Origin of the sequence: Campylobacter sp. CH246, assembly GCF_004378835.1 — a bacterium.
Classification (GTDB): Bacteria; Campylobacterota; Campylobacteria; order Campylobacterales; family Campylobacteraceae; genus Campylobacter_D; species Campylobacter_D jejuni.
This window is the reverse complement of sequence record NZ_RYYA01000004.1, coordinates 1-57,671: the sequence shown is the minus strand read 5'-3', so window position 1 is coordinate 57,671 and position 57,671 is coordinate 1. Positions and strand designations below refer to the sequence as shown.

The window sequence follows — 57,671 nt, the reverse complement described above, 5'->3', positions numbered from 1 at the left end:
ATTTTGATATTCAAAACCATATAAAACGATATGTTTAGAATTTAAATCATGATGTAATTCTTTTTGAATTTTAAAATCTTTAGGAATTTTAAATTCATTGGAACTATCCAAAGTTGGAAAAAATATTTTTAAAATACAAATTTTAGGCTCTTCATACATATCAATATAACTTTTTAAAGAGCAAAATTTAAATTCGAAGCGTTCTTTTTTAATACTCTTTCCTATAATCTTTTTTCGAGCTTTTTCAAATTTTTTTTTAGAAATTTTCTCTTCTTGATTCTGTTCTAAAATTGAATTATTAAATTTTGTAATTTTATAAAATTCATTGCAAAAACTTTGAAATTTAACACTATGATTTGAAGTTATTTGAGTATAAAAAGTTTCAAATTTAGAATTTCGAAAAGGTATATTATCTTTTTTTAAATTCTCTAAAAGAGTGTAATCAGATAGTAAAAAGTTTTTTTGAATTTCATAAACCATTAAAATAACCCTTAAAATATATGGGTTATTTTAACCTTATTTTGCTTAATGACACTTTTTGCAACTATCAACATAAGCACAAACAGACAGATGATTGACGAGATTGCCTATCTTTTTTTCTAAATGCTCTTGATATTCATAAAGCTTAGCATCTTTAAAACTTAAATCCTCTATACCACCACATTTGGTACAAACAACATGAATATGTTCTTCTTCATAGATATCGTAACAAGTTTTTTGATTTAAAACATTGATTTCAACAACTAAACCTTGTTCTTGTAAAGTATTAAGATTTTTATAAACCGTCGCTAAAGATATTGAAGGGTATTCTTTTTTAATTTCTGTATATAATTCATCAATATTAGGATGCTCATGTCTTTTTAAAATTTTTAAAACACATAGTCTTTGCGGAGTAGCTTTTAACTCATGTTTTTTAAGCATTTGTAGTAATTCCATTTTATTTATTCCTTGCTTTTTTAAGTAAAAATAATAATAAAATTTTTATTAAAAGAAGTTTATATTAAATAATATTTTTTATTATTTAATGATAAAATTTTAAAACTTTCATCAACAAACTATTGACATCTTTTTCTAGATTTTTTTCCACCTCACTTGTTTTTCCATGTTCAATAAATTTGTCTTCATATTCAAAGCTAACAACTTTTACATGCAAATCATATTTTTGTAAAAAATTATTAATTAAACTTTCTATACCACCAATTTTAACATTTTCACTAAAAATAAACCAAATTTTACTTTTTTCAGCAAGCTCACACAAAAGCTCTTCATCTAAAGGTTTAGCAAAAATTAAATCGATCAAATTAGCATTATTATTCATTTCTTGCAAGGCTCTTAAGACTTGCCACGCTTTTGCTACACCTTGTCCATAACCTAAAAAAGCAATTTCACTACTATTTTTTACAAGCCATTGTGCCTTGCCAAGTTTTATCTCACAAGAATTAAATTCTTTATCCAAAATAAAACTCCCTCTAGGATAACGAAAAGCAATAGGTCCTTGATGTAAATAAGCATACTCCATTATATTTTGCATCATTTGTTCATCTCTTGGGGCTAAAAGAGTGAAATTTGGCAAAGGAGCTAAAAAACTAAGATCAAAAACACCTTGATGCGTCTCCCCATCTTCGCCTACTATCCCTGCCCTATCCATAGCAAAAACCACATTTAAATTCATAATCGCACAATCATGGATCACTTGATCATAAGCACGCTGTAAAAAGGTGCTATATATTGCAATAAAAGGTTTAAATCCTTCTTTTGCCATAGCGGCCATAGAAGTTACTGCATGCTGTTCTGCAATAGCCACATCCCAAAAACGATTTGGATATTTTTCTATAAGCTTATCAAGACCTGTTCCACTTGGCATAGCCGCCGTAACCCCAACAATATTTTCATATTTTGAGGCTAAATCAAGCAAATTCTTAGAAAAAATTTCAGTAGCAGATTTTTTAGTGTCACTTTTTTTAACACTCTCTCCACTATCTATATCAAAAGCTCCCACCCCGTGCCATTTAGCATGTTTTCCTTCGGCTAAAGCATAGCCTTTACCCTTTATGGTTTGAGTATGTATCACACAAGGCTTTTGCATAGCTTTTGCTTGTTTTAATGCAGAAATAATTTCACCTAAATTATGTCCATCAATAGGCCCTATATATTCAAGCCCTAATTCTTCAAACAAAAGCCCAGGAGTAATAAGTTTAAAACTCTCTTCAAAACGCTTAGCCATATAAGTAGCACTATCAGGTAATATATCCAACATTTTAGCAATACGCTTTTTAAAACTTTGATAAAACTGCGTTGCCATAGCCTGAGAAAGATACTTTGAAATTGCTCCAATTGGTTTTGAAATACTCATTTCATTATCATTTAAAAGTATTACGCAAGGAAATTTAGAATCACCCAATTCATTTAAAGCCTCATAAGCCATACCCGCACTTAAAGCACCATCTCCAATCAAAGCAACAGGAATACGCTTTTCACCTTTTAAAGCAATGGCCTTACAAGCACCTACTGCCAAAGAAATAGAGGTGCTAGAATGCCCTGCTACAAAATAATCTCCCTCGCTAGGTTTTGTATAACCACTTAAACCATTGATTTGTCTTAAAGTATCAAATATTTCTTCTTTTCCGCTTAAAAGCTTGTGTGTATAAGACTGATGCGACACATCAAAAATAAAAGGATCTTTTTTTGCATCAAAAACCAAATGCATTGCTATACTAAGTTCTACAGCACCCAAATTTGAACTTAAATGCCCACCATTTTTACTCACAACTTGTATGATTTTTTCACGCATAGATGCTGCTAAATTTTCTAATTCTTTTAAACTTAGCTTTTCTAACTCTTCTTGAGTATGGGCAAATTTTTTACTCATTATTCACCATTTTTTTAATTTTAGTTAGACGAGAGTTAAGATTGGATTCTATATTGCCTGCGTCACTTATAATAACAACACTTCCTTTGCTAATTGCATCATCAAGACTTATTTTAATATGAGCATTCTGATCAAATTGCTCTTTTAAATACTCATAATCCTCTGCATTAACCTTAAGCTCAATTGCACTAGCACCCTTAAGCTCGCCGATTAAATCTTTGGCCAAAGCATAAGCTATCTTACTTGAATTTAGTTCAAGCTCTTTTAAGATTACTTCTTTAGCGATATCTATAGCAGTATCTGCTAATTCTTTCTCATTTTTTTCTATGAAATTTTCAAGATTTTCGCAAGCATTATCGAGTTTGGCTATACTTTTTAAATACTTATCTTTAAAATCACTCAATTCCTTTTGAAATTCTTCTTTTGCTTTCTCATAACCTTCTTTGGCAAATTTTTCTTTAGCATTTTCAAGTTCTGAATTTAAGCGGTTATTAAATTCATTCTCTTGGCTTTCTATTTGCATTTGAAGTTTAATAATATTGCTTGACATTTCATCTGTTTTTTTAAGCAAATCTTCAACAAAACTTGGTTGAAATGTTGGAATTTGAGTTTCCATAACAGCTTGCGTAGGGGCAATAGCTTGATTTTCTTCAACTGCTTTTTCGTCATTTAAAGATATATTAGCATTTTCTTCATCTGGAGTTTGAGTATGTTTTTTTTCACCTGTATGATTATCAAATTCTGAAATAACTTTAAAACGATATCCTTCAACAACATGCTGATCAGAAGCCCCACCAGAAATTACATTGCTACGATTAACCATCTCTCACCTACTCTATCATTTCATCCGCATCGCCTGTTTGAACAAGACCTTGTTCTGCAAGTTTTTGCACCACTTCAACAACCTTTCTTTGTGCATCTTCAACATCTTTAACACGCACAGCACCCAAAAAACCCATTTCTTCAAGAAAAGCTTCGCTTGCACGCGTAGACATATTGGCTAAGAATTTTTGCTTTAACTCTTCACTTGCACCTTTTAAACCTATCATTAAATCACGCTTATCAGCTACTTTTAAAATTTCTCTTATAGCTTGAGTGCTAAGTTTTTGTATATCATCGAAAGTAAACATAAGCTCTTTAATAGTCTCTGCTAAGCGTTCATCACTTTGTTCAATATAAGTAATGGTTGATTTGCTTGCTTTTTGACCCAAACGATTAAGCACTTCTGCTACCGCTCTTGGGCCGCCCACTTCAACCTTATAAGAGGTAAGACTTTCAAGCTTGCTTTCTAGCACTGCAGAAACTCTTTTAATAATACTTGGAGAAATATCGCCAAGATTTGCCATTCTTATAACCACCTCAGCCCTTAATTCATCACTAAAATACTCTAAAGTTTCTGCCGCATGAATAGAATCCATGTGTGCCAAAATAAGAGCGATGGTTTGTGGGTGCTCTTTGGTAATAAAGTCTGCAAGTTGCTGTGGTTTAATTTGCGCCAAATAAGCAAAATTTTGATTATTCTCCATACTTTTAGTGAGTTTTTCAAGAATTTTATTTGCAATCTCTGGCCCAAAAGTACGAAAAAGTATTTCTTTAGCATATTCCAAACCACCACTTTTAATATATTGATTTGATTGAAGCAGAGTGTAAAATTCTTCTAAAACTGCAGTAGCTACGGATCTATCAACATTTTTAGCCATAGCAATATAACGTGAAATTTCTGTAATTACATCAATTTCCATATGTGAAAACACAGAAGTTGTTGCATCTTCGCCAAGTTGTATAAGAAATATCGCTACCTTCTCAGGCATCGATAAATCATCATAGACCATTTTTTGTTCTTCACTTAGCTTTATCATCACATATCCTTTTCGCCAAATTCACTATCATTTTGAATTAAGTTTTGTAAAAGTGCTGCAATTTCCTCGCCTTTATCACTTACTAAACCACGCAATTTTTCAAGTAAAACCTCATATTGAATAGAATCTTCATTAAAATTATCCCCAAAACCAAGTTGTTCTTCAACTTTTTTCCTTGCTGCATTAAATTTCTCCAAAGCATCTTCAGCATCATCTAAAACAGCATTTGGACCTTGCTGCATTTCTTCTTGCGCTGCGACATCTTCAAGCATTTTTTGAGTAAATGGAGCAATGACTTTTTTGTAAAAAATAAAAAGTAAAATCGCTGCAATAAAATACTTAACTGGTGGAATAAATGGCTCAACAAAACGATTGTAAAAAGTTTTAACTTTACTCTCAACTCTAATCGACTCACGATGAAATGGTAAATTTTGCACTACAACACTATCACCTCTAGTAGCGCTAAAATTAATAGTATTTTTAACTATACTCTCAACACTTGCAAGCTCTTCTTTAGTCAATGGAACATATTCGCTTTTCACATCCCCATTTTCATCAACCACATCTTGATATTTTCCATCTATAGTGACAGCTGCTGAAGTGCGTAAAACTGTTGCAAATTGTTTTTTGGTATTTGTGATAGTTTTAGAAAGTTCATTATTTGTAGTAACTTGATTTTTTTTATAAGTGTCAATTTGACCCTTATTGTCAAGTCCTTCAACAGGACCTATATTAGAAACAGCACCTGGAACACCCTGAATTTCTGGATCTTTTCTACCTGTTCTTTCCTCGTTTAAAGTTTGCTCACTACGCACTATAGGATTTGGATCATAAATTTCACTTTGAGATTCTTGCTTGGAAAAATCAAAATCTATATTTACACTCACTTTTACTTTATCCATGCCACCTGCAAAAGGAGCTAAATTTTCTATAATCTTATCTTCTAAAGCTTTTTCTTGATCACTTTTAAATTTAATTTGCGCACGAACCAAGTCATCTTCATATGCTTCTTGCTCATCTAAAGGCACACCACTTTGATCACTAATCTTAACATTTTCTTTAGTAAGTTTTGGAACTGCCGCTGAAACAATATTTTTTATACCATCAATTTGTTTTCTAGTAAGCTTTAAGCCTTCGCGAACATTAACAACAACTGAAGCTGTAGGCGGAATTTGCCTTTCGGTAAAAACACTATCTTTAGGAAATGCTATGTGTACAACAGCGCTACGAATAGGTTCTAAAGTCTCAATAGTTCTTGCAAGTTCACCTTCTATGGCTCTTTGGTATTTTACCTTTTGCTCTTCATTTGTAGCTCCAAAAGCTTGAGTATCAAAAGCTTCAAAACCCACGCGACTATCTTTTATAAGACCTTCGCTTGCAATAAACATTCTTTGACGATAAACCTGATCTTGTGGAACTAAAATTTTATTTTCACTTTCTAATTTATAGGGAATATTATTTTGTTCAAGTTTAGCTACAATTGCAGCAGAAGAACTTGGGCTTACATTTTCAACTAAAACTGCATATCCATTATTTGCATTACTACCACTTCCACGAAATAAAGCTAAAAAAACCAAAAACCCAACCACAACTATAATAGATGCAGCAATCACTATACGCTGTTTACGAGTTAAATTTTGATAAAGTTGCCCAATTTGATGGAACATATTTTTAAAATCCATTAATTCTCATCCCTTAGTTTAGCGAATTTTACATATTCTTATTTGATTTATCTATCTTAAAATCTTATCAAATTCTGTAAAAAATTTTTCATTTTCATAAGATGTTCCTATAGTAATGCGTATAGCATTTAAACCATAGCTTTTTAAATTTCTTATTATTATACCCTTTTTAAGCAATTTTTCAGACAAATCTGTACTATTTTTTTCATCAAAAAAATAAGTGATGAAATTTGTATAACTATCAATGATTTTAATATCATATTTTTTAGCAAATTCTTTATAAAGCTCCATTTGAGAAAAATTATTCTCTAAAGTTTTTTTAGTAAATTCATCATCATTTATTGCTGCAACTGCTGCTTTTAAAGCAAGATTGCTCACATTAAAAGGAGCACGAAGCTTGTAAAATGCACTAATAATATTAGCATTAGCTATGCCATAACCAATGCGTAAGCCTCCTAATCCATAAAGTTTAGAAAAAGTTCCCAAATAAAGTACATTGTCAAATTCTTTAATCAATTCGCAAGGTTTTAAATGTTTTTTGCTATCTTTAAAACTTGCAAATTCATTATAAGCTGCATCAATCACAACTAAACAATCCTCATTTACACCTTTAATAAACTCGGTCACTTCACTTGCATCCAAACACTCTCCTAAAGGATTGTTTGGCAAGCATAAGAAAATAAGTTTAATTTCATCTTTGTGCGTTTCATAAAGTTTTTTAAACTCATTTAAATCATGAGTAATGCTTTGAGTTTTATAGCACTTTGCACCGCATTGCTTGGCATAAATTTCATACATAGCAAAGGTAACTCCAGCTTGCAAAAAAGCATTTTTAGAATTTAACTTAGAATGTATAGCAAATTCAATCACTTGATCACTACCTGCACCGATAATGATATTTTCATTTTGAACTTTGTATTTTTGAGCCAATATGCTTTTAAGTTCTATCATACTATCATCAGGGTAAAGATGAGCTTTGTTTGCATTTTGTCTTAAACATTCTATAGCTTTTGGTGGTGTGCCAAATGGATTTTCATTACTTGCTAATTTTATCACTTCTTTAACGCCATATTCTTTAGCAATAACTTCTATATCTTTGCCGGGTTCATAATTGCTTAAATGATTTAAAAATTCATTAAATTTCATCTTTTTCTCCTGATAAATAAGATCCAAGCCAAACAATCTCTTGTATATCTTTTAAGGCTTTTTTCACATTTTCATCATCAATATGCCCTTCAAAATCTATATAAAAACTATGTAAAAATTCTTTTGATTTTACAGGGCGAGATTCAAGCTTAGTAAGATTGATATTTTCTTTTTTAAACTGCTCTAATAAAAAGCTAAGCCCCCCAGGTTTATGTGCTGTGTGTGCTAAAATAGAAGTTTTACAATTTGGCATTTTAGGATTTTTAATATCGCTTAAAATTAAAAATCTTGTTTTATTGGCTGCATTATCTTCTATTTTATCAAAAAGTACAGGCACATTATAAAGCTTAGCCGCTATTCTAGAACAAATTGCTGCTGCATATTTATCTTGCGAAGCTAGGTAAGCTGCATTAGCTGTAGATTTTGAAGGAACAAATTCTATAGCACTAAGTTCATGACTTTCTAAAAATTTACGACATTGATTATAACCTTGCGGATGCGAATAAATGCGTTTGATTTCTTTTAAATTTTCATTAATTCCTACAAAAGAATGATGAATATCCATATAAATTTCGCCAAAAATTTTAAGCTCATTATACTTACCTAGACAATCTAAAGTAATGCCCACCGCACCTTCGGTATTATTTTCTATAGGTACAACACCGTATTTTGCTTCTTTGTTGCTTAACTCTTTAAAAACATCTTCGATATTGGCCAAGGCTATATAACGACTCATCGCACCAAAACGACTTCTTGCTGCTTGATGTGTATAAGTTCCTTCAGGCCCTAAATAAGCTATAGTTTGAGGCATTTCTAAATTTCTTGAAACTGCAAAAATTTCTTGATAAATTGCCTCTATGGCATTTTGATCTAAAAGTCCTAAATTTGCATTTTTTAAACGATTGATAATGGCTCTTTCACGCTCAGGACGATAAATACTTCCCCCACTACTTTGCTTAAGCTCACCTATACTTTTAACATAAGTCATTCTTTCATTTAAAAGATCTAAAATTTTATCATCAACCGCATCGATTTTATTTCTAAATTCTTCTAAATTTGGCATTTTAGATCCTTTAAAAACTCAAAAACACTAGGATAAACTCCATCAAGCAAATCCGTATCAAGCCCTTTTGTGTCGCTTATCTTGCCGCTTAAAACTAGCAAGGTTTTCATGCCAAGTTCTTTTGCCTTAAGCAAGTCACCCCTAAAATCATCACTAATGATTTTAATATCTTCAAAATCGATTTTTGAATTTTGTCTTCTTATCAAATTTAAAGCTTCTTTATAAAAAGCAATGCTAGGCTTACCCACAATCTCGTATTCAAAATCAATAGTATTTTTAAGCATAGCCATAATGCTACCTACACCAGGATAAGGCCTACCATCTTTTTTATAAATACTAGTTTCGTGCATAGCTATAAATCTAACTTCTCTTCTAGCCAATTCTATCATAGTGGCAAAATCTTTAAATTTAAAATCATCATAACTAGCCACAAGCACAGCACTAGGATTTACAAAATCGAGCTCAAAACCAAGATTTTCAAGACTTTTTACAAACTCATCTGCACCAAAAGCCGCAACTTTACAAGGTCTTAAAAGGTGTTTTAAAACGCTGAAAGGATCAATATAAGCATTTTCTTTTATAGCCAATCCTTTTTGCTGTAATTTTTCTAAAAAATCAAGTTTTTTTGTATTGTTAGTAATGATAAGATAAGGAAGATTTTTTGCATTTAAAAAATCAATTAATTCTTTAGCACCATAGATTAAAGATTTATCATGATCAGAAATTAAAGTCCCTTGAACATCTAAAAAAAACATTTTAAGCCTTTAAAAATTTCTCTTCTAAAGCGATTTGATCTTCAAAATTTTCTCTTTGACGGATCAATCTTACCTGTCCTTCTTCAAGGGCTAATTCGCAAACTTTATTACGAGTATTGTAATTACTACTCATACTAAAACCATAAGCTCCAGTATTTTTAATAACCATTATATCACCACTTTGAGTGCTAGGCAAAGACCTTGCTTTAGCAAAAAAGTCCCCACTCTCACAAATTCCACCTACAACATCACATAAACTCTCTTCGCCTTGATTATAAGGTAAGATTATTTCATGATAAGCCTCATATAAACTTGGGCGTATAAGATCATTCATCGCTCCATCTACTACAACAAAACGCTTGGTTTTATTTTGTTTTTCATAAAGCACTGAACAAACAAATTCTCCACTTTTAGCAACTAGATACCTTCCAGGCTCCATTCCTATAGTTAAATCAAGCCCATGAAGTTGTGCTAATATACCTTGTGCATAATCATAAAGATCAGATTCACACTCATCTTTTTCATAAGCCACACCCAAACCACCGCCTATATCAAAAAATTTAAGATCGATTTGCAAGGCTTTTAACTCTCTTACAAGTTTTGCAACGATGCCTGCTGCTTCATGAATGGGAGAAATATCTAAAAGTTGCGAACCTATATGAAAATGCACTCCAACGGGCTCTAAAAAAGATGAATTTTTTACATAAAGATACATTTTTCTTGCTATATCAATTTCAACACCAAATTTATTTTCATTTAATCCTGTAGAAATATAAGGATGAGTTTTTGCATCAACATTTGGATTAACACGAATACTGATTCTTGCCTTTAGATTAAGTTCTTTAGCCACACTTTCTAAAAGCATCATTTCAGCTTCGCTTTCAAGGTTAATATATAAAATATCATATTCTAAAGCTTGTCTTAACTCTTCTTTGGTTTTTCCTACTCCACTAAAAATAATCTTATAAGCTTTTGCTCCTGCTTTTAAAGCACGCTTTACCTCGCCTATACTCACACAATCAAATCCACTATCTAAATTTGCAAGCATTTGCAACAAGCTTAAATTTGAATTGGCTTTTACAGCGTAAAAAATTTGAGATTTTCTAGCCTTAAAAGCCTCTTTGAGATTTAAAAAACGCTCTTTTATGAAATCAAAATTGTAAATATAAAAAGGAGTATTAAATTCTTGCTTTAATTGTTTATAATCCATATTTAACCTTTAATTTTTATAATTTTACTACACAAAGCTTAATTTATCGATGCTTATAATACATATAAGCACTTAAACAACCTAAAATTATAATAGGCACTACAATGCCAATTTCACTTGCAATCACACTATTTTCGCTTAATCTAGTAAGCAAAAACAAGACTCCCCAAATCATCAAAGTCACTACAAAAGCTACAAAAGTTACAATAGCAAGATTAAAAAATCTTGCTATTACAGGAAAAAAATAATACATAATAAGCATTAAAAATGGTGCAAAAAAAGGAGTAAAAACAAATTTATAAAGATTGATTTTAAGAGTATCTGTATTGACATTTTGCGCCTTAAAAAGCTCAAAACTTTCAAGTGCATCAGATATTGAATAATCACTATTACTAGCAACCCCTTCTATAATCTTTGGTTTAAAACCCTCAAGTGATTTAAGCTCGGAGAAATCTTGTATCTTTAAACCATCATTAGCAAGTTCATAATTTTTAGGTAATAATGTAATATTACCATCTCGCAAAATCCAGCTTTCACCTTCAAAATGGGCATTTTTAGCACTTACAAAAGAGCTTAAATTTAAATCATTAATATTAAAAATTTTTATATTTTGAGCACTATTTTGTCCATTGTTTATCTTTGAAATGTAAACAAAATTATTGTTAAATTTCAAAAACACTTCTCCACTTTGATTCATAATAGTGCCATTTTTTAAAATATTTCTCTTATAATCATTTGCATAAGCAAAAGAAGTAAAATTCAATCCTATATAAATACAACAAAAAAATAAAGCCCATAAAAAAGGAAATAAAATAACATAATTTCTACTCAGTCCTAACGCATAAAGACTTACAAATTCATTTGCTCTGATCATAGAAATCAAAGAAACTACCAAAGCAAAAATCAAAGAAATAGGTAATACATAAGGCACTGCCGAAAAAGATAAAAACATAACATAAAGCAAATCAAGATTTGCGGCTTTTGGTAAATCTTTAAAATTTAAGAGCAAATCAATACCGCAATAAAAACCAAGTAAAGAAAAAAATATAATAAAAAAATTTTTTAAATAAATCCCTGAAATAAAACGAAAAAATATCCACATCTTAAGCCTTTAGGCTGTATTTGGATGATATAGCAGACAAATCATCATTTTCAATAAGCTCAAGCAAAGCTTTTTTTGTATGCTCTAAAACTTTGCTTAAAGTTATTTCTTCTTCGGATTTAAATTTACCTAAAACATGGGAAACCACATTTTCACCCTTTCCCACTCCTATACGCACTCTTTCATAGTCATTTCCACATAAAGTATCTATGCTTTTAAGCCCATTATGTCCACCACTTGAACCGCCTTTTTTAAAGCGCAAGGCTCCTAAATTTATATCTATATCATCATGGATAACTATCATTCTTTCGCATTTATAAAAATCATTCACTGCTTTTACACTAAGTCCTGAATTATTCATATAAGTACTAGGTTTAAGAAGAAGTAAAGAAGAACCTATTTTAAAAAGCTCTCCTTTAAATTTAGAGTTTGTAAGATTTGTAAAATTGCTTTCTTTTAAAATTAAGTCAATTAGCATAAAACCGACATTATGACGGGTATTTTCATACTCTGCGCCTATATTGCCAAGCCCTACGACTAAAATCATCTAGCTTTTTCTACACCTACAACCGCTACTCTATCAGCATCAATCATAGTTACTCCCGCAGGAACTACAATATCACGAACAAGTAAAGCATCACCCACATCAAGTTTACTTACATCAAGTTCGAAGAAATTTGGCAAATTTTCAGCTGCACATTTTACTTTTAATCTTCTTTTTGATTGGATTAAAACACCTTTATTTTTAAGACCTATAGCTGTTCCTGTGATTTTAACTGGAACCATGTACTTAGAAATCACACCTTTTTGTGCAACTTTTAAATCCACATGTTTAAGTTCTGCAGTCACAGGATCTTTTTGATAATCCACAACCACAACACTTAAAGTTTGAGAGCCTACTTTTACATCAAAAATCAAAGTAGTCTTTTTACGAACTTCTTTAATAAATTCATTCACCTTAAAAGCGGCATTAATGTTTTCTAATCCTTTTCCATAGATGTTTGCGATTAGATAACCATCTCTTTTTAAAGCTTTAGCAGCTTTTCTACCGATACTCTCTCTAACGATACCTTCTAACATCTTTTGTCCTTTCTTAAAAAATGAGCTTTGATTATATCTAATTTTGGCTTATGGAAAAGTAAATTTATAGCTTCTTTTAATTTCTTTAAGATATAATTTGTTTTACAAATATTATGTTAATTTAAGGCTTCATGTGAATGAAAAATTCAATATCAATATAGCTTGGTTTTTAATAATCTTAGGTGGGATTATAGAATGCTTTTGGGTAAGTGGACTTAAGTATTCTACAGAAATTTGGCATTATATTTTAACAGCCATTGGAGTTTGTATTTCCTTTACTTGTTTTTTAAAAGCTTGCAAAAGACTTGAAGTAAGTATTACTTATAGTGTTTTTGTAGGCATTGGCACTGTTGGGGTGGTTTTAAATGAAATGTTTATTTTTAGCGAGGCTGTTTCTATAGTTAAACTTGTACTTATAGCGATTTTACTTTTAAGCATTATAGCCCTTAAATGGGTAAGCAAGGAAGCTTAGTTATGGAATGGTTTTATTTGTTTTTAGCTACTGCTTGTGAAATTTTTGGCGTAGTGATCATGAAAGAACTTGTAAGCACTAAAAATAAGCTTTACCTTTTTGCTTTGATAGTGTGTTTTGGATTTTCTTTTACTTTTTTAAGCTTAAGTATGCAAAATATCGCTATGAGTGTTGCTTATGCTATATGGACAGGAGCTGGAACCGCTGGTGGGGTAATGATAGGAGTGCTTTTTTATAAAGAAAGTAAAAGTTTTTTAAAACTTTTTTTAATCGCTGTGATTATTGCTTGTACAGTAGGTTTAAAATTTCTTTCTTAGGGATTTTTTGTGCAAATTTATGTGAGTGGAATACATACTGATGTAGGAAAAACACATTTTAGTGCAGCTTTTTGTGCGAATTTTAACTATGATTATTTTAAACTCATTCAAGCAGGAACTCCAACAGATAGCGAGTTTATTGCAAAATTTAGTCCAAAAACAAAGATTTTTAAAGAAGGTATTTTTTTGCAAACTCCAGCTTCTCCTCATCTTGGAAAAATCAAAGAAAAGCTTGATTATAAAGCCTTAGATATCATTTTACCAAAAAGCAAAAACCTACTTATTGAGCTTGCGGGTGGACTTTTTTCTCCTATGGATGAAAATTACACTATGATTGATTTTGTGAATATTTTCAAACACCCTACAATTTTGGTAGCAAAATACTATCTTGGAAGTATTAATCATATTTTACTTAGCATTGAAGCTTTAAAGCAAAGAAATATCAATCTTTTAGCCCTTGTAATGATGGGTAAAAAAGATATCTTACAAGATGATTTTATAAAAAATTATGCAAAAATTCCTATAATCAATCTTGATTTTTTTGATGAAAATAGCATTTTAAATAAAGATTTTAAAGAGCAAATGCAAGAAATTTTACAACTTAAAATTCCTTAAAAATCTGCTCTAAACTCTCTACTACATAAATAATTTGTTCTTTTGTGATGATGTAAGGAGGCATAAAATAAATCGTATTTGCTAAAGGTCTTAAAAGCAAACCTTTTTCTAAGGCTTTTTGAAATACAAAAAGTCCTACGCGTTTATACTTGGTGCTTAAAATATCAAAAGCACTGATCATCCCGCAAGTTCTAAAATTACCCAAAAAGTCAAATTTTTCAAGTCTTGAAAATTCTTTTTTGATAAACTCGCTTAAAATTTGATTTTTTACTAAAATATTTTCATCCTCAAAGATATCTAAAACCGCATTTGCTGCCGCGCAAGCTAAGGTATTTCCCGTATAGCTATGAGAATGTAAAAAAGCCTTTTGGCTTTCATAAGTATCATAAAAAGCATTATAAATTTCATCTCTTGTAAGCACTACAGAAAGTGGCATAAATCCACCCGTTATCCCTTTTGAAAGGCAGATAAAATCGGGGCTTTGTTTGCATTGATGTAAGGCAAACAAAGTTCCTGTGCGTCCAAAGCCCACTGCAATTTCATCAAAAATCACTTGCACTCCAAATTTATGGCAAAGCTTTATGGCCTCATCAATAAACCTTGCTTCATACATGTGCATATTTCCCGCACATTGCACCAAGGGTTCAAGTATAAAAGCGCAAATTTCATTCGAGTGTTTTTCTAAAATATCTTTTAAAATTTCAAGCTCTTTAGTATAGTCTTTACCTTGTGGCACAGGAGTACTTAAACACTCTAAAAGCAAGGTTTTGTAAGTATCTTTATAAAGTGCAACATCGCCCACACTTAAAGCCCCTAAGGTTTCGCCATGATAGGAATTGCTTAGGGATAAAAATTTATTTTTTTTCAAACCTTTATTTAAATGATAATGAAAACTCATCTTAAGTGCTACTTCAATGGCACTTGATCCATTATCCGCATAAAAACATTTATTAAAATCACGCCCCACTTTTTCACAAAGTCTCGTAGAAAGCTTGATGATAGGCTCATGTGTAAAACCTGCTAAAATCACATGCTCAAGCTCATCAACTTGTTTTTTGATGGCATTTGCGATTTTTTCATTACAATGACCAAAAAGATTTACCCACCAAGAACTCACACAATCCATATAAGCCTTATCATCAAAATCATAAAGCCACACGCCTTTTGCTTTTTTTATAGGGATTAAAGGTAGGGTTTCGTGATCTTTCATTTGTGTGCAAGGGTGCCAAATGTGTTTTAAATCGAGATTTTTTAAGATTTGATTTTGCATTATAACTTCTTTTTTAAAAATATTTTGGCAAAATAATACTTTAAATTTTTAAATTTACAGGAAAAAAATGAAGCTTGAAAAAATTTTGCAAGATCTAGAGCAAAATCATAATCTAAGAACTCTAACGCCTTTAAAACATGAAAATAAATTTGTTTATAAGCAAGATCAAAAACTTTTAAATTTAGCAGGAAATGATTATCTTTATTTGGCGTCTTCTAAAGAGTTAAAAGCTGAGTTTTTAAACACCCTAAAAGAACAAGATTTGTTTTTTTCAAGTTCGAGTTCAAGAAGTTTGAGTGGAAATTTTGAAATTTATGAAGAATTAGAAAGTTTTTTAAAGACTAAATTTAAAGATAAGGAAATTTTACATTTTAATAGTGGCTATCATTTAAATATCTCTTGTATAGCAGCACTTTCTAGCGTTTCTAAGACGCTTTTTTTAGCCGATAAATTTATTCATGCAAGTATGATTGATGGCTTAAGACTTAGCGGGGCTGATTTTTTTCGTTTTCATCACAAAAATATGAATCATTTAGAGAGTTTGATCCAAAAACATTATGAAAATTATGAAAATATCATCATTTTAAGTGAAGCTTTGTTTAGTATGGATGGAGATTTTAGCGATTTTAAAATTTTGTGTGAGCTTAAAAAGCGTTATGATAAAATCAAGCTTTATATAGATGAAGCACACAGCGTGGGTTGTTTTGATGAGGGGGGTTTGGGGTTTGTTAAAAAATTAGCCTTAGAAAATGAAGTGGATTTTTTGGTTTTTACCTTTGGTAAAGCCATTGCTTCCATGGGTGCTTGTATAATATGTGATGAAAAATATAAGAAATTTTTCATCAACAAGGCTAGAGCTTTTATTTATTCTACAGCCTTGCCACCTATTAATGTAGCTTGGACGCAATTTATTTTTAAAAAAATGCCTTATTTTAAGAAAGAAAGAGAAAAATTAGAACTTTTAAGCACTTTTTTTAAAAGTAAATTGCAAGAAAAAAATCACACTGTTTTAGGTGATGCTTATATCATTTGCTTGCTTTTAGGTGAAAATAAAAAAGCCTTAGAAATTTCACAAAAACTTCAAAAAGCTGGATTTTTTGCTCCTGCGATCAAAGAACCTACCGTGCCAAAGAATACAGCTAGAATTCGTTTTTCTTTGCACGCAGGACTTAATACAGAAGAACTTGAAAGGATAATAGAGCTTTTATGAAATATGAATTTTTATGCAAAAATCCTGATTCAAAAAAACTTATAGTGGTATTTGGAGGGTTTGCTTCACATCCTAGTCATTTTTCGCATTTAAAAAGCGATAAAAATATGATTTTATTTTATGATTATGAAAATTTTGATTTAAATTTTGATTTCAAAGCTTTTGATGAACTTTTTTTAATCGCTTTTTCTATGGGGGTTTGTGTGGCAAATAGAGTTTTAAAAGAGCTTAATTTTAAACAAAAAATAGCCATAAATGGCACAAATTTAGGCATAGATAAATCAAAAGGAATTCATCCTGCAATTTTTAAAAAAACCCTGCAAAATTTTAAATTAGAACATTTTAAAAAGGCTTTATTTAAAGAACGCAAAAGCTTAGCCAAAGATTTTATTTTTAAAGATGAAAAAGCTTTGAAAATAGAGCTTGAAAAACTTTTTGACTTTGCTTTAATAAAACAAGAAGAAAATTTGCTTTGGGATAAGGTTTATTCAAGTAAAGAAGATGAAATTTTTCCGCCAAATGCCTTGAAAAATAGTTTTAAAAATTTGATTTTTTTAGATGAACCGCATTTTGCTTTTTTTCATTTTAAAACTTGGGATGAGCTTTGAATTTTTTAAAAGCAAAAGATTATGAAAAACATGCAAAAGTGCAAGATTTCATGGGTTTAAAACTTTGTGAAATTTTAAAAGATTTAAAAATTTCACATTTTGAAAAAGTGTTTGAATTTGGTTGTGGCAGGGGTGAATTGAGCAAAAAACTTCAAAATTTCATTACTTTTGATGAGTATTTAAAAAACGATATTTTAGATTTTAAAGAAAATTCTAATATTTTAATTTTTGATATGAATGAAATTGCAAAACAGGATTTAAGTAAAGAGAAATTTGATCTTATCGTTTCAAATGCAACTTTGCAATGGCTTGATTTAAAACGCATTATACCAAGTCTTAGAAATATGCTAAATCAAAATGGAATTTTACTTCTTTCTACTTTTGCAAAACAAAATTTAAAAGAAATCAAACAAAGTACGGGTTTTGGTTTAAATTATTTTAGCTTAAATGAATTAGAGCAAATTTTTAAAGTCTATTTTGATGAAGTAAAAATCACTCAAGAACTCATAAAATTAAGCTTTAATAATACTTTAGATGTTTTCAAGCATTTAAAATTAAGCGGGGTAAATTCTTTAGGATTTTATCCTTTAAATAAAAGTTTTTTAAAAGAATTTGAAGAAAAATTTCAAAACAAACTCACTTATCATCCTGTATTTATTTTATGCAAAAATGATATAAAATGAATTTTTTGTGTTATAATCCAAAAATTAAATTTTTACACAAGGAAAACTAAATGAAAAAGTTTATAGTATTTTTTGGAATTTTGTTTTTTGTTTCGTGTTTAAATGCACAAAATTTAAGTATTTTCGTGGCTTCTTCAGCTTCAAAGGCAATGAGTGAAGTTAAAGATGAGTTTTTAAAAACACATCCAAAAGATAAAATAGAATTGGTTTTTGGTGCTTCTGGAAAATATTATGAGCTTTTAAAACAAGGGAGAGAATTTGATCTCTTTTTTTCAGCAGATACTAAATATGCTAAGGCTATTTATGATGATAAAAATGCCTTAATAAAACCAAAAGTTTATGTTTTAGGAGTTTTGGCTTTGTATAGTTTGGATGAAAATTTACTCCAAGGAGGTGTTGAAAATTTAAAAGAAAAGGCAGGTAAAATCACGCATCTAAGCATAGCCAATCCTAAAGTAGCTCCTTATGGAGTAGCGGCTAAAGAAGTGCTTGAAAATTTGGATTTAAATGAGCTTTTTAAAGACAAAATCGTTTTAGGCGAAAATATCTCAGTACCTGTTTTACATGTAGATAGTAAAAATGTAGATATAGCTATAGTGGCTTATTCTTTAGTTTCTCCTATCAATCATCCTAAAGGTAAAACAAGTATTATTAATCCAAAGTATTTTAGCCCTTTAGAGCAAAGTTATGTCATTACAAAATATGCTAAGGATAAAAAATTAGCCTTTGAATTTAGTGAATTTATTAGTTCTTCAAAAGCAAAAGAGATTTTTAAAAAATACGGATTTAGCACACCATGAACCTTATAAAAGGACAAATTTGTGAACTTTTGAATCAAGAGGATATAGTTATTGTTAAAATACTTTCTAAAGAAGTGATTTTTAATGTTTTAATGCTTGAATTAAAATCTTTAGAAAATTTAAAAATTGGTGCGAGTGTAGAACTTCTTTTTAAAGAGCATGAACTTTGTTTTAGCACAAGTAAAACTCTTTTAAGTGTTGAAAATTCTTTTTTAGCTAAAATTACAAAAATTAAAAAAGGCGAACTTTTGTATCAGGTATTTTTTGATTTTAAAGGTAATGAGCTTTCTGGTATCATCACCAAAGAAAAAGCTTTAGAACTTGAACTTTGTGAAAATCAAGAATGGCTTTGTTTTGTAAAAGCAAATGATATTGTATTAAGGAGTCATAGTGCTTGATCCAGCTTTTTTACAAACCCTTTATCTTACTTTTAAACTTGCTTTTATCACGACTTTTATTCTTTTTTTTATTGGTGTTTTTTTAGCTTATTTGTTAAGTTTTGTGCGTTTTCCTTTTAAAACAATTCTTCAAAGCTTTATTTCTCTGCCTTTAATCTTACCTCCTAGTGTTTTGGGATTTTATTTGCTTGTAACTTTTTCGGCTAATAGTTTTTTAGGGCAAGTTTTAAAAGAATATTTTAATCTTTCTTTAGTTTTTAGTTTTGAAGGTCTTGTTTTTGCTTCTTTGATTTTTTCTTTGCCTTTTATGGTAAATCCTTTACAAAGTGCCTTTTCATCGATTAATCCAAATTTGCTCGATGCTTCTTATAGTTTAGGTAAAGGTAAAATTTATACTCTTTTTAGAGTGATTTTACCTAATTCTAAAGCAGGAATTTTTAGTGCTTGTGCGATGAGTTTTGCTCATACTGTGGGTGAATTTGGAGTCGTGATGATGATAGGAGGACATAAACAAGGTGAAACTTTAGTGGCTAGTATAGCTATTTATGATGAACTTGAAATCTTAAACTATAGCTTAGCCCATCAATATGCTTTTATATTGTTTATTTTTTCTTTTTTAGTGCTTTTTAGTCTTTATTTTGTCAATAAAAAAATGAGTTTTCAATGATAAAAATTGATATCAATCATCCTATGAATACCGCTAAAGGAAGGGTGGATTTAAATTTTAAAAAAGATATAGAATCAGGAAAAATTACTGCACTTTTTGGCGAAAGTGGAGCAGGAAAAACTACTCTTTTAAAAATCATAGCAGGGCTTATAAGACCTGAATTTGGGCGTATAGAAGTAGATAATGAACTTTGGTTTGATTCTTCAAAAAATTTTAGCTTAGCTTTACAAAAAAGAAAAATTGGTTTTGTTTTTCAAGATTATGCGCTTTTTCCAAATATGAATGTAAAAGAAAACATCGCCTATGCCGCTAGTTCTAAAGCAAAGGTTAGTGAGCTTTTAGCCTTAATGGGTCTTGAAAATTTGGCTAAAATTTATCCTAAACATTTAAGCGGAGGACAAGCACAAAGAGTAGCTTTAGCAAGAGCTTTAGCAAGGGAGCCAAAAATTTTGCTTTTAGATGAGCCTTTGAGTGCTTTGGATTTTAAAATGCGTGCAAATTTACAAGATGAATTAACCAAGATTTTAGAGTATTTTAAAATAAGTACTTTATTGGTAAGTCATGATCTAGCTGAAATTTATAAGTTAAGTCATAGAATTTTAGAGCTTAAAAACGGAAAAATTATTAAAGATTTTCCTAAAAATGAATTTTTTACTCATTCAAATATCAGCGCAAAATTACGCTTAAGTGGAGTTTTACTAGAAATTAAAAAAAGTGATATTTTAGTGGTTTTAACCTTACTTTTAAATCAAGATATTATTAAAATCACTCTTAGCGAAGAGGAATTTTTAAAAGACCATCAAGATCTAAAAATAGGCGATACTCTCATACTTTCAGCAAAAGCTTTCAATCCTTTAATTCTTAAATACATATAACTTGATTATGATTTTAAATAAAAAGGATAAGTAAAAAATATCAAATGAATTAAATTTAATCCGCAATGAAATAATACACTTATCCATAAACTTTTACTATATTTATATGCTAATCCATATATAATTCCAGCTAAACTCGCAAAAATAATCATTAAAATTCCACTTCTATAATGGATCAATCCAAAAGCTATACTTGCTATCAATAAAGCAAAATTTGGATTCAAAATTTGAGAGAGTCTTTGTTGAAGATAACCTCTAAAATACACTTCTTCAACCAAAGCTACCAATAAAACATTAGAAAATAAAAAATAGGGTAACCACCAAGGTAAGCTAAATTCAAATTTCAAAACATTGAAATACCAAGGTATAGATAATAAAAATAAAGGACTTAAAATTAATAAAATCCATTTTAATAACGAAACTTTTGTGTAATTTTCATTTGTAAATAACATAGGCAATAACAAAAACAATATAAATACACCTATAGGTTTATCAAAATTAAAGTATAAAATAAATGGTGCACTATTTTCACTTGCATAAACCTTATCTAAAACTTTTATATTATTAATTCCTGGTATAAAATGTAAAAATAAACCTATACAAAAAACAAACAATATCAATTCTAAAATAAGTGATTTTTTATATCTATAATATAAAGCCAACCCAAATGCAATAATATTAATTACTATAAAAGTGATATTAATTATCTTAAAATAATAAGCAAAAAATACACTAATTATAAAAAATAAATAAGCTGTTTTAATTTTATTAAAAGACAACAAAACCAAGGCAAGTGCTAAAAAAGCATAAGTTACCATAGACATCTAACATTTCTCTTAAATAAATTTAATATAATCAGTATTTTATATCTATTTTTCTTAAAAGCTATTATATTGCGATATTTTTATCATTAAACAATTTCTTATAAAAGCTTAATTAGTTTAAAGAATAAATATATTTTTCTAGCAATTCTTCTCTTATTTTAATATTTTTAATGTCCTTTATATCAACATTTAAAGCAAAAGATAAAATTTTGTTTTTACTCTCTATAAATCCAACAATCCAAGCCAAATTTATACCATCATTAAAACCTGTTTTAGCATAAATTTTTTGGATTTTATCTTCTTTAAAAAGAATAATTTTTTTAACTTCTTCTTGACTTTTCTTGGAAAAAGGTAAAGAATTTTGTGAAAGTTTAAAAAGCAAATCAGCTTGATTTTTTGCAGAAATTTGTAAAGAATTATCCAACCAAAAGGTATCGATTTTTGAAATTTTTGTATTTCCATAGGAAAGTTTATTTAAGCTTTCTTGCATGGTTTTAAGTCCTATTTTTCTTGCCAATTCTTTAAAAGCAGGCACTTGAGAGCGTTTTATGGCTGAGCTTAAACTAGCATCTTGTTTCCAAGAAGGCAAAAATACTTTTTCACCCTTATAATGATAAAAAATTTCCTTTGTATCTTTAACTACACCATTATCAAGCGCAATTAAAGCATTAAAAATTTTAAAAGTCGAAGCAGGAGAAAAAGGTTCTTTAGCTCTTTTAAAATTATTACTTGCATAATGTTTTCCATCAAAAGTTATAAAAACTCCGCTTGTATTGTAGTCTTTAAAAAAATCTTTTAATTTATCATTTGCCAAAGCAAAAGAGTAAAAAAGACTAAAAAGTAAAAGTATTTTTTTCAATTTATTTCCTTTTTCATGAAGAAATTTTTTAATTCTTATTGGTCTATTATAACAATGTTTTCTTTAAGATGATTTTAAATCCTGCTTTTAAAAAGAAATTTTTAACACTAAAACTAGCAAAAGCGTAAATTTCACTATAAGGATAGCTTTTAAGAGTAAATTCCAATAAAGCTTTAATAAACCTTGATGAGCATAGTTTGCATGAATAAAGCAAAGATCGAGTGTTTTTTTCTTCTAATATTTATACTTATAAAATATATGATTTGGCCTTTTTCTTCATAAACAAAGCCTAGTTGATTTTGAAATTTTTCTTCTCAAGTTTTTTGGTTTATATTAATCCAAGCATGAATTTGTTCTTTTGTGTAATCATTTTTACAAAGAGTGGATACGTTTTGCTTACAAAGCTTGATACAAGAAGCTAAATCTTTTATATCAAGCTTTCTTATCAAGTACTTTCCTTAAAGCCAAAGAAGCTAAAGCAAGTCCAAAAGAAGCTGTTACACCCATAAATGAACCAAGGTCTTTACAATGAGCTTCTTCATCAGAAAACACCACATCAAAATTTCCCTTAAAGCCTGATTTTCTAAGCTCATAACGAAATTTTTTCGCTAAAGCATCGCCGTGAGTTTTAAAAATACTTGTAGTTTTAATGCGTGTTGGATCAAGCTTTCTAGCTCCACCTGTTGAGGAGATAAAAATTTGTTTTTTAAAATCTATAAGATGAGCCAAAGCTACTTTTGCAGGAATATCATCAATGGCATCTATGATAAGATCAAACTCGCTTAAATCAAAATTTTTTAAAAAATTTTCATCGATTTTACTGACTATACCTTTAACCTTATAAATTCTTTCAAATACTTTAGCCTTTTCTTCGCCTATATTTTCGCTATGAATTTGGCGATTTTGATTGGTAATTTCAAATTTATCCGCATCGATTAAAGTAAGGTTTTTAAAACCACTACGATAAAGCGCATCAACGCAAATTCCACCCACTCCACCAAGTCCGCAAACCAAAACTTTTGTTTGTGAAATTTTTTGAAATTTTTCTTCTCCAACTAGCCATTTGATACGTGTAAATCTATCATTCATCATTTGCCTTTAACCATTTTTTAACTTTTTTCATTCTTTCATAAGCTGTAAGATCCAGCATTATAGGTGTTATTGTAGCGTAACCTTTTTTAAGTAAGGCAATATCGCTATTTTTCTCATCTTCAAAGTCTAAATTCGCCGCTGCAAGCCAATAGTATTCCACTCCTCGTGGATTGACATTTGAGTGGGCTTCAAAATTATAAACCCTTTTACCTGCTTTACAAATTTTAATACCTTTGATTTTTGATTTTGCAGGAAAATTGATATTTAAAAATTCTTTTTTTTCCAAAGGAAAACCTTTATCAAAAATATTTTGAATGATTTTTTTGGTAATTTTTAAAGCATTTTTATAGTCTATTTCTTTTTCGCTTTTTTTATAAAATTGAGAAAGAGCGATCGCAGGAATTCCTTGTAAAACCGCCTCCATAGCTCCTGCGCAAGTTCCTGAGTAGGTAATATCTTCACCTACATTTGCTCCTTTGTTAATCCCACTGATTACAAGATCAGGCAAGCGTGTTTTATAAAGTGCGTGAAGTGCAAGATAAACACAATCTGCAGGAGTGCCATCATCAAGTTTGTAAAATCTTTTTCCTACTTTAACAAAACGCAAAGGTTTGGTTAGGGTTATAGAGTGTGAACAAGCTGATTTTTCACTAGCAGGAGCTACTATGGTAATCTTGGCTTTAAATTCTTTTTTTAACATCTTAATGAGTTTTTTAAGTCCTTCGCTTTCATAGCCATCGTCATTAGTGATAAGAATTTCTTTCATTGTCTTCCTTGCAAAAGATAAAATTTGGATTTTAACATATTTTTTTAAAGCTTCATAGTATAAAAATTTTAATTTTAAATTATATAAATTTCGTATTATTTTTAATTATTTTTTTATTTTATATCGATTAATATTATTTAAACTATAAAAATATAAAGCTAGCAAGGAGGGTTTAAATATGTTTGATTTTTTCAAACCTAAGGCAAAAGCTATTAAATTTCCTAAAGAGGAAATTTTACCTAGATATTACAAAATGAGAACTTGGAGTTTAAGTGGGGTTTTTATAGGATATATGGGATATTATCTTGTGCGAAATAATATCACTCTTTCAACTCCATTTATACAAAATCAACTTGATCTCAGCAAATCAGACATCGGAACAATCACAGGCTCAATGCTTATAGCTTACGGGATTAGCAAGGGTGCAATGAGCGTTATAAGCGACAAAGCTGATCCTAAAAAATCATGGCTTTAGGTCTTATTTTATGTGCTCTTGTAAATGTTTTACTTGGTTTTTCAAATTCTTTTTACGCTTATGTAGGTTTTGTTATCGCGCTTGGGGTTTTTCAAGGTATGGGGGTAGGTCCTTCTTTTATCACTCTTGCAAACTGGTATCCTAAAAAAGAGCGGGGAATTTACACGGCCGTTTGGAATATCTCACATAATATAGGAGGCGGGATAGTTGCTCCTATAGTTTCGCTTTCAGGTTTTGCTTTGGCAGCATTATTGGGTGTGAGTATGGCGGATTTTAATGAAACATATTGGCACATGAATCATTTTTATGTTCCTGCTGCTTGTGCAGTTATCATTAGTCTTTATGTGCTTTATGCAGTTAAAGGAAGTCCTAAAAATGAAGGTTTGATTGATATTACTGAAATCAATGAAATGCGAGGGATTAAAACAGAAGAAATCAAAGCTGTAGAAACTCCAAATTTAAGCAGTTTTGAAATTTTTTATCGTTATGTGCTTAAAAACAAAAATGCTTGGTATGTGGCTTGGATGGATACTTTTGTTTATATGGTGCGTTTTGGGCTTATTTCTTGGCTTCCTATTTACTTGCTAGAAACAAAAGGCTTTAATAAAGAACAAATGGGTATTGCCTTTTGGCTTTTTGAATGGGCTGCCATACCTTCTACTTTACTTGCAGGATATATTTCAGATAAAATTTTTAAAGGCTATAGAATGCCTCCTGCTATAGGTGCTATGGTGATTATTTTCTTTATGATTATTGGATATTTTACTTCAAATAATCTTTATATGGTTATTTTCTTTGCAGCTATGGCGGGGTGTTTAGTCTATATACCACAATTTTTAGCAAGTGTGCAAACTATGGAAGTCGTTCCTGCTTTTGCAGTAGGATCTTGCGTAGGACTTCGTGGCTTTATGAGTTATGTAGTCGGTGCTTCACTTGGAACAAAAGCTATAGGCTGGGCTGTGGATTACTATGGTAGCTGGAATGCTGGTCTTATCATGCTCCTTAGTGCTTGTATTCTTTGCATACTTTGTTCTACTTTATGTCATTTTAGCGCTAAAAAGAAGTATCAATAACAATTTTAACTTTTGCTTGCAAAAATACCAAGCAAAAGTTAGATTTTAATAATATTTTTGTTACATTATAACTATTTATTAACATATAATTTCTAAAATCTCACCTTCAATCAATAAAAATTTATCATAAAAGGAAATACTATGAAAAAAATTATTACTTTATTTGGTGCATGTGCCTTAGCTTTTAGTATGGCAAATGCAGATGTAAACCTTTATGGACCAGGTGGCCCACACACGGCCTTAAAAGATATAGCAAACAAATATAGCGAAAAAACAGGCGTTAAAGTAAATGTAAATTTTGGCCCTCAAGCGACTTGGTTTGAAAAGGCTAAAAAAGATGCAGATATTTTATTTGGCGCTTCAGATCAATCGGCTTTAGCTATAGCGAGTGATTTTGGAAAAGATTTTAATGTGAGTAAAATCAAGCCTTTGTATTTTAGAGAAGCCATCATACTTACTCAAAAAGGCAATCCTTTAAAAATCAAAGGTTTAAAAGATTTGGCTAATAAAAAAGTAAGAATCGTTGTACCTGAAGGTGCTGGAAAGAGCAATACTTCTGGAACGGGAGTTTGGGAAGATATGATAGGTAGAACTCAAGATATAAAAACCATACAAAATTTTAGAAACAATATCGTAGCTTTTGTTCCAAATAGTGGAAGTGCAAGAAAGCTTTTCACACAAGATCAAGCCGATGCTTGGATCACTTGGATTGACTGGTCAAAAAGCAATCCTGACATAGGAACTGCCGTAGCTATAGAAAAAGATTTGGTTGTTTATAGAACTTTTAATGTAGTAGCTAAAGAAGGTGCGAGCAAAGAAACACAAGATTTTATTGCTTATTTAAGTTCTAAGGAAGCTAAAGAAATTTTTAAAAAATACGGCTGGAGAGAATAAACCTTCATACACGCTTTTTAGCGTGTATTCTTGCATAACTTCTTTTAATTAAGCCAAAATAAGATAAAATGTTTAAAATATTGATAAGGAAATTTTTTGAAAACCTTTTTAGTTTGTGCTTTAGAGCCTTCAGCAAATTTGCATTTAAAAGAAGTTTTAAAAGCTTATAAAAAAGATTTTGGTGAATTTGAACTTCATGGGATTTATGATGAGAGTTTATGCAAAGAATTTGATTTAAATTCTAAACCACTTTATAGCTCACATGAATTTAGTGCTATGGGTTTTATAGAGGTTTTACCTTTGATTTTTAAGTCAAAAAAAGATATTATTTTAACTTGCAAATATAAAGGTAAAGTATGGATTATAAAAAAGCATTTTATTTAAAATTAGAGGATTGTTATTTAGGTGCGAAAATTAAAAACTCGCAAAATCAAGCTAAAAATGGTTTTACAAATTTACTTGTTATAAAAGAAAAATATTTTCAAAAAATCAAAGACTATTTAGACACACAAAATCTTTATACAGATACTTATAATAAACTTTATAATTTTTTTAGCACCTATTTAAACGAAACAGGAACGCCGTTTTTTTACGATACACCTATGTATAAAAATATCTATGCAAGGGTATATTCAAATTCAAAAGACACAAGTCTTTTTTATAAAACACAAAATTTATACTATGTAAAATCAGATACTATTTATAATCCTTTAAGCTTGCAAAGTGAAGATAAAAAATACACTTTAAATTTTATTACCGATGAGTATGAGCAAAATGCTGATAATAATAAAAGTAAAATCAATTTTTATTTGCAAAATATACAAGATGATAATATAAACATAAAAGTGATAAATTCTAAAAATAATGATGGCGCAAATGTATTTAAACAAAACTCAAGTGAATTTAGCGATGTTTTTTTAAAGACTTTAAAAAATGCACAAATAAACATAAAAGAAGAAGAGCTAAAAAAACTTTTTAAAACTTATAAAAAACAAAATGAAGTAGATTTTTTTATCCATAAAAATGCGAAAGAATTTTTAAAAGAACAATTTGATTTGTGGTTGTTTTCTTATGTGAATGATAACATTACTGATTGGACTAAAGAAAAGATAGATGAGATCAATGATCTAAAACAAATTGCTTTTGCTATCATTGACTTTATAGCTGACTTTGAAAATGAGTTAAAAGCTATATGGTTAAAGCCAAAATTTGCTAAAAATGCTCACTATGTATTTAGCTTAGATACTATTAAATCACACTCAAATAACGCTGATGAAATTTTAAACTCCATATATAAAGATATAAATTTTAATGAGCAAATCGCAGAATGGAAAGAATTAAATTTCATAAATGATGAGTTTGATATAAAGGCTATAAATGATGAAAAATACAAATTCTTACCGCTTGATACAAAGTATTTAAGCGAGGAAAACTATTATAAACTTTTGCAAAGTTTTGAAAATTTAGATGAAATTTTAAATGGAGAGCTTGTAAAAGCAGATAATTTTCAAGCACTTAATTCTCTAATGCCAAAATATCAAGGTAAAATAGATCTAATTTACATAGATCCGCCATTTAATACAGGAAGTGACTTTGACTACAAAGATAAATTTCAAGATAGTACTTGGCTTTCTTTAATGCATAATCGCTTGGAATTAGCAAAAGAATTTTTAAGCGATAAAGGAAGTTTTTATTTGCATTTAGATTACAATGCAAATTATCGTGGTAGAGAACTTTTAAATGAAGTTTTCGGGGAAGAGAATTTTGTAAATGAAATTGTGTGGAATTACAAGGGTACCACAAATACTAATATTAAATTTGCACCAAAGCATGATACTATACTATATTATAAAACAAAGAATCATATTTTTAATTTTGATGATGTAAGAATTCCCTATGAAGATGATGATAAATTTTCCATAGATGAAAATGGAAAATATTATATGATGTGGAAAAAAGATCAGAGATATTATCCGCCACAAAAATTTGTAAATAATACTTGGATATTATTAGGAAAATCTCAGTATGATGTATGGAATGATATTCCATCAATGGCAACGGCTCATGGAAAAGAATTTTTAAATTTTCAAACACAAAAACAAGAAAAATTGCTTCAAAGAATAATAAAAGCAAGCAGTAATGAAAATTCTATAGTTTTTGATTATCATTTAGGAAGTGGCACGACAATAGCTACTGCACATAAGCTAAAACGCAAATGGCTTGGAGTGGAAATGGGAGAGCATTTTTGCAAAGTCATCATCCCAAGAATGAAAAAAGTTTTAAATGGTTTTGTTTGTGGTATAAGCAAAGAAGCAGAATTTAAAGGTGGTGGCGCTTTTAGATACTATGAACTTGAAAGCTATGAAGAAAGTTTAGAAAATTGTGAGTATGAGCTAGATGAAAACTCTCTTATAGATTATAGAAAATCACGCAAACTCATAAAAGCACTTAAAAAAGGCGAGAATATATGCCTTGATATGAAAGCTTATGATAAAGAATTTGATATATTTTTAACGATGTCAAATCTTTTAGGACTTCAAATCAAAAATATTTTTATAGATGATAATGGCATAAAATCTTGCAAATTTGAAAATGGTGATACTGTAAATTTAGAAAATATTGATTTAATCAAATATCCAAAACTAAAAAATCTAATTTGGTGGGAGAAGTAGCAATATGACTAATTTAGATATAGAAAATAGATTTAAATTAGCAGTACATTATAAAAAAACTACCGAATTTGAAAAATTTGTTATTGAAATTTATAGAATGAGATATCCATATATTCAAGATATTAAACCGCAGGGGCAAAAAGGAGATGGTGGCAATGATGGATATGTTCCTGGTGAGTTGGTTTTACAATGCTATGCACCAGAAAATATTAATGCCAAAACTACGATTGCAAAAATCCAAACTAATTTTGAAAGAGCTAAAAATTCTAATTGGAATTTTAAAGAATGGCATTTTGTTGTCAATGATGATTTTAAAGGTATTTTTCCAGAAATATCGCAAACTATTGATAAGTTAAATGTACAAAATCAGCAAATAGAAATAAAACTAATAGATACAAAAATGCTTTTGAATCAAGTTTTGAACATCTCTAAGACTGATAAGCATAAGGTTTATAATCTTTTGTATTATGAGTATGATGTTGTTAATTTTAATAATTTAGATGCATTGTTTAAAGCAGTTGATTTTATAGTACAAAATACTAAGTTACGGAAATTTGATGCTAATGATGCGTATATGAATTTTGCATTGGAAAAATTTAATACAAATGTGCAAGAAAAAATAAAAATCAATATAAAAAATGCTGATTTTATAAAATTATTTGGTACTTGTATAGGAAAATCACATGAAATTATCGAAGAATATAAAAATAAAATCGATAATTTTGAAGAAACTGGAAGAATTATAAAGGAAAAATTTATGTTTTTTAGAGAGAAATATGATGCAGAAGAATCTTTGAAAAAAACTATCGAATATTTTTGCAATAATAATTGTAAAATTGATCAAAATTCTAGGTTGGCTTTATGGATTGTAATTGCTTATTTCTTTGATATTTGTGACATAGGAGATAAATATGAATGTAATGGGAAATAAATTAACTAAAATAGAAGATTCTTTATTTGTAATTGGGGGATATATTTTAGAAATTCTTTTGCAAGAAAAAAAAGCTATAGATGATTTATATAGTGAGTTTAGTCGTATTTATCCTAAAAAAATTAGTTTTGAAACCTTTATGTATGCAATAGATTTTTTATATATGATTAAAAAATTAAGAATAATCAAAGAAGATATTTTGGAGATTATTATATGAAACTTTTAAGACTTAGTAGCAATTGTAGTACATTTCAACCTATTGACTTTAAAGATGGTTTGAATATTATAGTTGGAGAGAAAACAAAAAATAATAAAGAAACAAGCAATGGTGTCGGGAAAAGTCTTTCATTGCGATGTATAGATTTTTTATTTGGTAAAGATAAAAATGTTGACGAAATAAAAAATATTTTACAACAAAAAGATATAGTTTTAAATTTATCGTTTTCGCAAAATGAAAAAATACATTTTGTAGAAAGAAGTTATGATAAGATTTTTTTTGATGAAAAAGAAATTAGCCTGAAAGAGTATACAGAAATACTTTATAAATTAAATTTGCAAAATATAATACCAAGTAGTGATTCTATTTTGAGTTTTAGGAATATATTTTCAAGGTTTTTCAGAATACAATCTTTTAAAAACCCTATAGAACAAATAGAAAAAGAAAAAGTTTTTCAAAATAATTATGTAAATGCTTTTTTATTAAAGTTAAATTTGGATTATTTAAATCAGAAATCCAAATTGAAGATAAAGCAAGAGGAAAATAATAAGATTATTCAGCAATTAAATGAATATGAACAAGAGAATAATAAAGAAAATGAATTGGAGTTACAAGAGAGACTTAAAGAGTTAACTAGTAACTTGTCAAATTTTAAGATTGCAGAAAATTATTATGATCTAGAGAAAAAACTCAATGACATTACTTATACCATTGAACAAATGCGAAACGAAAAACTATTTAAAGAAAGGCAATTAAAAAATAAACAAAAAATTATTGATTTAAATAAGCAGTTTGATATTGATATTGATAGAATTAGTAATGTTTATAGAGAGGTTCAGTTTTTCTTTGAAAAATCAACCATAGAGCATATTGAAGCTGTTAAAAAATTTCACGATGAGCTTTTTTATAATAGGAGAGCAAAAGCTGAACGAGATAAAAAGGCTTTGCAAATTGAAATTAGTATTTTAGCGGAAGATATTAAAAAAATGGACGATGAAAGATCTATTCTTTATAAAGAATTGGAAAACAAAGGTGCTTTAAATGAATATCAATCTTTATTAAAAGAAAAGGAAAAAATTATAGAGCAACTAGAAAAAACTCAAAGAATTAAAAAGTTGGTAGTTGATTTAAAACAAAAGCAAGCGGACATCAAGTTGGAAATAGATATTTTTAAGAGAGAGCTTTTAAATTTTGAAAATGAAATTGATATTCAGATAAATAAACTAGGACTTTTATTTAGAGAAATTTCATCTAATTTTTATACAAATAATAAAGGATATTTAGATATTAAAATTAATAATAGTTTTAAAACAGAGCGTTTGTATGATATTAATGCAAGGATAGATGCAGATAAAAGCAATGGTGTTAACAATATGAAAGTATTTATTTATGATATGTTAATTTATAAGTTGAATCCAAAATTGATTGGATTTGTAGGACATGATAATCTTTTGTTTGATTCTATAGATGAAAGACAGATTGCCATAGCCTTAAAATATGTAAACGATAATTTAGATCAATATATTTGTTCCATACATGATACAAAATTTAACGAAGCAAATAAATATGCAATTGAAAATAATTTTAATTTGGAAGAGCATGTTTGTGTTAAGCTTAGTGAAAAACACAAGCTCTTTGGATTTGATTTTGGTAAACATGGTGAATGAAAGTGCAAAATAACATCATCCTTTGTACCACTTGCAAGATGTGTGATTGTAAGAAATTTCAGCGTGTAAAGAATTTTTACATACTGCAAATGATAAAAACAATTAAAGCTTTAAAGGAAAAATAATGGCTAAAGCAAAACAAAATACAAGAAAACATTTATTGTTAAATAAATTTATCCATGATAAATCACTAGTGCAAAAGCTTGATGAAAGTTATGATTTTGGCAATTTTTCTCAAGCTATAAATTTGCAATTTTATCAACAAGAAAGTGTTAAAAATGCTTTAGCCATACTCTCTTTTTATATGAAAGATGAGTTAAATTCACATCAATACAATCAAGAACGCAGAAATCTTTTAGCATTTTATCAAGATGAAAGTGAGAATTTAAAACTACAAAAAGAACATATCGCAAGAGCTTCATTTTGGATGGCTACAGGAAGCGGTAAAACCATAGTTATGATCAAGCTTATAGCTTTGATACATGAATTTATTAAAAATAATCAATTACCTAAAAAGCCTATCATGCTTTTAGCACCAAATGATAAGATTTTAAATCAATTCAAAGCAAATATAGCTAAATACAACAATCATCACAGTAATTTTATCAAAATAAAAGATTTAAAAGATTTTGAAAGCATAGAAAAAGAAGCTAGTTTGTTAAATGAAGCGGTGGTGTATTTTGCAAGAAGTGATTTACTTGAGAGTGAAGAAAATGTAGGCAAAGATAAAAAAGCAAAAAGATTAAATTATAAAAATTATCTTAATAAAGATGGTTGGTATATATTGTTAGATGAAGCTCATAGAGGCGATAGTAAAACATCACTAAGAAAAAACTATTATCATGAGCTTGCTAGAGGTTTTATCAAAGAAGATGAATTTCCAAAAGGCTTTGTTTTTAATTTTTCTGCCACTTTTGACGATGAAATAGACTTTATAACTTGTGCTTATAATTATAATCTTCAAAAATTCAATCAAGAAGGATATGGTAAAAATATAGCAGTTTTAAATGAGAATTTAGATTTTAAAAGTGAAAATAACGAAGAAGTAAAAATTAAAACGATTTTAGAAAGTTTTATAATATTCAATGCTATTGTAAAATCAAAAAAAGAATTGTTTTTAAAAAGATCAGACTTTAAATATCATAATCCTTTAATCATAGCAGTTTCTGATAAAGTAAATACTCAAGATGCGGGTATAAAAGCATATTTTAAGGCAGTGTATAATGTATTAAAAAATAAAGTAGATATAGGTAATATAGCTTTAGAGCTTTATAAAAAACTTCAAAATCAAAATTTGCATTTTGGTATAAATACGCTAAGCAATGATTTTTTGAAATATATAAAAAATGCAAATAACGATGAACTTAGAGAAAATATTTTTTATGCAAACGCAAATGCAAATTTAGAATGTTATAGTATTAAAGGAAATGATAAAGAATTAGCTTTTAAGAGTAAAAATTCAAACAAACCTTTCATGCTTTTAAATATTTCAAATGCAAAAGAATGGGAAAAAGATTTTTTACTTGAGCTTGGGGTAGAAAGCATAAGCGATATATCACAAAGTCATTTTGAAAACATCAATAGCTCACAATCTTCTATCAATATAATGCTAGGAAGTAAGGTTTTTTCAGAAGGTTGGGATAGCAATCGCGTAAATTTAATTTCTTTTATCAATATAGGCAGTATTAATGCTAAAAAATATGTTTTACAAACTATAGGAAGAGGTGTTAGAATAGAACCTTTCTTAAATATAAGAAAGAGATTAAATGCTTTAAAAGAGATGTTTAAAATCGATGAGCGAGGTGTAAATTTAGCATGCGGTTTAGAAACTCTTTTTGTAATGGCAAGTGATAATGAAGCCATAAAAGCTATTATAGAGGGTATAGAATGCGAATTTATGGAAAGTAGGCATTTAAAAGGATTTAAAGAAACAAAATTGTCGTTTAATTTACCTGTGCCAAAATATAAAAACGAAGCAAAACTAAAAAATATTTATAAAATTTCAGAAAAAGAAGCAAAATCTTTAAAAGAATTTATAAAATCTTACGATGAGGATGTTTTGATTTTAGAGCAGTGTTTGTATAAAAATTTTAAATATTCTACATTAGAAGAATTTTATAAATTTAGCAATAATAAAGAAAGTAAAATACAATTATCGGGAGATAGAGTAGAGTTTAATGAAAAAACAACATTAAAAACAATTAATAGTGTGTTAAATTCTAATGCCAAAGTTTTGGATAAATTTGTAAAGTTAGAAGAAGAAATAACACACCATAGAAATATACAAGCAAAGTTAGATTTTGAAACCGTTCAAAAAATTAATAAGACTATAAAAGATGTTTTAAATGCAAAAAGCGAATATGAATTAAAAGCAGACTTTGAAAATAAAAAAATAAATTTAGATGAGCTAATGCAAGGTATAAAAGAAAGTCAAAAAAGCAAGGAGATACAAAACTATATAATTAGTGCAAAACTTAGCAAGCATTATTATAGCCCTTTAATCATTTACAATAAAAACGATAAAGAAAATAAGATTAATTTTGCCATTTCTAATAAAAGTGAAAAAGAATTTTTAGAAGATTTAGAAAGTAATTTAAATTTGTCTTTTTTTGAACAATATGAATGGTATTTTTCTAAATTGGTAGAAAATCAAGATGAAATTTATATTCCTTATTTTGATGAAGAACAGCAAAAAGAAAGAAAATTTTATCCTGATTTTATATTTTGGTTAAAAAACAAACAAAGTGGAGATTTTTTTATATATTTTATAGATCCAAAAGGCTTAAAAATAGAAGATAATCCTAGATTTAAATTAAAAGGCTTTAGGGCAATATTTGAAAATAAAAATTTAACTTATGAAGATAAAAACATAAAAGTAAATTTATTTTTTTATAACAAAAATATCAACAACGCTTCAGAAGAAATCAAAGATTTTGTTAAATTAAATATAGAGGATATTTTCAGATGAAAACCTTTTTAGTTTGTGCTTTAGAACCTTCAGCAAATTTGCATTTAAAAGAAGTTTTAAAAGCTTATAAAAAAGACTTTGGAGAATTTGAACTTCATGGGATTTATGATGAGAGTTTATGTAAAGAATTTGATTTAAATTCTAAACCACTTTATAGCTCACATGAGTTTAGTACTATGGGTTTTATAGAGGTTTTGCCACTCATTTTAAAAGCCAAAAAAGCTATAAAAGAGCTTGTAAATTTAAGTTTTACTCAAAAAATAGATGGGATTTTATGTATAGATTCGCCCGCTTTTAACATACCTTTTGCCAAGGCTTTAAAAAAATCAGGCAGTAAAATTCCACGCATTTATTATATCTTGCCTCAAGTTTGGGCGTGGAAAAAAGGTCGCATACCTATCATAGAAAGTCATTTTGATATTTTAGCTTCTATTTTACCCTTTGATAATCAGTTTTTTAACAAAAGCACTTATGTAGGCCATCCGCTTTTAGATGAGATAAAAGAATTTAAAAATCAAGAAGATATTAATCATACATTTTCAAAAAAAGATGATGAAAAAACTATAGCCTTTTTACCAGGTTCAAGGCGTAGTGAAATTAAGCGTTTGATGCCTATTTTTAAAGAACTCTCGCAAAAATTTAAGGGTGAAAAAATTCTTTGCGTTCCCTCATTTAATCTTGAAAAATTAGAAATTTATGGTGATATTAGTGAATTTAAGATAGAAAGTAATACCCCAAAAGTGCTTAAAAAAGCTGATTTTGCCTTTATTTGTAGTGGAACAGCTACTTTAGAGGCGGCTTTGGTGGGAACTCCTTTTATTCTTGCTTATAAAGCAAAAGCTATTGATATTTTTATTGCAAAACTTTTTGTAAAATTAAAACACATAGGACTTGCAAATATTTTTTGTGATTTTGCTAAAAAAGAAGCTTTAAACCCTGAATTTTTACAAGATAAAGTCAATGTTTTAAATTTATATGAAGCTTACAATAAATATGATTATAAGGCATTTTTTGCTAAAGTTGATTTTTTAAAAGAATATTTACAATTTGGAAGTGCTAAAAATTTAGCAAAAATCCTAAACGAAATATAAAAGGATAAATCATGCAAAAAGAACCAATGAGTCAATTTGGCTATGATAAGTTAGCCGCAGAATTAAAAGATTTAAAAGACAATCAACGCCCTGCCGTTGTAATAGAAATCGATACAGCAAGAAGTCATGGGGATTTGAAAGAAAATGCTGAATACCATGCTGCAAGAGAAAAGCAAGCTTTGATAGAAAGTCGTATTGCAGAGCTTAGTGACTTGCTAGCAAGAGCTCAAGTGATCGATCCTTCAAGCTATGAGCACGATAGTGTGAAATTTGGTTCAAGTGTTGTGATCATGGATTTGGATACAGAAAAAGAAAGCAAATATACTCTAGTAGGAATTTGCGAAGGAAATTTAGATAAGGGTTATATTTCCATCGCATCTCCAATAGCAAAAGCTATGCTTGGAAAAAAAGAAGGAGATGATTTTAAAGTGCGTTTGCCAAAAGGTGAAAGTGAATTTGAAATCCTTTCTATAAATTATGAGCCTTTGAAATTTTAAGGATAAAAAATTTTACTACAAAATGGAGCGATTTTAATCGCAGATGCTCATGAAAATGAACAAAGAAAGGGATTTTGGGAATTTTTACAAGCCTTAAAAAAAGGTAAAATTTCCACCCCTCAACTCATACTTATGGGTGATATTTTCGATTTGCTTATAGGCGAAATCTCTGCTACACATGAATTTGCTAAACCTTACATAGAACTTTTAGAAGAATTGGCCTTAAAAATTGAAATTATCTACTTAGAAGGCAATCATGATTTTAATCTTTCTTGTTTTTTTAAAAGGGTAAAAATTTTTAACTTACAAGAGCAGCCCATAAAGCTTAATTTGCATACAAGTAAAGGTAATAATCTTGTTTTAAATAATGCTTTTATAAAATTAGCTCACGGAGATATTTTTTTACCACCTCTTTTACAATTTACTCTGAAAACATTAAGAAATCATTATTTGCTTGTATTTTTGAATTTTTTAAATATTACTACTCGTAATTTTATTTCAAATAAAATTCTTCAAAATCAAAACAAAAAAAACCTTTTTTATCAAATAAAAGATTTTGAAAATTTAGCGAAAAAAAGATATGAAAAATATGAAAATTTAGGATTTTGGGTATGTGAAGGACACTATCATCAAAATCATCAAATCAACAAAGAAAACATTAAATATCTTAACTTAGCTAGTTTTGCATATGAGAGAAGTTTTTTTGTAGTAGAATATCAGCAAGAAATCAAATTTCGAGAACAGAAATTGAGGGGTCAAAATGTTTGATGAAAATATCGTGAAAACGGGTTCAAATGAAATGGAGCTTGTCGATTTCCGTATCTTTAAGCAAGGACACGATAAAGTCTATGAAGGAATTTATGGTGTAAATGTTTCTAAGGTAAGGGAGATTATAAAAATCCCAAGCCTTACAGAACTTCCAGGTGTACCTGATTACATCGAAGGTATCTTTGATCTTCGTGGAGTGGTTATACCTGTAGTCAATCTTGCCAAATGGATGCAAATCACTGAGCCAGAAAGCACTATGTTAAAACCTAGGGTTATTATTACTGAATTTAGCAATATCCTTATTGGTTTTATAGTTCACGAAGCAAAAAGAATTCGTAGAATAAACTGGAAAGATATAGAACCAGCAACTTTTTCTACAGGATCAGGTGCTTTAGATAAAGGTAAAATCACAGGTGTAACACGCATTGAAAATGATGAAGTGTTGCTAATTTTAGATCTTGAAAGTGTTGTTGAAGATTTAGGAATTTACGCTCCAAAAACAGATATAGATTTTGGAAAAATAGAAAAATTTACTGGAACAGCACTTATACTTGATGACAGCATGACTGCTAGAAAACGCGTCAAAGAAATGATGCAACAGATGGGCTTTCAAGTTGTTGAAGCTAAGGACGGCGTAGAGGGCATAAACAAATTAGAAGAATTAAGCCAAGTTTATGGTGAAAGTTTAAATGATACTTTAAAAATTATAGTAAGCGATGTCGAAATGCCACAAATGGATGGTTTCCACTTTGCTGCACGCATTAAAGAAGATCCAAGATTTAAAGATATTCCTATAGTCTTTAACTCGTCTTTATCAAATGAATTTATGAATGAGAAAGGTGTTCAAGAAGCTGGTGGAGAAGGCTATCTTGTTAAATTTAATGCTAGCGATTTCTTTAATGAAATTGCTAAAGTTATTAAAAAACATCAATCTCAAGAACAGGGGTAAAATATGGAAGATATGCAAGAAATACTTGAAGACTTTTTGGTTGAAGCTTTTGAGCTTGTTGAGCAAATCGACCATGATTTAGTAGAGCTTGAATCAAATCCAGAAGATTTAGAATTATTAAATAGAATTTTCCGTGTTGCACATACGGTTAAAGGATCATCAAGCTTCTTAAATTTTGATGTTTTAACAAAGTTAACTCACCACATGGAGGATGTTTTAAACAAAGCAAGACATGGTGAATTAAAGATAACTCCAGATATCATGGATGTGGTTTTAGAGTCTATTGATAGAATGAAAACTTTACTTAATTCTATTCGTGATAATGGCAATGATACTGCTATTGGTATGGATATAGAACCAATTTGCGCAAGATTAACAGCTATTTCAGAAGGAGAGTCTCCTGTTGCGGCAACAGATTCAAATGAAAAATCTACTCCACAAGCAGAACCAGAAGCACCAAAACAAGAAACAACTACTCCTGAACCTGAAGTAGATGTTAATCAATTAAGTGATTCTGAAGTTGAAGCTGAAATAGAAAGACTTTTAAAAGTTAGAAAAGCTGAAGATCAAGCTCGTCGCGCACAAAAGAAACAAACAACAAATGCGGCACCTAAACCGACTAACAATACAGCAAATAAACCTGCGGAAAGTGGAGAGAAAAAAGTTCCTGCTTCAGGTAGCAATGCTAGCAGTATGGATCAAACCATACGCGTGGAGGTAAAAAGATTAGATCACTTAATGAATCTAATTGGGGAGCTTGTTTTAGGTAAAAACCGTTTGCTTAAAATTTACGATGATGTTGAAGAGCGTTATGAAGGAGAAAAATTCCTTGAAGAACTTAATCAGGTTGTAAGTCAATTAAGTATTATTACAACTGATGTTCAGCTTGCTGTAATGAAAACAAGAATGCAACCTATAGCAAAAGTTTTCAATAAATTCCCAAGAGTTGTTCGTGATTTGAGTCGTGAATTAGGAAAGCAAATAGAACTTGAAATTACAGGTGAAGAAACTGAACTTGATAAATCTATCGTAGAGGAAATTGGCGATCCTATCATGCATATGATTAGAAATTCATGTGACCATGGTGTTGAGGATCCAGCAACTCGTGCAGCTAATGGAAAACCTGAAAAAGGTATAGTTCAACTTAAAGCTTATAATGAAGGCAATCACATCGTTGTAGAAATTACAGACGACGGTAAAGGACTTGATCCAAATGGCTTAAAAGCAAAAGCTATAGAGAAAAATTTGATTACCGAAAGAGAAGCAGATCAAATGACAGACAAAGAAGCTTTTGCTTTGATTTTCAAACCTGGTTTTTCAACTGCGGCTAAAGTAACAAATGTTTCAGGTCGTGGCGTAGGAATGGATGTTGTTAAAACCAACATCGAAAAACTAAATGGGGTAATTGAAATTGATAGTGAGTTAGGTAAAGGAAGTTCGTTTAAACTTAAAATTCCTCTTACCTTGGCAATCATTCAATCTTTACTTGTAGGAACTCAAGAAGAATTTTATGCAATTCCACTTGCAAGCGTTCTTGAAACAGTTAGAGTACCAATTGATGATATCTATACTATCGAAGGTAAAAATGTATTACGCTTAAGAGATGAAGTGCTTTCCCTTGTGAGACTTTCAGATGTATTTGGAGTTAAACAAGTCCTTGAAAGCGGTGATCAAACTTATGTCGTTGTTATAGGGGTAGCAGAAAGCAAGCTTGGTATTATAGTAGATACTCTTGTAGGACAAGAAGAAATAGTTATTAAATCTATGGGTGATTATTTACAAAATATCCAAGGTATAGCAGGAGCTACAATCCGTGGTGATGGTAGAGTGACATTAATCATCGATGTAGGTGCTATGATGGATATGGCCAAAGAAATTAAAGTTGATATTAAAGCGCAATTAGAATCAAGTGCGAAAAAACCTAAAGAACAACCAAGTGATTATAAAGTCTTAATTGTAGATGATTCTAAAATGGATAGAACTTTAATGCAAAAAGCTTTAGAACCACTAGGAGTTAGTTTAGTTGAAGCAACAAATGGTGTTGAAGCATTGAATATTATAAAATCTGGCGAACATGATATTGATGCAATGCTTATAGATATCGAAATGCCAAGAATGGATGGATACACCTTAGCTGGTGAAATTAGAAAGTATTCTAAATATCGTAACTTACCACTCATTGCAGTTACTTCAAGAACAAGTAAAACTGACCGCTTAAGAGGTGTTGAAGTGGGTATGACTGAATATATCACTAAACCTTATTCTCCAGAATACTTGGAAAATGTGGTTAGAAAAAATTTGAAACTAGGATAAGAATATGAGTAATGAAAAATTAGAGCAAATTTTGCAAAAACAGCAAACTCAGATGGCTGGTCCTGATGTCGATCAAAGAGAAGATGATATCATCCAACTTGTCGGCTTTGTAGTTGGAGATGAGGAATATGCGATTCCAATTCTTAATATACAAGAAATCATCAAACCTATAGAATATACTAGAGTTCCTAGTGTACCTGATTATGTTCTAGGGGTTTTTAATATGCGTGGTAATGTTATGCCACTCATTGATCTAGCTCAACGCTTTCATTTAGGAAGTTCTAAAATGACACCTCAAACAAGATATATTGTTTTAAGAGGTGAGACAAATGGAACTGGAGTTGGAGGAAATGCTGGTTTTGTTATAGATAGATTAACTGAAGCAATTAAAATTCACAGAAACAGAATCGATCCACCACCTGAAACTTTAGTTAAAGACAAAGGTATGATTTATGGTATAGGAAAAAGAGATGAAAATATCTTAACTATACTCAAAGTAGAAGCTTTACTTAAGCGCGAATTTTAATGATTAAACTTTGTGTTTTTGACTTTGACGCTACTTTAATGGATGGTGAAACCATCGATATTTTAGCTACAGCGCATGGCAAGGGTAATCAAACAAGCGAAATTACCCGCCATGCCATGGCTGGAGAGCTTGATTTTTTCGAAAGTCTTCAAAAACGAGTAAGCCTTTTAAAAGGTATGTCTTATAAAAAAGTTTTAGAATTAGGTAGCACACTTCCACTAATGCATGGAGCACATGAACTTATCCAATATTTAAAATCTAAAAATATACAAATTGTTATTTTTAGCGGTGGTTTTCATGAAGGCATAAATCCTGCTATGCAAAAACTTGGAATTAACCTCGGTTTTGCAAATTATCTGCATCATAAAAATGACATTTTAACAGGGCTAGTTGGTGGGGAAATGATGTTTTCAAATTCAAAAGGCTTAATGCTACAACGATTAAAAAGCTTTTTAAATTTGAAAACAGATGAAGTGATGTGTGTTGGCGATGGGGCAAATGATTTGGCAATGTTTAACGAAAGTGGATTAAAGATTGCATTTTGTGCTAAAGAAATTTTACGTTCTCAAGCTGATATTTGCATAGATATAAAAGACTTAAAAGAAATAATAAAGGTAATATAATGAAAAATTTTTCTCTTTGGTGTGATTTTATAGAAAATAGTTTTTTAGATAATGAATTTTTAAATTTATTATCACATGGAATTAATGGCGCTACTTCAAATCCTGCTATTTTTAAAAATGCTATTTTAAATTCTCCAATTTATAAAGATAAAATTCTTAAATTAAAAGGAAAAAAAACAAAAGATATTTATGAAGAATTAGCAATTTCTGATATTCAAAAAGCAGCTGATAAATTAGCTCCTCTTTTTTATCAAAAAAACGATGGATTTATAAGTATTGAAATAGATCCAAGACTTCATGATAACACGACTCTTAGTTTAGGCGAAGCTAAAAGACTTTATAGTGCTATTAGCAAAGAAAATGTAATGATTAAAATTCCAGCTACAAAAGCTTCTTATGAAGTAATGTATGAACTTATGAAAAATGGTATTAGCGTCAATGCTACCTTAATTTTTTCTCTTGAACAAAGTCAAAAATGTTTTGAAGCTTTAAATGCAGGTTTAGTCGAATTTAGAAAAAACAATATAGCCTTAAAAGAACAAAATACTAGAACACCACAAGCTGTTGTAAGTATTTTTGTAAGTCGTTTTGATAGACTTTTAAATCCTAAAGCCAAAGAGCAAAATCGTATTGGAATTTTAAATGCAAATTTAGCTTATAACAATATCTACTCAAAAAATGAACCTAATATTCGCGCCTTGTTTGCAAGCACTGGAGTTAAAGGAGATGATCTGCCAAAAGACTATTATATTAAAGAACTTCTTTTTGAAAATTCTGTTAATACTGCTCCTCTTGATGCAATAGAGGCATTTAAAGGAAAAATGGATTTTAAAAAACCTTTAATGAATTTTGAAATTTATACAGAACTTAATCAAATCATTTCTCAAAGTGAACGAGAAAAAGCTTGCAATGATTTATTAAGTGATGGCCTAGAGCAATTTTGTATTGCTTTTGAAGATATTTTAAAAGCTCTTTAATTAACGTATTTTTATCATTTTATTCTTTGAAAGTTTTAATATTTTTGATGGGATATTTTCGAAAAATTTCTCATCAAGTATTATATCAGCAACACTTCTAGCCCATTCTTCATCAAATTCTTTTCCATGCTTGTTTGCCGAAGATGAATAAAAATAGCCATTTTTACTTAAAAAATTCGCATGTTTACACTCTTTCACAATACGAATGGCCTGATTATTTGGATAAATAAAAGTTGTTTTTTTAGAACGACGTACTAAATTTTTAAAAGATTTTGGAATTCTTGCTAAACTTTTTAACTCGCAAAATTTCGCAGAAGTGATTAAGCAAGGTTGGTTTTTATCCCTACCTTTTAAAGCATTAATCTCTTCTAAATTTTTACTTAAAAATCCTACCGTAGTATCTGTTTGAGCTAAATAAATCAAGATTTAAGCCACTCTTGCAAACTCTTTACATCTAGGCAAGATTTACTCTGTATAGCTTTAATTGATTTTGCACCTGCTAAAGCTGATCGTAAATTTGTAAAATAAGGTATTTTAAAACGAATAATATTTTCACGAATTTTTTTCGTATCACCTTTAAAACTGTGACTATCGCTTGTATTGATAACTAAGTGAATTTCCCCATTTTTCAATTTATCTTCAACATTGGGGCGTCCTTCTGAAATTTTATGTACAAGTTCGCACTCAAAACCACTTTCTAAAATTTCCTTACAAGTTCCCCCTGTTGCCATAAGCTTAAAGCCAAGCTTTACATATTCTGCAGCGATTTTTTTGGTATATTTTTTATCCTTATCTTTTAAGGAGATAAATACCACGCCTTGCTCTGGAAGATGATTAAACGATGCGATTTGACTTTTTGCGTAAGAATTTGCAAAATCCTTACTTATACCCATAACTTCACCTGTTGAACGCATTTCAGGGCCTAATTCTAAATCACTTCCACTAAGTTTTGCAAATGGAAATACTGCTTCTTTTACACTCATATATTTTGGAGTTTTAGGGCGTAAAATTTTAGTATCAAAATTAACCACTTTAAAAGTATCATAAAATTTTAAAGCTTCTTTTAAATTTCCTTGCCACATCACACGCGTTGCCACTTTTGCTAAAGGAATACCCGTAGCTTTACTAACAAAAGGTACGGTACGACTAGCTCTAGGATTTACCTCTATCATATAAAGCTCATTATTATGTAAAGCAAATTGTATATTTAAAAGCCCTACAACTCCCAAATTTAAAGCAATATCTGCGGTTTTTTGTGCAATAAATTCTTGCATTTTTTCATCGATATTGCAAGGCGGCAAAGAACAAGCACTGTCACCTGAATGAATTCCTGCTTCTTCTATGTGCTCCATAATTCCTGCAACATAAACATCTTTGCCATCACAAATCGCATCAACATCAATTTCTGTAGCATTGTCTAAAAACTGATCGATCAAAACAGGGCTTTTATCGCTTACATCCACAGCTTCTTGCATATAGAGTCTAAGTTCAGCCTCATCATTTACCACGCGCATCGCACGCCCACCTAAAACATAACTTGGTCTTACAAGCACAGGATACCCTATATCACTAGCCTTAAGCACTGCTTCTTCTACGCTTGTTGCAGTAGAATTTTTTGGCTGATTGATACCTAGCTTTGTAATAAATTCGGCAAATTTCTTTCTATCTTCTGCCATATCAATTACTCTTGCGCTAGTACCTATAATCTTAGCTCCAAAAGCACTTAAACGCTTAGCAAATTTCAAAGGAGTTTGTCCACCAAAATGCACAATCACTCCATCAGGTTTTTCACGCTCAATCACCGCTCTTAAATGTTCGAAATCAATAGGCTCGAAATACAAAATATCACTTGTATCATAGTCAGTCGAAACGGTTTCAGGATTACAATTATACATAATAGTTTTAATACCCATATCTTTAAGCGCAAAAGAAGCATGTACGCAAGCATAGTCAAATTCTATACCTTGTCCTATACGGTTTGGCCCCCCACCTATAATCATCACTTTTTTTTCTTTTTTATCCTTAGCATCGTTTTTACTTTGAGTGAGTTCGCTTACATTGATACTTGAATAAAGATAAGGAGTTAAGGCTTCAAATTCACCCGCACAAGTATCCACTTCACTAAATTCTGCGATGATTTTTTGCTTCATTCTTGCATAATAAATATCATTTTGGCTTAATTCTAAATTATCTTTCAAATTTACAAGCAAGGCTATCATTTTATCTGAAAAGCCCATAGTTTTTGCTTTTCTCAAAAGAGCCTTATTGTTTAAAATATCCATATCAATTTGTTCTTCAAAATCTACAATTTCTTTAATCTGTGTTAAAAACCAAGGATCTATTTTACAAAGCTCATAAAGTTCTTCTACGCTAAAACCTTCCCTAAAAGCTTGAGCAACATAAAGTAAACGCTTTTCATTGGCATTGCGAATTTTAAAAACAAGATCATTTCTATCTTCAAATTTTACCCTATCAAAACCACTTAAAGAACGCTCAAGCGAACAAAGTGCTTTTTGTATACTTTCTTTAAAAGTGCGTCCTATAGCCATTACCTCACCCACACTTTTCATAGCTGTACCTAAAGTTGTATTTGCTCCTGGAAATTTTTCAAAGGTAAAGCGAGGAATTTTTGTTACAATATAATCAATCACAGGCTCGAAAGATGCAGGAGTTCCTGTAATATCATTTTTAATCTCATCTAAACTAAAACCTACCGCCAAAAGTGTCGCAACCTTTGCTATAGGATAACCCGTTGCCTTAGAAGCTAAAGCACTTGATCTTGAAACTCTTGGATTCATTTCTATAACTATCATTCTTCCATTTTTTGGGTTGATAGCAAATTGCACATTACTTCCGCCTGTATCTACACCAATTTCACGCAAAATAGCAAAAGAAGCATTACGCATAACTTGATATTCTTTATCCGTCAAAGTTAATGCTGGAGCTATTGTAATACTATCTCCTGTATGAACTCCCATAGGATCGATATTTTCTATGCTACAAACTATGATACAATTATCCGCTCTATCGCGTATAACTTCCATTTCATATTCTTTCCAACCTAACAAACTTTCTTCAATCAAAATTTCATGAATAGGTGATAAAGCTAAAGCAGTATTGGCAAGTTCTTTAAATTCGTCCATATTGTAAACCACGCCACTTCCAGCACCCCCTAAAGTATAAGAAGCACGGATCATCAAAGGAAAGCCGATTTCATCTACGGCTTTTAAAGCTTCGTCATAATTATACGCATACATCGATTTTGGCAAATCCATGCCAATTTTTTTCATACATTCTTTAAAAACCTGACGATCTTCGCCTTTTTTAATCGCCTCAGGATTTGCGCCTAAAAATTTCACATCTCCTAAAAGTCCGCTTTCATAAACTTCCATAGCAACATTTAACGCTACTTGTCCACCCATAGTTGGCAAAATTGCATCAATTTTTTCTTTTTTAATAATACTTAAAATACTTTCTTTTGTTATGGGTTCTATATAAGTCGCATCTGCAAATTCGGGATCTGTCATGATGGTTGCAGGATTTGAGTTGATTAATACTACACGATATCCTAATTCTTTTAAAGTCTTTGCGGCTTGAGTTCCAGAATAATCAAATTCACAAGCTTGTCCTATCACGATAGGACCACTTCCTATAAGTAAAATGCTTTTAATATCTGTTCGTTTTGGCATAAATTTTCCTAAGAGCATAAATTTGGGCTGATTATAACAAAAATTAGTTTTATAAACTTTGAAATTATCGATATAATTTAAAAAATAAACACTCTGCTTTTAATCTAGGAAATAATACATAAATAAATTTAAGATTTTTTATAAAATTCTCATTCGATTATAAAAATTTATTTGATAATTTAACAAAATTTTTAGCATTAAACAAAGTTATAATAATTAGCAAAAATATAGAAAATTTTTAAAAAGTCTAATCCTTGACTTATAAATTATCTACTACATATAAATAAGCAGGAATACTAATCTTAACATAAGGCTTTACTTCTACACTTTGATACATATCTTCATCATTAACTCTATTCACAATACCGACAGGTATATCTGAAAAGAAAATATTATCAAGTCCACTTGTTAAAATTTCATCTCCGATATTAATTTTTGCCCATTTTGGAATAAATTTAACCACAATCCTGCCATCTTCACCTTGGATTAAACCTGGAGCTTTGGATTTTCCTATATAAACAGAAAAAACACACTGATCATCACCTTGTAAAAGAGCCATTGCTCTACCATTTTTATTAATAGCTATACCTGCGGTATATCCTTGATATATCAAACCACGATTTTTACCAACGGGAATTTTACTCCAATCTAACCATAATTTTTTATAATCATTCAATTGAACATAAGAAATAACTCTAGTTAAAGAAACTTGAGGTAAATATTTTGTAGAATTTTGATCTTCTAAAATACGATTTAATTGATTTGCAAAACTAGTTACCTTTACAGCAATATCTTCTAATTCTTTATTTCTAGCTTTTAGTTGCTGAATTTGATTTGCTTGATTAAAGTGTTCTGAAATTTTTTTTCCCAAATAATCTTTAATATTATAAAAATTACCTATAACAAAATCATTAACACGGAGAACATTTTGCTTGATAAGTCCTCCATAATAAAAAGATATAAAAACCAAAAAGGCCAAGACAAGAACATAAAAAATCTTATTCTTCATTGGTTAATTGTTGCAATAATGAAATTTCCTCTAAAGCTTTACCCGTTCCTTTTGCTACAGCTAAAAGCGGTTCATCTGCGATATAAACTGGCAAACGTACAATTTCACTTAAGTATTTATCAAAACCACGAATCAATGCTCCACCACCTGTTAAAACTACACCATTTTCTACTATATCACTTGCTAAATCAGGCGGCATCATTTCAAGAACCATTTTTAAAGCATCAGCAATTTCTTTTAAATACTCACGCATTGCTTCTCTTACATCTTCACTTGTAAGTTCAATACGACTTAAAAGTCCACTTACTTGATCGCGTCCTTTTACCACCATAGAAAGTTCTTTTGGAAGTTGTATTGCTGAACCTATAGTGATTTTGATCTCTTCGCCTGTTCTTTCACCTATGATAAGATTGTATTTTTCTTTTACATAATTAACTATACTCATATCAAGCTTATCTCCAGCCGTACGAATAGACTTTGAAATCACAAGTCCACCCAAAGAAATCACTCCAATCTCAGTAGTTCCACCCCCTATATCTACTACCAAATTTCCTTTAGGCTCTTGTATAGGTAAACTTGCACCAATAGCTGCTGCCATAGGCTCTTCAATCAAAAATACCTCTCTTGCACCTGCGCTTAAAGCACTTTCTCTTACCGCTTTTCTTTCTACTTGAGTTAAACCATAAGGAACAGAAATGATAATTCTAGGACGTAAAAAACTTTTTCTACGGTGTGTTTTTTCTATAAAATAGCGGATCATTTTTTCAGTCATATCAAAATCTGCAATCACGCCATCTTTCATAGGACGAATAGCTTCGATATTGCCTGGAGTTTTTCCCACCATATCTTTAGCTTCTTTACCTACGGCTAAAATTTTTGCTTTGGAACCATACCTTTCTCTTTCAACTGCCACAACAGAAGGCTCATTTATCACTATACCCTTATCTTTTACCAAAACTAGCGTATTAGCTGTTCCTAAATCAATCCCCATATCACTAGAAAAAAATCCTATAAGTTGATCTAATATCATTTCTATCCTTTTTAACTTATTTTTCTTTTTATTAATAATGCCTTTGCATTGTCTTTAACAACTTCTTTGGTTATTACAATATCATAGTTTTTATACTCTGGTAACTCAAACATTAAATCTACCATCATTTCTTCTATAATACTTCTAAGCCCCCTAGCCCCTGTTTTTCTCTCCAATGCAAGCTGTGCGATAGCTCTTAGAGCATCTTCTTCAAATTTTAAATTTACCCCATCAATAGCAAAAAGCTTTTGATATTGCTTAATAATGGCATTTTTAGGTTCAGTTAAAATTCTTACCATATCTTCTTCATTAAGCTCATTTAAAGATGCAATCACATGCAAACGACCTATAAGCTCAGGAATCAAACCAAAATGAACCAAATCATCAGGTTCAATTTTCTCAAGTAAAGCTTTATTTTCTTCTTTTGCATCATCAAAAAAACCTACAACTTTATCTCCAAGTTTTCTTTTTAAGATAGTTTCCAAACCATCAAAAGCTCCACCACAAACAAATAAAATATTTGAAGTGTCAATTTGTATAAACTCTTGATTTGGATGTTTTCTCCCCCCTTTTGGTGGAATATTTACCAAACTTCCTTCGATAATCTTAAGTAAAGCTTGTTGCACACCCTCTCCACTTACATCACGAGTAATAGAACGATTTTCACTCATTCTGGCAATTTTATCAATCTCATCAATAAAAACTATACCTTTTTGAGCTCTTTGCACATCTCCATCTGCAGCTTGTAAAAGACGTGTTAAAATATTTTCTACATCCTCACCTACATATCCTGCTTCAGTTAAAGAAGTTGCATCACAAATTGCTATAGGTACATCTAAAAATTTAGCTAAAGTTTGCGCCAATAAAGTTTTTCCACTTCCTGTTGGCCCAACAAGTAAAATATTTGACTTAAAAAGCTCTGTATCATCATCTTGAAGTTCAGCTTTAAAAAGTCTTTTATAATGATTGTATACTCCAACACTAAAAACTTTTTTAGCTCTATCTTGTCCTATGACATAACGATCTAAATAAGCTTTTAATTCTTTTGGAGTGATATCTTTAAATTCTGTATTATAACTTTGTTTAGGTTCTTTAAATTCTTTTTCTTCTCCATAAATAATACTATAAGCACCTTCAACGCAATATTCACAAATAAAAGCATCATCATTTTCATTTGCTAAAATTCTTCTTTGTGGATTCTCCACTTCATTGCAAAAACTACATTTTCTAGGCATTATTTTTACCCCTATAGACAGGAATTCCACGCTTTGTTTCTAATATAAAATGGCACATTTTTTTAACATTTTCACTTTCTTGATTTTCAAGCAAATTTTTAGCATTTTCTTTTAAATCTCCTTGTCTAAATAAAGTTTTAAAAGCTCTACTAAGTCTATCTACTTCATCTTTATCAAAACGACGACGAGTACCTACTAAATTTAAACTTCTAATACTTGCACGATTTCCTTCTGCTAAACAAAACGGTACTATATCCTGAGAAAGTGCACTTGCTCCTGCTATCATACAACCCTCACCTACTTTGACAAATTGATGAATAGGTGTAAGCCCGCCTACAACCGTAAAATCTCCAAGCTCTACATGTCCTGCCAAAGTTGCATTATTAGCTAAAATAATATTATTACCTAAAAGACAATCATGAGCAATATGACAATAAGCCATAATAAAAGCATTATCGCCTATACGAGTAAAACCATCTCCTTTAGCTGTACCTGAATTTATCGTTGCAAATTCTCTAATAGTTGCATTTTTCCCTATAACAACACCGCTTTTTTGCTCTTCTTTATAAGATATGTCCTGAGGAATATCGCCTACTATAGCATAAGAAAATACACGAGAATGATCACCTATAGTTGTATCTGAAAGAATTCGAGCACCTTGTTTGATGACAACATTATTACCTATTTTAGCATCTTTGCTTACATAAGCATAAGCTTCTACTACAACATCGTCACCAAGTTGTGCACCCTCTTCAATCACCGCACTTGGATGAATTTTTTTCATTATTTATCCACTATCATAGCTTTAAGCTCGGCCTCTGCAACTAAATTTCCATCTACAAAAGCTTGCCCTTTAAAAATCCACATATTACCACGATTTTTAACCACGCTCATTTCATAATCAAGCCTATCTCCAGGACGCACAGGATTTCTAAATTTTGCTCCATCTATGCCTGTGAAATAAACTACTTTACTTTTTGGATCCACTTTATCTTCCATACTTTCAAAAGCTAAAACTCCACCTGTTTGAGCCATACCTTCTAAAATCAAAACTCCAGGATAAATAGGATGCCCTGGAAAATGTCCCATAAAAACATGATCACTTATACTGATGTTTTTATATCCTAGCACCACTTCTTTAACTTTTAATTCTGTAATTTTATCTACCAGTAAAAAAGGATAACGGTGTGGTAAGATTTCTTGAATTTGCATTACATCTATCATTATTAAATTAACCTTGAAAACAATTAAAAATTTTATTATATAAAAAAATCATTAAAAATTATATTAACAAAAAAAGTTTTTCTTAATAAATTTCTTAAATTTTTACAAGCACCTCTTGATTATCATGATAAATTTCACTTTTTGCTATCACTTCATATCTTGAAGGTAAAATATTTTCGAGGATGATAATAGGACTAAGATTATAAGTTCCAAACAATTTATTACGCCATTTAATTTCTGCTTGAACACTTAAAGGTTTTTTTAAAAAATCTTCAAAATTTTTCCATTTGTTTTTAAAAAATGCATTAAAACGCCAAAATTCCACTAAAACTATTTCATCTTTAGTACTTCTATAAAAGCCTTCTTTTAAATTTTGTTTTAAATTTTCCTCATCCAAAGAAAATCTTGTATAAGCGTTTTTAAAATGCGAATAAAATAAAATATGAGATTTAACGGGCTTTTTATCTAATTTTATCAAAGCACTTAAAAGACGATAATTTAAAAATTTCTCTCTTAAAATTTCAAATTTTATACCTTTTTTTTCCCATAAAACTACTTTTTTATAAAGAGCTATTCTTGCTTCTATACTTGCAGGTAAAATTTGCTTATTTACAGGAGACATTAATTCATCAATAAAATTCTTATCTTGTTTTTGTTTTTTAAGCCCATAAATGCAGCCGCAATAGTTTTGATGATAAAGCATTTCCTTTTTTGCTAAAGCAAACTGTCTTTGAGTACCGCCATTTTTACGAAAATCAGGAGCTAAAAACTCTACTCCATAAGGCTCACATTCTTTTTGTAAAGCATTTTTTAACTGTTCTAAATCTTTTTTAGGGCTGGTTAAAAGCGTAGTAGTAAGCTTTTTTTCTCCTATTTTAGCAGCAAATTTAACACTAGATCCCATTCTTACATCAAAGCAAATTTCACACCTTGCACCCTTTTCAGGCTCATCTTCATAACCACGCACAGCATTAAGCCATTTTTCATACTCATACTCACCTTTATAAAGCTTAATACCAAGTTTATCACAAGATCTTTTTACATCTAAAAATCTTAGTTCGTATTCGCTTAAGGGATGGATATTTGGATCATAAAAGTATCCTATAATTTTTTCATCAGGATAAGTCTTTCTAAGTTCTTCAATAAAATAATGACTATCCACACTGCAACAAATATGCACTAACATTAAAGACTTTCAAGCACTTTTAAAGCATGATCTTTTACACGAACATTACTATAAATTTGAGCAATCTTACCTATTTCATCAATAACAAAAGTAGAGCGAATAAGACCTTCGTATTCTTTTCCGTAATTTTTTTTAAGCCCCCAAGCTCCATAAGCTTTAGCAACTTCTTTTTCACTATCGCTAAGTAAAATATGTTTTAAATCAAATTTAGAGATAAATTTTTCATGACTTGCCACGCTATCAGGACTGATACCAATAATCACTGCATTTTTACCACCAAATTTATCATAATTTAAACTAAAATCACAAGCCTCTGTAGTGCAACCTGGAGTATTATCTTTTGGATAAAAATACAAAATCACCTTTTTGCCAATAAAATCTTTTAATGCTATTTTTACCCCATCTTGATTTAAAAGCTCAAACTGAGGTGCTTTATCTCCTATGTTTAAACTCATTTACTTGCCTTTGCTTTGATAGCTTCAACGCTTTCTCCGCCAAAGCCTATGTCATAATTTTCTACATCTTCTAAAACCACCACAACTCTTTCTTTACTTTTATTATATTTCGTGCTTAAAAGTTTGGTAATATCAGCTATAAGCTCCGCTTTTTGTTCCTTGCTTAAAGACGGCTTTGCTAATTTAATATTTACCAATGGCATAATTTCTCCTTTTTTAACGATAATTTTTCATAATTATTTCAAAAAATACCTAATATTTTTTTTAACAAAAAACCTTAATTTAATAAAAGCTTATTGTTAGTATATTTTTGATAAAATCCCGATTTATTCTTAAAATAATATTTTTTAAGAAATAAACAACTATAAAAGGTAAAAAAATGATCTCAGCAGATAAAATTTGGATGGATGGAAAATTAGTTGATTTTAAAGATGCAACTTTGCACTTTTTAACCCATTCTTTGCATTATGGCAATGCTGTTTTTGAAGGAACTAGAGCCTATAAAACAGATAAAGGCTTAGCAATTTTCAGACTTGAAGATCACACCAAAAGACTTTTAGAGTCTGCAAAAATTACTCTTTTAAATTGTCCTTTTTCTCAAAAAGAGCTTGAAAATGCACAAATTGAACTCTTAAAAGCAAACAATTTTAAAAGCAATGTCTATATCCGCCCTTTGATTTTCTTAGGCGATGGAGTTATGGGACTTTATCATATAAAAGCTCCTGTAAGAGTTGGAATTGCAGCTTGGGAATGGGGTGCTTACCTTGGAGAAGAAGGTTTAGAAAAAGGCATAAAAGTAAAAATTTCGTCTTTTGCAAGAAATAGTGTTAAATCATGCATGGGAAAAGCTAAAGCAAGTGCAAATTATCTTAACTCTCAAATTGCAAAATTTGAAGCTATTGAAGCAGGCTATGAAGAAGCTTTAATGCTTGATGAAGAAGGTTTTATCGCAGAAGGAACAGGAGAATGTTTCTTTATTGTAAAAGACGGGGTTTTAATCACACCTCCAAATGATTTTTCTTTAAAAAGCATTACTCAAAATACAGTGCTTAAAATAGCTCATGATCTTGGTATCACTGTGCTTCGCCAAAGAATTTCAAGAGATGAAGTTTATACTGCTGATGAAGCATTTTTTACCGGAACAGCCGCTGAAATCACACCTATTAACAATATTGATGCAAGAATAATAGGAAATGGTTTAAGAGGATCTGTAACTAAAAAACTTCAAGATGCTTATTTTGATGTAGTTTATGGACGCAATGAAAAATACGCATCTATGCTAACTTATATTTAAAAAAGGAAATAAATGCCAGCTGATTTGAATGATTATTTCAATAAAAAAAATGGAAATTCTAACAATAACGGAAACAACAACCGTCAAAATTTCAATTTCAAAGCACCAGAATTTAATTTTAAAGGTTTTGGGAAATTCTCTCCATTTGTTTATGGGGTGATTATTATTATCTTATTTTTAATCGTTGCAAAACCTTTTATGGTAATAAATTCTGGAGAAATGGGGATTAAATCAACAACAGGTAAATATGACCCAAATCCATTAGAACCAGGACTTCACTTTTTCTTACCTTTTGTACAAAAAATAACCATAATCGATACTAGAGTAAGACAAATCAACTATGCTTCTATAGAGGGAAGTAATGAAAATTTATCTTCAGGTTCAGGTGTTATTAATAAAAATAGTATTTCTGTACTTGACTCTCGTGGATTGCCTGTATCTATTGATGTTACAGTACAATACCGCTTAAATCCTCTGCAAGTTCCTCAAACTATAGCTACTTGGAGCTTAAATTGGGAAAATAAAATTATCGATCCAGTTGTTCGTGATGTAGTGCGAAGTGTTGTAGGAAAATATACAGCCGAAGAACTTCCTACTAATCGTAATACAATAGCCGCTCAAATAGAAGAAGGTATAAGAAAAACCATAGAAGCCCAACCAAACGAACCTGTAGAACTTCGCGCTGTACAACTTAGAGAAATTATTTTACCTTCAAAAGTAAAAGAACAAATCGAACGCGTGCAAATTGCAAAACAAGAGGCTGAAAGAACCAAATATGAAGTAGAAAGAGCTAATCAAGAAGCCTTAAAAAAAGCTGCCTTAGCTGAAGGGGAAGCAAACGCAACCATAATCAGCGCCAAAGGTAAAGCTATGGCTGTTAAAATAGAAGCAGATGCGCAAGCTTATTCTAATAAAGAAATCGCAAACAGCCTAAACACTCCTTTATTAAATTTAAAGCAAATTGAAACTCAAAAAGAATTTAATGAAGCCTTAAAAGTCAATCAAGATGCTAAAATTTTCTTAACTCCAGGTGGAGCAGTGCCAAACATTTGGGTTGATACCAAAGATGCTAAAAAGCAAAGTTCTGCCAACATAAACTAAAAGGATACGCAAGTGGAGAAACTAAGAGAAATTGTGCTTTTTTACACTACTCATTTATATTTAGTAGATTATATGCTGATTTTATTAGTTTTTTTTCTCTTCACTTGTGTTTTACTTCTTTGCGTATTTTTACGCCATAGACCTATAGCAGCACTTTTTATTATTGCATTTGATATTATTATTTGTTTTTTAGTTTATATCTATGGGTATAAACTAATAGACAATGAAGTAAGAACTCGAAAAACCGCTATTACAGATCAAAAAATGATACAAAGCTCAAATGATTTAATTGTTGATTTTAACATTACAAATAATTCAAAAAATAATTTTAAAGAATGTAAAATTACAGCTAAAATTTTTGCAGATAAAATACCTAATGATAATATCATAGAAGAATATAAAAAGAAATTTATCCCTTTTAGACAAAAAAGTAGAGAAATTAAAGATCTAAAGAAAAACGCAACCCAATTTCAAAGAATTGCTTTTGAAAATTTTAACTATGAAAATAACTATACCATACGCTTAGTTTCGGAGTGTTTTTAATGCATTTTACAATTTTTCATATTATAGCTTTTATCATTTTACTTATTTGCTTTGCCTTGATTTGTATTTTAATCTTTCTAAAAGTCAAACAGAAAGAAATGGCTTTGATTTCTTATACCATAGCTACTATTTTTACCGCACTTTTGATATATTCTATTTTTCTGACAATCAATCAATTCACCACTCAAGCCGATCTTAGCAAACTAACCTATACAAGAGATCTAAGACATGAAAGCGTTATAGTAAACGGAAAAGTTCAAAATCTTACTAAATTTGAAATCAAAAAATGCTATTTGATACTTAGCATATTAAACCAACAACAAGTAGGAGGTGAAATTTTCAATGATAAAAATATCCGTAACGCTAAAATGCAAAATACAAGTGTTTCTTATACTATAGAAATCATAGACACACTCCCGGGTAATACCTATAAAGAATTTAGAGCTAGCGTTCCTTTTCCTCCAACTTTTAATAATCCTGAATTTTATCACACCTTAAAATGTATTTGATATTGTTAAATAGTTTTAAAACATCTATAAAAAATAATTTTATATTAATTTTATTTTTTTTTGATATGCTAACGAGCTTTATTTTTAGTAAAAAATTTATGTGAGGTTTTTCATGTTTAGACTATCGAGCGTTAGTTCAAAACTCTTATTATCAGTTGCTATTAGTGTTATTTTAGCTATAGCTCTTATGATTGCTATTGTTTCTTTTCAAGTTGCTTCATATTCAGAAAAAGAAGCCAAAGATACTATTTTATTATCTTCAAAAAGATATGTGAATTATATACAAGGTATTTTAAATGAAGAAGTCACACTAACCAAAGGAGTTGCTACATCGTTAAATGAAATGTTTCAAAATAATGATCATGTAAATATCGATTTAATTGAAAGTCTTATAAAAAATACTTTTGATAGTAGTCACTATGCAGCATATACATTTCTCTATTTAAAAGATACTACTGTATTAAGTGATATGCAGAATGTAGATAAAAAATATATTAGCCCAGATGGAAAAACTTTTTCTATGATATTTTTTGATCAAATAGCAGAAAAATCTGGTGGAATAACTACTATTTCAACTCCAAACAATTTCTCTCAATTAAATCTAATACAAAATATCGAACAAAATGCAAAATATGGAGATAAAGACTCTGTTTTTGTAGGTTCTCCTAGAAAACTTAATTATGATAATAATGAATTTTTAGGTATAAATTTCGGTATGCCTATTTTTAACAATAAGGGCAAATTTATTGGAGTTATAGGATATACTATAGATTTACTAGAAATTTCCGAGACTATATTGGATCCAAAATTCGACTTTTTTGAAGGGGATCTAAGATTCTTAATGAACGATCAGGGTATTATTGCTATTCATAAAAATAAAAATGCAATTTTAAAAACTTTATTTGATATTAACAAAGATCAATCTGCTCAATTAATTGTTGAGGCAGTTAAAAACCATAAAGATGAAATCTTAGATAATTATATTGCCTCAACAGGAGATCTTAGTTATGCTAGTATCTCTTCATTTAGCACTTTAGGTAATTCTAGTCATTGGAGTGTAATTGTAACAGCTCCTAAAAAATCAGTTTTAGCCCCTTTATATAAACTACAATATATTATTATTAGTGTTGCTATAATAGCACTAATTGCTATTTTGGCTGTTGTGTACTTTTTTATAAGAAAAATCATAGGCTCTAGAATTCCTCTTATACTTAAGTCTTTGGAAAATTTCTTTCGCTTTTTAAATCATGAAAAAATAGAAGTTCAGACAATTGAAATTAAAGCTAATGATGAATTGGGCAAAATGGGTAAAATTATCAATGAAAACATTCTTGCTACTAAAAGAGGTTTAGAACAAGACAATCAAGCCGTTAAAGAATCAGTTCAAACCGTATCAGTTGTAGAAGGTGGTAATCTAACAGCAAGAATTACTGCTAATCCAAGAAACCCACAACTGATTGAACTTAAAAATGTTCTAAATAAACTTCTTGATGTTTTACAAGCTAGAGTAGGTTCTGATATGAATGCTATTCA

The 57,671-nt window shown here is 29.8% G+C and carries 59 protein-coding genes and 2 pseudogenes (1 of these 61 running past the window's edge); 32 read left to right on the top strand and 29 right to left on the bottom strand.

What is annotated here, in order from left to right; genetic code table 11:
• The 13 genes from ELQ06_RS04240 to ELQ06_RS04180 all read right to left on the bottom strand — a co-directional run.
• Positions 1–480, bottom strand: partial view of a hypothetical protein gene (locus ELQ06_RS04240; RefSeq protein WP_052793957.1) — the 5' portion only. It extends 717 nt beyond the left edge of the window; 480 of the gene's 1,197 nt are visible here — the first part of the coding sequence; its start codon is at positions 478–480; its stop codon lies off the left edge, out of view.
• A gap of 45 nt (positions 481–525) precedes the next feature.
• On the bottom strand, positions 526–936 hold the full coding sequence (perR, locus tag ELQ06_RS04235) for a peroxide-responsive transcriptional repressor PerR (RefSeq protein WP_002876900.1): 411 nt from the start codon (positions 934–936) through the stop codon (positions 526–528).
• Between the two features lie 85 nt (positions 937–1,021).
• Positions 1,022–2,869 (bottom strand): 1-deoxy-D-xylulose-5-phosphate synthase, encoded by a 1,848-nt coding sequence (gene dxs, locus ELQ06_RS04230; RefSeq protein ID WP_052781240.1) that lies wholly within the window; start codon positions 2,867–2,869, stop codon positions 1,022–1,024.
• Positions 2,862–3,692: a flagellar assembly protein FliH gene (gene fliH / locus ELQ06_RS04225; RefSeq protein ID WP_002866661.1), complete on the bottom strand. Its 831-nt coding sequence runs from the start codon at positions 3,690–3,692 to the stop codon at positions 2,862–2,864. Before fliH ends, dxs begins: the two co-directional genes overlap by 8 nt.
• A gap of 7 nt (positions 3,693–3,699) precedes the next feature.
• Positions 3,700–4,728: a flagellar motor switch protein FliG gene (gene fliG / locus ELQ06_RS04220; RefSeq protein WP_002854670.1), complete on the bottom strand. Its 1,029-nt coding sequence runs from the start codon at positions 4,726–4,728 to the stop codon at positions 3,700–3,702.
• Entirely contained in the window at positions 4,728–6,410 is a 1,683-nt protein-coding gene (fliF, locus tag ELQ06_RS04215) for a flagellar basal-body MS-ring/collar protein FliF (RefSeq protein WP_115794357.1), read from the bottom strand. The genes fliG and fliF overlap by 1 nt, the downstream gene beginning before the upstream one ends.
• 51 nt (positions 6,411–6,461) lie before the next feature.
• The gene (hisC, locus tag ELQ06_RS04210) at positions 6,462–7,556 is read right to left on the bottom strand and encodes a histidinol-phosphate transaminase (RefSeq protein ID WP_115794356.1); all 1,095 of its coding nucleotides are present in this window, start codon (positions 7,554–7,556) and stop codon (positions 6,462–6,464) included.
• On the bottom strand, positions 7,546–8,619 hold the full coding sequence (gene pheA / locus ELQ06_RS04205) for a prephenate dehydratase (RefSeq protein WP_002858741.1): 1,074 nt from the start codon (positions 8,617–8,619) through the stop codon (positions 7,546–7,548). The genes hisC and pheA overlap by 11 nt, the downstream gene beginning before the upstream one ends.
• Positions 8,607–9,374 (bottom strand): HAD-IIA family hydrolase, encoded by a 768-nt coding sequence (locus ELQ06_RS04200; RefSeq protein ID WP_052793960.1) that lies wholly within the window; start codon positions 9,372–9,374, stop codon positions 8,607–8,609. The genes pheA and ELQ06_RS04200 overlap by 13 nt, the downstream gene beginning before the upstream one ends.
• Position 9,375: 1 nt before the next feature.
• Entirely contained in the window at positions 9,376–10,584 is a 1,209-nt protein-coding gene (lysA, locus tag ELQ06_RS04195; protein WP_052793961.1) for a diaminopimelate decarboxylase, read from the bottom strand.
• 43 nt (positions 10,585–10,627) lie between these two features.
• Positions 10,628–11,686, bottom strand: a complete 1,059-nt coding sequence (locus ELQ06_RS04190) for an LptF/LptG family permease (RefSeq protein WP_002860314.1) — start codon at positions 11,684–11,686, stop codon at positions 10,628–10,630.
• Position 11,687: 1 nt separating this feature from the next.
• Positions 11,688–12,233, bottom strand: a complete 546-nt coding sequence (gene pth, locus ELQ06_RS04185) for an aminoacyl-tRNA hydrolase (RefSeq protein ID WP_044261100.1) — start codon at positions 12,231–12,233, stop codon at positions 11,688–11,690.
• Positions 12,230–12,766 carry a 50S ribosomal protein L25/general stress protein Ctc gene (locus tag ELQ06_RS04180; RefSeq protein WP_002791314.1) on the bottom strand — a complete coding sequence of 179 codons (537 nt, stop codon included), beginning with the start codon at positions 12,764–12,766 and terminating at the stop codon, positions 12,230–12,232. Before ELQ06_RS04180 ends, pth begins: the two co-directional genes overlap by 4 nt.
• A 133-nt stretch (positions 12,767–12,899) precedes the next feature.
• Here ELQ06_RS04180 and ELQ06_RS04175 point away from each other — a divergent pair, with 133 nt between their 5' ends.
• From ELQ06_RS04175 to bioD, 3 genes are read left to right on the top strand one after another with little or no spacing between them, the layout of a single operon-like run.
• Positions 12,900–13,238, top strand: coding sequence for a multidrug efflux SMR transporter (locus ELQ06_RS04175; RefSeq protein WP_057096008.1), 339 nt, complete (start codon positions 12,900–12,902; stop codon positions 13,236–13,238).
• A 2-nt stretch (positions 13,239–13,240) separates the two neighbouring features.
• On the top strand, positions 13,241–13,555 hold the full coding sequence (locus ELQ06_RS04170) for a multidrug efflux SMR transporter (protein WP_087695670.1): 315 nt from the start codon (positions 13,241–13,243) through the stop codon (positions 13,553–13,555).
• A 9-nt stretch (positions 13,556–13,564) separates the two neighbouring features.
• Entirely contained in the window at positions 13,565–14,170 is a 606-nt protein-coding gene (gene bioD, locus ELQ06_RS04165) for an ATP-dependent dethiobiotin synthetase BioD (protein ID WP_002816248.1), read from the top strand.
• On the opposite strand, the gene ELQ06_RS04160 is transcribed toward bioD, so the two are convergent.
• The gene (locus ELQ06_RS04160; protein ID WP_134237477.1) at positions 14,157–15,440 is read right to left on the bottom strand and encodes an adenosylmethionine--8-amino-7-oxononanoate transaminase; all 1,284 of its coding nucleotides are present in this window, start codon (positions 15,438–15,440) and stop codon (positions 14,157–14,159) included. The genes bioD and ELQ06_RS04160 overlap by 14 nt on opposite strands.
• A 67-nt stretch (positions 15,441–15,507) precedes the next feature.
• Here ELQ06_RS04160 and ELQ06_RS04155 point away from each other — a divergent pair, with 67 nt between their 5' ends.
• From ELQ06_RS04155 to ELQ06_RS04125, 7 genes are read left to right on the top strand one after another with little or no spacing between them, the layout of a single operon-like run.
• Positions 15,508–16,650 carry a pyridoxal phosphate-dependent aminotransferase family protein gene (locus ELQ06_RS04155; RefSeq protein ID WP_134237476.1) on the top strand — a complete coding sequence of 381 codons (1,143 nt, stop codon included), beginning with the start codon at positions 15,508–15,510 and terminating at the stop codon, positions 16,648–16,650.
• Complete coding sequence (locus tag ELQ06_RS04150) at positions 16,647–17,258, top strand: pimeloyl-ACP methyl esterase BioG family protein (RefSeq protein ID WP_052834193.1); 612 nt, start codon at positions 16,647–16,649, stop codon at positions 17,256–17,258. Before ELQ06_RS04155 ends, ELQ06_RS04150 begins: the two co-directional genes overlap by 4 nt.
• Complete coding sequence (gene bioC, locus ELQ06_RS04145) at positions 17,255–17,941, top strand: malonyl-ACP O-methyltransferase BioC (protein ID WP_134237475.1); 687 nt, start codon at positions 17,255–17,257, stop codon at positions 17,939–17,941. Before ELQ06_RS04150 ends, bioC begins: the two co-directional genes overlap by 4 nt.
• A 50-nt stretch (positions 17,942–17,991) precedes the next feature.
• Positions 17,992–18,741 (top strand): molybdate ABC transporter substrate-binding protein, encoded by a 750-nt coding sequence (gene modA, locus ELQ06_RS04140; protein ID WP_052802222.1) that lies wholly within the window; start codon positions 17,992–17,994, stop codon positions 18,739–18,741.
• Entirely contained in the window at positions 18,738–19,139 is a 402-nt protein-coding gene (locus tag ELQ06_RS04135) for a molybdenum-pterin-binding protein (RefSeq protein WP_052817540.1), read from the top strand. Before modA ends, ELQ06_RS04135 begins: the two co-directional genes overlap by 4 nt.
• Positions 19,132–19,806 carry a molybdate ABC transporter permease subunit gene (gene modB, locus ELQ06_RS04130; protein ID WP_002883298.1) on the top strand — a complete coding sequence of 225 codons (675 nt, stop codon included), beginning with the start codon at positions 19,132–19,134 and terminating at the stop codon, positions 19,804–19,806. Before ELQ06_RS04135 ends, modB begins: the two co-directional genes overlap by 8 nt.
• The gene (locus ELQ06_RS04125) at positions 19,803–20,681 is read left to right on the top strand and encodes a sulfate/molybdate ABC transporter ATP-binding protein (RefSeq protein WP_134237474.1); all 879 of its coding nucleotides are present in this window, start codon (positions 19,803–19,805) and stop codon (positions 20,679–20,681) included. Before modB ends, ELQ06_RS04125 begins: the two co-directional genes overlap by 4 nt.
• A gap of 5 nt (positions 20,682–20,686) precedes the next feature.
• On the opposite strand, the gene ELQ06_RS04120 is transcribed toward ELQ06_RS04125, so the two are convergent.
• The 5 genes and pseudogenes from ELQ06_RS04120 to surE form a co-directional block, all read right to left on the bottom strand.
• Positions 20,687–21,505: a CPBP family intramembrane glutamic endopeptidase gene (locus tag ELQ06_RS04120; protein WP_134237473.1), complete on the bottom strand. Its 819-nt coding sequence runs from the start codon at positions 21,503–21,505 to the stop codon at positions 20,687–20,689.
• A gap of 112 nt (positions 21,506–21,617) precedes the next feature.
• Positions 21,618–22,364, bottom strand: coding sequence for an OXA-184 family class D beta-lactamase (gene blaOXA, locus ELQ06_RS04115; RefSeq protein WP_052823788.1), 747 nt, complete (start codon positions 22,362–22,364; stop codon positions 21,618–21,620).
• Positions 22,365–22,399: 35 nt separating this feature from the next.
• Positions 22,400–22,813: pseudogene (locus ELQ06_RS08710) on the bottom strand (GNAT family N-acetyltransferase).
• A complete protein-coding gene (locus tag ELQ06_RS04110) occupies positions 22,797–23,456 on the bottom strand; it encodes a tRNA threonylcarbamoyladenosine dehydratase (RefSeq protein ID WP_079261549.1) in 660 nt (219 codons plus the stop codon). Before ELQ06_RS04110 ends, ELQ06_RS08710 begins: the two are co-directional and overlap by 17 nt.
• Positions 23,446–24,222, bottom strand: a complete 777-nt coding sequence (surE, locus tag ELQ06_RS04105; protein ID WP_052820997.1) for a 5'/3'-nucleotidase SurE — start codon at positions 24,220–24,222, stop codon at positions 23,446–23,448. The genes ELQ06_RS04110 and surE overlap by 11 nt, the downstream gene beginning before the upstream one ends.
• A gap of 178 nt (positions 24,223–24,400) precedes the next feature.
• On the opposite strand from surE, the gene ELQ06_RS08925 reads away from it, so the two are divergent.
• The 17 genes and pseudogenes from ELQ06_RS08925 to ELQ06_RS04025 all read left to right on the top strand — a co-directional run bounded on the left by ELQ06_RS08925 (position 24,401) and on the right by ELQ06_RS04025 (position 42,863).
• Positions 24,401–24,697, top strand: coding sequence for an MFS transporter (locus ELQ06_RS08925; RefSeq protein ID WP_230095747.1), 297 nt, complete (start codon positions 24,401–24,403; stop codon positions 24,695–24,697).
• Positions 24,688–25,770, top strand: coding sequence for an MFS transporter (locus tag ELQ06_RS04100; protein WP_052797870.1), 1,083 nt, complete (start codon positions 24,688–24,690; stop codon positions 25,768–25,770). The genes ELQ06_RS08925 and ELQ06_RS04100 overlap by 10 nt, the downstream gene beginning before the upstream one ends.
• Before the next feature lie 141 nt (positions 25,771–25,911).
• Positions 25,912–26,664 (top strand): AcfC family glycoprotein adhesin PEB3, encoded by a 753-nt coding sequence (gene peb3, locus ELQ06_RS04095; RefSeq protein WP_002860324.1) that lies wholly within the window; start codon positions 25,912–25,914, stop codon positions 26,662–26,664.
• Between the two features lie 96 nt (positions 26,665–26,760).
• Positions 26,761–26,985, top strand: a pseudogene (locus tag ELQ06_RS04090) (lipid-A-disaccharide synthase); the annotation flags it as partial.
• 35 nt (positions 26,986–27,020) lie between these two features.
• Positions 27,021–29,336 carry a DNA methyltransferase gene (locus ELQ06_RS04085; RefSeq protein WP_052797871.1) on the top strand — a complete coding sequence of 772 codons (2,316 nt, stop codon included), beginning with the start codon at positions 27,021–27,023 and terminating at the stop codon, positions 29,334–29,336.
• A gap of 4 nt (positions 29,337–29,340) precedes the next feature.
• Positions 29,341–30,267 carry a hypothetical protein gene (locus ELQ06_RS04080; RefSeq protein WP_052797872.1) on the top strand — a complete coding sequence of 309 codons (927 nt, stop codon included), beginning with the start codon at positions 29,341–29,343 and terminating at the stop codon, positions 30,265–30,267.
• Complete coding sequence (locus ELQ06_RS04075) at positions 30,248–30,484, top strand: ABC-three component system middle component 6 (protein ID WP_052797873.1); 237 nt, start codon at positions 30,248–30,250, stop codon at positions 30,482–30,484. The genes ELQ06_RS04080 and ELQ06_RS04075 overlap by 20 nt, the downstream gene beginning before the upstream one ends.
• On the top strand, positions 30,481–32,151 hold the full coding sequence (locus ELQ06_RS04070; protein ID WP_052797874.1) for a DUF2326 domain-containing protein: 1,671 nt from the start codon (positions 30,481–30,483) through the stop codon (positions 32,149–32,151). The genes ELQ06_RS04075 and ELQ06_RS04070 overlap by 4 nt, the downstream gene beginning before the upstream one ends.
• A 124-nt stretch (positions 32,152–32,275) precedes the next feature.
• A complete protein-coding gene (locus tag ELQ06_RS04065) occupies positions 32,276–35,119 on the top strand; it encodes a DEAD/DEAH box helicase family protein (protein WP_052797875.1) in 2,844 nt (947 codons plus the stop codon).
• On the top strand, positions 35,116–36,210 hold the full coding sequence (gene lpxB, locus ELQ06_RS04060) for a lipid-A-disaccharide synthase (protein ID WP_134237472.1): 1,095 nt from the start codon (positions 35,116–35,118) through the stop codon (positions 36,208–36,210). Before ELQ06_RS04065 ends, lpxB begins: the two co-directional genes overlap by 4 nt.
• Before the next feature lie 11 nt (positions 36,211–36,221).
• A complete protein-coding gene (gene greA / locus ELQ06_RS04055; protein ID WP_002858660.1) occupies positions 36,222–36,707 on the top strand; it encodes a transcription elongation factor GreA in 486 nt (161 codons plus the stop codon).
• Between the two features lie 9 nt (positions 36,708–36,716).
• Positions 36,717–37,475, top strand: a complete 759-nt coding sequence (locus ELQ06_RS04050) for a UDP-2,3-diacylglucosamine diphosphatase (RefSeq protein WP_323468681.1) — start codon at positions 36,717–36,719, stop codon at positions 37,473–37,475.
• Complete coding sequence (locus ELQ06_RS04045; protein WP_002857365.1) at positions 37,468–38,424, top strand: chemotaxis protein; 957 nt, start codon at positions 37,468–37,470, stop codon at positions 38,422–38,424. The genes ELQ06_RS04050 and ELQ06_RS04045 overlap by 8 nt, the downstream gene beginning before the upstream one ends.
• A gap of 3 nt (positions 38,425–38,427) precedes the next feature.
• A complete protein-coding gene (locus ELQ06_RS04040; RefSeq protein WP_002857311.1) occupies positions 38,428–40,737 on the top strand; it encodes a chemotaxis protein CheW in 2,310 nt (769 codons plus the stop codon).
• Positions 40,738–40,741: 4 nt separating this feature from the next.
• Complete coding sequence (locus tag ELQ06_RS04035; protein WP_002826355.1) at positions 40,742–41,263, top strand: chemotaxis protein CheW; 522 nt, start codon at positions 40,742–40,744, stop codon at positions 41,261–41,263.
• Positions 41,263–41,886 (top strand): phosphoserine phosphatase SerB, encoded by a 624-nt coding sequence (gene serB / locus ELQ06_RS04030; RefSeq protein ID WP_014516927.1) that lies wholly within the window; start codon positions 41,263–41,265, stop codon positions 41,884–41,886. Before ELQ06_RS04035 ends, serB begins: the two co-directional genes overlap by 1 nt.
• Positions 41,886–42,863 (top strand): transaldolase, encoded by a 978-nt coding sequence (locus tag ELQ06_RS04025; RefSeq protein WP_134237471.1) that lies wholly within the window; start codon positions 41,886–41,888, stop codon positions 42,861–42,863. Before serB ends, ELQ06_RS04025 begins: the two co-directional genes overlap by 1 nt.
• On the opposite strand, the gene ELQ06_RS04020 is transcribed toward ELQ06_RS04025, so the two are convergent.
• The 10 genes from ELQ06_RS04020 to ELQ06_RS03975 all read right to left on the bottom strand — a co-directional run bounded on the left by ELQ06_RS04020 (position 42,864) and on the right by ELQ06_RS03975 (position 52,894).
• Positions 42,864–43,286 carry a hypothetical protein gene (locus tag ELQ06_RS04020; protein ID WP_002851686.1) on the bottom strand — a complete coding sequence of 141 codons (423 nt, stop codon included), beginning with the start codon at positions 43,284–43,286 and terminating at the stop codon, positions 42,864–42,866.
• Entirely contained in the window at positions 43,283–46,552 is a 3,270-nt protein-coding gene (gene carB, locus ELQ06_RS04015; protein ID WP_052797880.1) for a carbamoyl-phosphate synthase large subunit, read from the bottom strand. The genes ELQ06_RS04020 and carB overlap by 4 nt, the downstream gene beginning before the upstream one ends.
• A 259-nt stretch (positions 46,553–46,811) precedes the next feature.
• The gene (gene mreC, locus ELQ06_RS04010; RefSeq protein WP_044261123.1) at positions 46,812–47,561 is read right to left on the bottom strand and encodes a rod shape-determining protein MreC; all 750 of its coding nucleotides are present in this window, start codon (positions 47,559–47,561) and stop codon (positions 46,812–46,814) included.
• On the bottom strand, positions 47,551–48,591 hold the full coding sequence (locus ELQ06_RS04005) for a rod shape-determining protein (protein WP_002857495.1): 1,041 nt from the start codon (positions 48,589–48,591) through the stop codon (positions 47,551–47,553). The genes mreC and ELQ06_RS04005 overlap by 11 nt, the downstream gene beginning before the upstream one ends.
• An 11-nt stretch (positions 48,592–48,602) precedes the next feature.
• Positions 48,603–49,826 carry an ATP-dependent Clp protease ATP-binding subunit ClpX gene (gene clpX / locus ELQ06_RS04000; RefSeq protein ID WP_002874131.1) on the bottom strand — a complete coding sequence of 408 codons (1,224 nt, stop codon included), beginning with the start codon at positions 49,824–49,826 and terminating at the stop codon, positions 48,603–48,605.
• Positions 49,819–50,610 (bottom strand): acyl-ACP--UDP-N-acetylglucosamine O-acyltransferase, encoded by a 792-nt coding sequence (gene lpxA, locus ELQ06_RS03995; RefSeq protein ID WP_002859836.1) that lies wholly within the window; start codon positions 50,608–50,610, stop codon positions 49,819–49,821. Before lpxA ends, clpX begins: the two co-directional genes overlap by 8 nt.
• On the bottom strand, positions 50,610–51,050 hold the full coding sequence (fabZ, locus tag ELQ06_RS03990; RefSeq protein ID WP_002857452.1) for a 3-hydroxyacyl-ACP dehydratase FabZ: 441 nt from the start codon (positions 51,048–51,050) through the stop codon (positions 50,610–50,612). The genes lpxA and fabZ overlap by 1 nt, the downstream gene beginning before the upstream one ends.
• A 94-nt stretch (positions 51,051–51,144) precedes the next feature.
• Positions 51,145–52,236 (bottom strand): epoxyqueuosine reductase QueH, encoded by a 1,092-nt coding sequence (locus tag ELQ06_RS03985; RefSeq protein ID WP_002884620.1) that lies wholly within the window; start codon positions 52,234–52,236, stop codon positions 51,145–51,147.
• Positions 52,236–52,691 carry a thioredoxin-dependent thiol peroxidase gene (bcp, locus tag ELQ06_RS03980; RefSeq protein WP_002869710.1) on the bottom strand — a complete coding sequence of 152 codons (456 nt, stop codon included), beginning with the start codon at positions 52,689–52,691 and terminating at the stop codon, positions 52,236–52,238. The genes ELQ06_RS03985 and bcp overlap by 1 nt, the downstream gene beginning before the upstream one ends.
• Entirely contained in the window at positions 52,688–52,894 is a 207-nt protein-coding gene (locus ELQ06_RS03975) for a 4-oxalocrotonate tautomerase family protein (protein WP_002860331.1), read from the bottom strand. Before ELQ06_RS03975 ends, bcp begins: the two co-directional genes overlap by 4 nt.
• 176 nt (positions 52,895–53,070) lie before the next feature.
• Between ELQ06_RS03975 and ilvE the strand changes: the two genes are divergently transcribed.
• The 5 genes from ilvE to ELQ06_RS03950 form a co-directional block, all read left to right on the top strand.
• Positions 53,071–53,985, top strand: a complete 915-nt coding sequence (gene ilvE, locus ELQ06_RS03970; protein WP_002878924.1) for a branched-chain-amino-acid transaminase — start codon at positions 53,071–53,073, stop codon at positions 53,983–53,985.
• Between the two features lie 12 nt (positions 53,986–53,997).
• On the top strand, positions 53,998–55,086 hold the full coding sequence (locus ELQ06_RS03965; RefSeq protein WP_002865651.1) for a prohibitin family protein: 1,089 nt from the start codon (positions 53,998–54,000) through the stop codon (positions 55,084–55,086).
• A gap of 12 nt (positions 55,087–55,098) precedes the next feature.
• Positions 55,099–55,629 carry a DUF2393 domain-containing protein gene (locus ELQ06_RS03960; protein ID WP_002868730.1) on the top strand — a complete coding sequence of 177 codons (531 nt, stop codon included), beginning with the start codon at positions 55,099–55,101 and terminating at the stop codon, positions 55,627–55,629.
• Positions 55,629–56,138 carry a DUF2393 family protein gene (locus ELQ06_RS03955; protein ID WP_032582592.1) on the top strand — a complete coding sequence of 170 codons (510 nt, stop codon included), beginning with the start codon at positions 55,629–55,631 and terminating at the stop codon, positions 56,136–56,138. The genes ELQ06_RS03960 and ELQ06_RS03955 overlap by 1 nt, the downstream gene beginning before the upstream one ends.
• A 112-nt stretch (positions 56,139–56,250) precedes the next feature.
• Positions 56,251–57,671, top strand: a 1,421-nt coding sequence (locus ELQ06_RS03950; protein ID WP_134237470.1) for a cache domain-containing protein, incomplete at its 3' end; no start/stop codon positions are given.

Excerpts from the sequence above, each read along its gene's own strand:
- perR (WP_002876900.1), bottom strand. The coding sequence starts at position 936 with ATGGAATTACTACAAATGCTTAAAAAACATGAGTTAAAAGCTACTCCG.
- dxs (WP_052781240.1), bottom strand. The coding sequence starts at position 2,869 with ATGAGTAAAAAATTTGCCCATACTCAAGAAGAGTTAGAAAAGCTAAGT.
- fliH (WP_002866661.1), bottom strand. The coding sequence starts at position 3,692 with ATGGTTAATCGTAGCAATGTAATTTCTGGTGGGGCTTCTGATCAGCAT.
- fliG (WP_002854670.1), bottom strand. The coding sequence starts at position 4,728 with ATGATAAAGCTAAGTGAAGAACAAAAAATGGTCTATGATGATTTATCG.
- fliF (WP_115794357.1), bottom strand. The coding sequence starts at position 6,410 with ATGGATTTTAAAAATATGTTCCATCAAATTGGGCAACTTTATCAAAAT.
- hisC (WP_115794356.1), bottom strand. The coding sequence starts at position 7,556 with ATGAAATTTAATGAATTTTTAAATCATTTAAGCAATTATGAACCCGGC.
- pheA (WP_002858741.1), bottom strand. The coding sequence starts at position 8,619 with ATGCCAAATTTAGAAGAATTTAGAAATAAAATCGATGCGGTTGATGAT.
- ELQ06_RS04200 (WP_052793960.1), bottom strand. The coding sequence starts at position 9,374 with ATGTTTTTTTTAGATGTTCAAGGGACTTTAATTTCTGATCATGATAAA.
- lysA (WP_052793961.1), bottom strand. The coding sequence starts at position 10,584 with ATGGATTATAAACAATTAAAGCAAGAATTTAATACTCCTTTTTATATT.
- ELQ06_RS04190 (WP_002860314.1), bottom strand. The coding sequence starts at position 11,686 with ATGTGGATATTTTTTCGTTTTATTTCAGGGATTTATTTAAAAAATTTT.
- pth (WP_044261100.1), bottom strand. The coding sequence starts at position 12,233 with ATGATTTTAGTCGTAGGGCTTGGCAATATAGGCGCAGAGTATGAAAAT.
- ELQ06_RS04180 (WP_002791314.1), bottom strand. The coding sequence starts at position 12,766 with ATGTTAGAAGGTATCGTTAGAGAGAGTATCGGTAGAAAAGCTGCTAAA.
- ELQ06_RS04170 (WP_087695670.1), top strand. The coding sequence starts at position 13,241 with ATGGAATGGTTTTATTTGTTTTTAGCTACTGCTTGTGAAATTTTTGGC.
- ELQ06_RS04160 (WP_134237477.1), bottom strand. The coding sequence starts at position 15,440 with ATGCAAAATCAAATCTTAAAAAATCTCGATTTAAAACACATTTGGCAC.
- ELQ06_RS04155 (WP_134237476.1), top strand. The coding sequence starts at position 15,508 with ATGAAGCTTGAAAAAATTTTGCAAGATCTAGAGCAAAATCATAATCTA.
- ELQ06_RS04150 (WP_052834193.1), top strand. The coding sequence starts at position 16,647 with ATGAAATATGAATTTTTATGCAAAAATCCTGATTCAAAAAAACTTATA.
- modA (WP_052802222.1), top strand. The coding sequence starts at position 17,992 with ATGAAAAAGTTTATAGTATTTTTTGGAATTTTGTTTTTTGTTTCGTGT.
- ELQ06_RS04135 (WP_052817540.1), top strand. The coding sequence starts at position 18,738 with ATGAACCTTATAAAAGGACAAATTTGTGAACTTTTGAATCAAGAGGAT.
- ELQ06_RS04125 (WP_134237474.1), top strand. The coding sequence starts at position 19,803 with ATGATAAAAATTGATATCAATCATCCTATGAATACCGCTAAAGGAAGG.
- ELQ06_RS04120 (WP_134237473.1), bottom strand. The coding sequence starts at position 21,505 with ATGTCTATGGTAACTTATGCTTTTTTAGCACTTGCCTTGGTTTTGTTG.
- ELQ06_RS04110 (WP_079261549.1), bottom strand. The coding sequence starts at position 23,456 with ATGATGAATGATAGATTTACACGTATCAAATGGCTAGTTGGAGAAGAA.
- surE (WP_052820997.1), bottom strand. The coding sequence starts at position 24,222 with ATGAAAGAAATTCTTATCACTAATGACGATGGCTATGAAAGCGAAGGA.
- ELQ06_RS08925 (WP_230095747.1), top strand. The coding sequence starts at position 24,401 with ATGTTTGATTTTTTCAAACCTAAGGCAAAAGCTATTAAATTTCCTAAA.
- ELQ06_RS04100 (WP_052797870.1), top strand. The coding sequence starts at position 24,688 with ATGGCTTTAGGTCTTATTTTATGTGCTCTTGTAAATGTTTTACTTGGT.
- peb3 (WP_002860324.1), top strand. The coding sequence starts at position 25,912 with ATGAAAAAAATTATTACTTTATTTGGTGCATGTGCCTTAGCTTTTAGT.
- ELQ06_RS04085 (WP_052797871.1), top strand. The coding sequence starts at position 27,021 with ATGGATTATAAAAAAGCATTTTATTTAAAATTAGAGGATTGTTATTTA.
- ELQ06_RS04080 (WP_052797872.1), top strand. The coding sequence starts at position 29,341 with ATGACTAATTTAGATATAGAAAATAGATTTAAATTAGCAGTACATTAT.
- ELQ06_RS04075 (WP_052797873.1), top strand. The coding sequence starts at position 30,248 with ATGAATGTAATGGGAAATAAATTAACTAAAATAGAAGATTCTTTATTT.
- ELQ06_RS04070 (WP_052797874.1), top strand. The coding sequence starts at position 30,481 with ATGAAACTTTTAAGACTTAGTAGCAATTGTAGTACATTTCAACCTATT.
- ELQ06_RS04065 (WP_052797875.1), top strand. The coding sequence starts at position 32,276 with ATGGCTAAAGCAAAACAAAATACAAGAAAACATTTATTGTTAAATAAA.
- lpxB (WP_134237472.1), top strand. The coding sequence starts at position 35,116 with ATGAAAACCTTTTTAGTTTGTGCTTTAGAACCTTCAGCAAATTTGCAT.
- greA (WP_002858660.1), top strand. The coding sequence starts at position 36,222 with ATGCAAAAAGAACCAATGAGTCAATTTGGCTATGATAAGTTAGCCGCA.
- ELQ06_RS04045 (WP_002857365.1), top strand. The coding sequence starts at position 37,468 with ATGTTTGATGAAAATATCGTGAAAACGGGTTCAAATGAAATGGAGCTT.
- ELQ06_RS04040 (WP_002857311.1), top strand. The coding sequence starts at position 38,428 with ATGGAAGATATGCAAGAAATACTTGAAGACTTTTTGGTTGAAGCTTTT.
- ELQ06_RS04035 (WP_002826355.1), top strand. The coding sequence starts at position 40,742 with ATGAGTAATGAAAAATTAGAGCAAATTTTGCAAAAACAGCAAACTCAG.
- serB (WP_014516927.1), top strand. The coding sequence starts at position 41,263 with ATGATTAAACTTTGTGTTTTTGACTTTGACGCTACTTTAATGGATGGT.
- ELQ06_RS04025 (WP_134237471.1), top strand. The coding sequence starts at position 41,886 with ATGAAAAATTTTTCTCTTTGGTGTGATTTTATAGAAAATAGTTTTTTA.
- carB (WP_052797880.1), bottom strand. The coding sequence starts at position 46,552 with ATGCCAAAACGAACAGATATTAAAAGCATTTTACTTATAGGAAGTGGT.
- mreC (WP_044261123.1), bottom strand. The coding sequence starts at position 47,561 with ATGAAGAATAAGATTTTTTATGTTCTTGTCTTGGCCTTTTTGGTTTTT.
- ELQ06_RS04005 (WP_002857495.1), bottom strand. The coding sequence starts at position 48,591 with ATGATATTAGATCAACTTATAGGATTTTTTTCTAGTGATATGGGGATT.
- clpX (WP_002874131.1), bottom strand. The coding sequence starts at position 49,826 with ATGCCTAGAAAATGTAGTTTTTGCAATGAAGTGGAGAATCCACAAAGA.
- lpxA (WP_002859836.1), bottom strand. The coding sequence starts at position 50,610 with ATGAAAAAAATTCATCCAAGTGCGGTGATTGAAGAGGGTGCACAACTT.
- fabZ (WP_002857452.1), bottom strand. The coding sequence starts at position 51,050 with ATGATAGATGTAATGCAAATTCAAGAAATCTTACCACACCGTTATCCT.
- ELQ06_RS03985 (WP_002884620.1), bottom strand. The coding sequence starts at position 52,236 with ATGTTAGTGCATATTTGTTGCAGTGTGGATAGTCATTATTTTATTGAA.
- bcp (WP_002869710.1), bottom strand. The coding sequence starts at position 52,691 with ATGAGTTTAAACATAGGAGATAAAGCACCTCAGTTTGAGCTTTTAAAT.
- ELQ06_RS03975 (WP_002860331.1), bottom strand. The coding sequence starts at position 52,894 with ATGCCATTGGTAAATATTAAATTAGCAAAGCCGTCTTTAAGCAAGGAA.
- ilvE (WP_002878924.1), top strand. The coding sequence starts at position 53,071 with ATGATCTCAGCAGATAAAATTTGGATGGATGGAAAATTAGTTGATTTT.
- ELQ06_RS03965 (WP_002865651.1), top strand. The coding sequence starts at position 53,998 with ATGCCAGCTGATTTGAATGATTATTTCAATAAAAAAAATGGAAATTCT.
- ELQ06_RS03955 (WP_032582592.1), top strand. The coding sequence starts at position 55,629 with ATGCATTTTACAATTTTTCATATTATAGCTTTTATCATTTTACTTATT.